Source organism: Arthrobacter sp. (assembly GCF_048266065.1).
Lineage (GTDB): Bacteria > Actinomycetota > Actinomycetes > Actinomycetales > Micrococcaceae > Arthrobacter_H.
The window spans coordinates 1-57014 of sequence record NZ_JBLXAH010000005.1 but is presented as its reverse complement, the minus strand read 5'-3'; the positions used below and the strand labels follow the sequence as shown (position 1 = coordinate 57014).

Here is a 57014-nt window from a genome sequence, read left to right as displayed (position 1 = left end):
CGGCCTGTTCGATCGCGGCGACGGCGGTGTCGAGTTCCTCCGGGGTCGGTGCAGAAATCGAAATGAGGCCGGTGTAGCGGAGGACGCCGTGGCCGGCGGTGAGGTCGGCTTCTTGTTGCAGCACGTCGCCGTATTCGGCGGTTTGTGAGGCGTCTTCGATCTGCCCCATCTTCTGCCGCTGCGCCGCGTCCGAGATCAGCTCGGTCTTCTTCTTCCGAATGTCCCGTGCCGCCTGATCCGACCGGATCGGCGTACACACCAGCGAGAACGCCCGCTGAATCCCGGACGACAGCAATACCGGAGCGAGGAATCCCGGATAGACCTGCGACCTCGGCCACTCACTGACCCACAACACCGCATGATGTGCGGAGTCTGACCAGAGCCGATCCCAGGTCTCCGTGACCGCGACGGGACCGGCGGTGGCGAGGGTGCGGCCGATGTCGGTGTGACGTTCGAGGATCGCGGCGGTCGCGGGGTCGTAGGCGGAACGGAGGATCACCGCGACCTGGGCGGGGGTGAGCCACCCAGTGACCGTGAGCTCCGCCGCCCGTAACGCGGTCACGAGCGTGGTCATCTCCTGCCGCAGTACGGCGGCTGCGCCCTTGATGCCGCCACCGTTGGTGCGAACTTGCTGGGCTGAGGCGCGGAGGTCGAGGGCGAGGCTGATGGTAGTGGCGTGGCGTTCCCCGGCGGGACCGGCACGGTCGATGAGTTCCCGATACACGGTCGACGTCCAGGACCCGTCGTCGTGGCCGTGTCGCTGCCACCACTCCACGAGGCCAGAGCCGCCGTCGGGGAGGGTGCGTTCGCACACTTGGAGGCGCGCGATCCGCCCGGAGCGACAGGTGGTGGCAAGCACCCGCCCCCAGGTCGCGACGCGGCGTTCCTGCTCGCCCGGGTCGAGGAGCACGAACGCGGGGTGGGAGACGCCGACAATCGCGGTGAGGGTCTGCTGGTGTGGGTCGTGGATCATCGCCGCCCCCGTCTCCGGGTCTTCCCACTCCCGCAAAGCCGCCGCATCACCCGGCAACGCCAGCGTCCCGGCGGGACGAGGCTTCACCACCCGACGGCGGAACACCGTCTGCCGCTTCTGGGTGCGGGCGACCCAGCGGAAGGTGACGGGCACCCACTCGATCAGCTTCCGGCCGCCGACCGGGGTCCATGCGAGCGCGGCGCACAGCAACCAGACGGGTGCGGTCCAAGCCAGGAGGATTCCGCCGCCGGCGTAGAGGGCGCCGACGATGGAGAGGACACCGGTTGCGAGGACGATCAATTGCGGCAGGGAAAGCCCGAGGAGGATGCCGCGGCGGGTGAGGCGGGAGAACTGCACCGCCCGCAACCCAAACTCCACACCGCTCGTGGACTGTTGAGACGACATCGACTATCCCTTCCCGACGGACGGCTTCGGAGCCGGCGGAGGAGACGATTGAGCCGGAGGCACGGAAGGCGCCGGCCTCGTAGGTGCAGTCGGTGCCGGGTTTGGTGCGGGTGCGGGCTGCACCGTCCCACCAGCACCCGCAGCGTGACCCTCAGCCGCGCCACCCACGGCGCCGCCGAGTTTCGGTCCCGCGGTCGCGGCGGCCTTCGCCACCTGCGCACCCACCACGACCGCAGCAGCAGGACCCGCCGCCGCGGCCCCCGCACCAGCCCCGGCACCCGCCGCACCGGCTCCACCACCCGCGCCACCGGCAGACGCTCCGGCGCTCCCACTCGACGCTGCGGCCCCGCTACCTACGGCAGGTGCGGCGGTCGATGCGTGCGGTGCGCCGCCTGCCGGCGCTGCGCCTCCGCCCTTGCCGCCTGCGGGGGTGTCGCTGGCTCCGTCGAGCACCTTCTTCGCCCCGTCGCTCTTCGGCGCGGACGGGACAGGGACAGGCCGGTTAAGGGCGGACTTCGCTTCTTGCTCCGCGCTCATCGAGTGGTACATATCGAACCCGATGAACGTCACAAACTTGTACGTCATGTACGGGGCGAACGCGGCGATAAACATCAGCACGACCCCGGCGATGGGGTCACTGATCGACGCAAGATCAAGCTCTATGGGCGCGCTGACTTGGGTGATGGCGACGAGGAAGATCACCACGAGGACGAGTTTGGAGAGGATCAGGGCGATCACGAACGTCGCCCACTTCCCGAACCACCCCTTGGTCGCATCCCACGAAAACCCCGCCAGAGCGATCGGGGCGAACACGATCGCGATCAACAGCAGCGCTTTGCGGATCAGGAGCGAGAACCACACAATCGCCGCAGCCGAGATGGCGAGCCCGGCGAGGAAGATCGTGACGATCGCCCCCACCCCGGGAGCTGCGATATTGATCCCCGCGAACCCTGCGGCGAGGAGGGTGATGCGGTCGCCGATGGATTCCATCGTGTTCCCAGTCGCCTGCACGATCCCGACCGCGAGCTGATCGGTGATCTCCAAGAGGAGGCCGGTGAGGCCGATCGCGACGAACGAGCCGAGGATGCTCTTCGCCGCCCCCAGTGCGGCGCGGGTGAGGGCGGTGGGGTCGCGGTGGATGAGGCCGGTGATCAGTTGCAGGCAGAAGAAGATCAGCACCACGAATACCGCCACCCCGAACAAGATGTTGTACACCCCGACGTAGCCCTCATCGGTGACGTCGACGAGGGTGGTGGTGTCGAACACCGCCCAGACTGCCTCGAACAGCCAGGAAGCTGCGCCGCCCATTGCTTGGGCGAGCCAGTCGAACGGTGCTGCGATCAGAGTCGCAGCTCCTTGTCCGACGGTGTCGCACACGGCCGAGATCATCGGCACATCACACACAGTCATCGCATTCTCCTTCCCTGGCGAACGATGGGGCTAGACGGCTTGGCCGACGCCCCAGAAGAAGTTGATGAGCGTCACCGACGCCCCGCAGATGATCGCCGCCCCGCAGGACACGAGCACCCCGACCTTCCCGCGCGACGCGAGGTGAGGGTTACTGCTGTTCGCGCCGAAGCCCCATACGATCGCCGAGACGATCAGGGCGAGGACGGAGAGGATCAGACCGACGGTCATCACCGCGCCGACGATGATGCGCAACTGCTCGATACCGGGAAGCCCAGTACCGTTCGGATCAATCTCAATCACAGGGGTGCTCCTTCAGCTCACACCGCCACAAGGAGGCGGACTTGCCAGCCAGGTGCACCACGAGGTCCCTCGATAGGCTGGAGTGGTCACAAGCGGATTCGTGTTGCCTACTTGTCGGCGCGCGAAGGAACGGGGCCAGGTGAGTCTTACTGATGCGACTACCGCTACTCGGGTCATGAGGAGAGGCCGGTACTTCATGGCGATATGTGCTGTCGCCACTGGCGTACTGCTAGCGGGATGCACTCAGGTTTCCGACGTGAGGATCGTGGACGGAGACGGCAACCAGTGGTTGGTCGGGGTCGCTGATCCTCGTTTCGCCGGGGACGACCGATGTGACTCGGACCCCATGATTGACAGCGCAGTGATGAGCGCGGACCTGCCACCTTCCGGCCTCGGCATCAATCTCAAGCCCGAAGCGACCGAAGACGATGCGCAACGCGTCGCCGAGTGCCTTCGGAACGCTCTCACCAGTGGCGAGATCACCATCAGTCGACCAACGCGCTAGACGCACAACTAAAGGCGTTCGCCCACGCCGAGGAGGAAGTTCACCCACGCGACCCCGGCGCCGGCAAGAGCGGCGGCCCCGAGAGCAACCCAGACTCCGAGGCGGGCTTTGGTGGCGGTGAGTGGGTTGCCGGTGGAGGAGGCGATGGCCCAGATGATCGCGGAGACGATCAGCATGAGCACCGCGATGACCAGCACGAACATCAACAGGGCACCGATGACGGTGCGGAGGTCGTCTGCGGCTCCGACGCCGCCGAAGTCGGGGAACACGTCCATCAGCGTCCACTTCCGTTCAGGGTGCAGGATGCTCGTGAGGTGTTGCCGCCGGTGATGCCTTCGGCTCCTTGGTCGGTGAGCCATTGGTCGGCGTCGATCGCGGGCTGACCGGTGCCGCCGGGCCGGATTTCGAGGTGCAGGTGGGGGCCAGCGGACTTCCCGGACGACCCGACGTCGCCGATGTGTTGTCCTGCGGTGATGGTCATGCCTTCGGTGACGTGGATGCCGTGCTCCCACATATGCGCGTAATACGAGGCGATACGTTCTCCGCCGACGGTGTGCTCGATGATGATCAGCCCGCCCCAGTTGCCGGTGTAGCCAGCGTGGGTCACGATCCCGTCAGCGACGGCATAGATCGGGGTGCCGTCGGCAGCGCCGAAGTCGCTTCCGGAGTGGAATGCCTGTTCGCCGGTCATGGGGTCGGTGCGCCACCCGAACGGGCTGGTGCGCACCCAGGTGCCTTCTGGCAGAGGGAACAGGACCCGCGTGGTCTCCGGCACCACCACCTCACCACCACCGCCTCCGCTTGACGGTGCGGGTGTGGTGAGGGCGGTGAGGATCGCTTCGGCGACCGGCTGGTAGTTCTGATACCGGTCCGGGTACGCCGACACCTCGACGGCTTGCGCGGCTTCGCCTGGGTCGAGTTGCTGCCATCCGGGGATGTCGAGCAGGCCCCGTGGTGAGGGGTAGTTGGGTCCGGTGGGTCCGCCGTAGAACGCGCGGGCCTGGTAGTTCGGGTCCATGAGCTCCGCGACCGTGCCCCACCCGGCCTGCGGGCGCATCTGGAACAGGCCGAGGGAGTCGTGATCGGAGGCATCCCCGTCGTTGGGGTAGTTCGCGGATTCGGGGTAGGTGCCGGTGTTGGCGAGCATCCGCAGATGCGACTCCGTGAGTGCCGCCATCAACGCGATCACCACCCCGGGCCGTCCGACGCCGTCGGTTTGTCCTCCGACGGTGATGATCGTCGCGGCGTGGGTGAGTTGCTGACGGTTCAGCGTCATTGTCTCCCCGTTCTTGGTGGTCGCGGTCAGCGAGTCTGGAATCGGTCCCACGATCAACGACCCCGGCGAACACGCGGCGACAGCGGGGTTGGCGAGGACAGCGACGGACAGGAGAACGGTCGCGGGGCCGAAGCAGACAGCGGCGATGGCGAGGGCGGCGAGGAGCTTCTTGAGCATGGCTGGTCACCGCAGCGGGTTGTCGAGCTGCGACAGCCGCAACAGCGCACAGTTCTCGATGATCGGATCGGCTGGCGCCGGAGCCGGGTTTCGTTCGGGGGTGCAGGTGAGGAACACCGTGAACGCGACATCATGGGTCGTCGTGACGGGGTCGGTGACCCAGTAGCCGGTGCGGTGACGGGTGCCGGTGATCGTGTACGCGACCGCACCATCCGGAATCTGCCCCGGCGCGGCCTGCTCGACGGCGTCCTCCCACGCATCCGGGATCTCGATCGTGTCGACGGTGAGCCACTGCCTCGTCTGGTGCGTGCGGAGCTGCGCCCATGCCTCCGGTGTCGGCAGATACGTGCGCACGTCGGAGGCTGCCGCGTCGGCCTCGCTGTCGGCGGTGACATCGGCGAGCATCTGCGCGTAATCGGCCGGCCCGTACCCGCTGCTCGTGTCCCAGGTGAACAACGCCTCCGCGACCGCCACCGCGAACTCCTCCGGTCCGCCCAATCCGATCACCGGCTCCGGGCCGGCAGGCTCGGCGACGGGAGAGGTCGCAGTCGGCTGATCCGAAGGCACCGTGTCATCAGACTCGGTGGGCTGCGGCCCGCGGATGAGGCCGTACACGCCCACACCGACGAGAAGGATGAGGATCAGACCGCCGGCGATAGTGGCGATGAGCACGGTACGGCGGCGAGCGGTGGGTTCCATCCTGGTGTCCTTCCGGGCGAATACGGATCACCAGGAAGGTGCACCAAACCGCTCAGCAACGCTGAGCTCACCGGAGGGTTCAGGCGGTGTCTCGACGCGCGTTCCGCGCCACACGTGCGGCATCGAGAAATGTGATCGTGGCGGCGACGGCGTTCTCGAACATCGACCACTGCTCATCCGACAATGCCGGGCCGATCATGTCGGGGTCGTAGCGTTCGGACCAGGTGGAGAGCTCATCCCAGAGGTAGACGAACGACCGCACTGGCAAGAACTCACGCGCGGGTTCCTCCACCGCATGGAGCCGCGCCTTCGCGAGCTGTGCGGGACGCTTCTTAGTCGCGGTCTTCGCGCGCTCGACGGCGAGTTCAGCCAGCCGTTCCAGGTCAGCGGGTCTTGCGGTGTGTTCGAGTTCTCGCAGGCGGGCGGCGCCGGCTGCGGCAGTATCGCGGATACGGGCGGGTTGCGCGGGGTCGCCCGCGAGGGTGTCGAGTTCGGCGAGTGCCTGGGCGGCGCGGATGCGATGCCTCGCGCCGGTGATCGACCCGCCCGCGTCGATCCGGTCGAGCTCTTCCTGTGCTCGCTGGCGCACATCCTCTGTCTCGGCGGGGTCAGCGGTGAGGCGTTGCAGGTCGTTGATGCGTTCCAGCGAGGTGTAGGCGTTGCGGCCAGTGACCATGAGTGCCGCTTGCTGCCGCGTGTCGCCCTTCTGCGGTGCCGCCACGGTGGCGGCACCGTGTGACCTGGGGTTTTCTTGGTTGGAGGTGAACCGTGACGCTTCCTGCCGGCCTGCCGCTTCCTCGACCATGAGTGCTTTCAGCTCGGCGTAGAGGGTGGCTTCTTCGGTGCGGGTGAGGGGCTTGTGGAGCAGGTTGTCGTCTTGCTCTGCGAGGAGCAGGCCCAGGGTGGTGGAGATGCCGGAGCGCACCCACACGTTCACGGTCTTCCACCCGAGCTTGCGGATCGCAGCCAAACGTCGGGCGCCGCAGATCAGCATCCCGTCGGGGGTGATCGTGATCGGCTGCAACAGCCCATCCCGCACGATCGACTCGATCAGGGCGTCGACGTCGCCGTAGTCCTCGCGGTGCCGTCGGCCGGCCCAGATTGAGGCGACCGACCGTTCCAGCTCGATGTGTCCTGGCTCGCTCATGGCCGGCCTCGCATGACGCCAGGGGCGGCAACCTTGATCGCTGCGCCGAGCTCGGCATCGTCCATGAGATGCTGCAACGATTCACCGATCAGTAGCCGCAACAGCACGCCCCGACCCGCACTGGTGCCGGTCAGGTGCCTATCCGGTGCGCCGAGGATGATCCGCAGTAGCCGGTACCAGGAAGGTGCGGGGATGTCGAGCAGCGCACGGGCGTGACGATCCCGCCGCAGCGACTCATACGCGCCCGCCCGCGATACCGACTCGGTGAGGCGCGCACAGACGCACTCGATTGCGGCCCGCGCGATCTCCGGCTCCCACCCGTGCCAACACAGCAACGCGATCGTGTCTTCAAGAGCGGACTCCACACCCGTGCACACCGGCTCCTCAATCGCTTCATCGTCGTCGGTGGCGAACGGGTCAGCGTGGAACGCGGGGTGGTAGTCGGTGAGGGGGTTCTCCCGGTCGGAGAACCGTTCCGCGTCATGGAAACTCGAGTACCGGGGCCGGCGTGCCTGGTGCACGGAGCAGAGCAGCCCGTTGGCGCGGTTCTCGGCGATGCAGGTGATCTGCACGGCCCGGGTGATCACCGCCCACGGGTCATCCGCCCGCCGGACAGCGGCAGTGCGCATCGCCTCGAACGCCGCACCCGCGGCTTCCCACGGGTCGAGCCCGTGTTTGCGGGCGAGGGCGGCGTATTTCTGGGCGGCGTGCTGCATGAGCGCCGCCACCTCCGGATCACTCCGCCAGGCGTCAGGACCTGCGATGTGAAGGCGAGTGAGGAGTTCGCGGAGTCGTTCTGAGTTCTCGAACCCACGACGGTGATCGTTGCGGCGCGGGGTGTGGGGTTGTGGCATGGTGGCACCTCCTGACAGGAAGGTGCGCACCGGCTGCCCGCCAGCGCCGTCCCACAGTTGCCTGTCCACGGCGGCTCACCCTAGTCCGATCCCCGACGGCCGAACCCACGACGACGACCGGGGCCGATCCTGCGGCTCGAACACGTCGAACGACTCGAACACTGACGACTCCGGCGCGACTCGGGCGGTACGTCGATCATGGAGGTCGCGTGCCCGGTTCCGGGTCGCACGGTACGTCTGGCCGGGGACGCGGCGGACCCGATGCGCGAGCTCCGCCTGAAAGTCGATGCCACGGCCCGCGAGCCGTGCGCTGCTTGATGCGATCAGATCAGACGGCCGCACCCACGCGATCCCGCGCCCCACCCGCGAACTGCCATCCCCGGCCGTGGTGGTGAGTGAGGGGTCGCGGTGGACGGCGAACGCTGACCGCTCCGCCTCTGAGCCCGCCGCTTCGTGTCGGGCTTCCGGGGCCTCAGTGCGCTCTACCTCTGCATGCTCGTTCACGGTGCCTTATCCTTCGTCTCGCCGATGGGCGGGGTGAACCAGCGCCCCACGGTTGAGGGATGCACGCCCAGATGCCTGGCAATCTGCTTGTTCGACCACCCCTCCACCTCCCGCAACTGCGTCGCCTCCGCACGCCGTTCGCTGGCAGGAACCACGGAAATATCCACCTCCTGCGCCGCCGGAATATCCGCAGTGGCGGCTTCGTCCGGCATGGCGCTGACGGTCATGTCCTCTCCACGCGCACGAAAGGCGGACTCGGAAACCGGGCGGGTGAGGATGACGGTGAGGTGTGTGATCGACAGCAGCACCAGTGGCGGGATCGCAGCGACAGACGCGGCGAGCACGCTGGGCACGTCGGTGTCGGCGGCGATGATTGCGTGGATCGCGTTCGCCGTCACCGACACCACCGCACCCGTCGCCAGCAGCGTCCACGGATACCAGGTCGGGCGACGCTGACTGGCAAGGGCGACGACGGCGACCGTCGCGACGACAATGATGCCGTCCACAATGAGCGGCCACGCCCATGCCTGTCCTGCATCGATCCCTGACCGGCGTGCGAGATCGGCGAGCGCGGTGAACGACAGCCAGAACGCCCCGGCAGCGATGAACACCGTCCCCGTGATCGCCGTCACCACCGCCAGGCGGCGACTCCGCGGCGAGGCAGTTTCGATAACACTCATGACAGCACCCGCCCCGCTGATCCGCGCACCAGACGACGCTCATTTAGCCCGGAATCTGTGACAGCTCGCGGTGCGGGGTGGGTGGTGCGGTAGGCGGAGCGGATCGTCGCCATGATCTCCCGCGCACCGAGCCCAGCGTGCTCCGCGGCAGGCCCCAACGCGTGGAGGGTTGCGTCGGGCGGGGTGCCGGCTTCGGCGAGGCGGCACGCAGCCCAGAACAGGCCACGGTTCCGCTCGCCCTCACCACGACCCGCCACCCACCCGGCGAGCACCCTCGTGTTTGGCCCCCGCTGGCTGACCCGAGCCGGACGAGCACCATCAATGGGGATCGGGGTGCGGGGGTCCAGGAAATCGCGCAACCGCGCCGCATCCACCGGTGCCGGTGTGTCGCCGGAGGTAACGATCAGTCGATACGGTGCCCGGACCCCTCCGGGGCGCAGCACTTGGGAGGGTGGCGCGATGATGTAGCCGCCGTCGCCACGGAAATCGACATGCGCCCGCGCCGCCTGCCACGACGACTGCACACGCTCAGAGCCCGTCGGATAGTAAACGTGCAGCCCGCCAGACGGGGTGCGCACGAGCGCCGCCCACGCCGCTGCGTATCCTTCACGGTGTGCAGCACGGAAGGCGGGGAATCCGGTGCCGGCCTGGTGCACGTCGACATCGACGACCTCGACCCCGGACGCAGAACCGGTAGGGATGCCGATGTTCGCGGACGGCCACCTCGACCACCACCCCTCAACCTGAAGAAGGTCGGTGCTCGCGTCATGGAACCCTCGGCGCACGAGCGGGCGCTTCTCGCTCGGCACACATGGGAAGACCGGCACCCCGGCAGCCGCGAACCGCGCGGCGGCATCAGCTAGTGGCATCCCGTTCACCTCAGCGAACACGTCGATCGCGCCCATCACAGGCTCCTCACCGAGCTCGCTGCGACACGGCGCGGCTCCTCCGTCAGCGGATCAGCATCGGGTGCCCGCTCAGACGCAGGAGATTTCTGGAACTGCGCATCACGGTTCAGACCGGGAGGGTCGCCATTGGCGATCTGCTCGGTCGGGAGTTGATCGAGGATCGACGCCGCCGTCTTCCGCACCCGTTCGCCGGTGGCTTGGACGACCTCCACCGGGGACTTCTCCGGCACTGTCGCTGCCCACCCCGACACATAGGGGATCGTGTAGTCGGAGGTGTCCATGCCGTGAGCGGCAGCGACCATCAACGCGACGGAGTCCGCCTCCACCTCAGCGATCCCGCGATGCCCCGACGCATCCGGGTTCTCTGGGCCGTGGAGGAGGACGTGTGCGAGTTCGTGCACAAGGGTCTTCACCTGTGCCGCGTCGGGCATGTTCTCTCGCACCGCGACGGTCTTCGCGCCGAAGTCGGTGAGGCCGTTGGCGCCGTGGATCATGCCCTCATGCGGCACCCGCAACACCGTGAACCCCTCCGCCTCCACCAGCTGGGCGATGCCCTCCCAGAGCCCGCCAGGTGCTTCACCTTCCAGGAGCCGCGGCGAGGGCGGCGTGGGGATCGGGTCACCGGCCGTTTGGGAGACATCCCAGACATAGGCGGGGCGAACACCGACCATGCGGGACCGCATCACCTCACCCGGTTTCGGCTTCTCGAACCGGCCGAGCCTGCGCCACGACTCCGCCACCTTCGGCGTGAACGATGCGAACCGGCCCGTGACCGGGGCGAGGATCATGTACCCCGACTGGTCCTTCTCGACCTGTCGGCCGAGCGTCTGCCATTGCTTGAAACCCGCCACATACGTCGGCACCGGCTCGGGCACCCTGCCCGCCTCGAAAGCGCTCTGGTGCTGCACGAAGATCAGCAGCGTGTTGTTGAACGAGCGGGCACGGAACCTGGCCGCGAACTCCAGTGCCTGCTTCCAGTCCTCACCCGACACCAACGACTCCACAGCGCCGGTGAGTCGCTCGTGCAGAGCATTGAGCTTCGCATCCCGCGCCGGTCGCGCCTCTTCGCTGGTTGCCATCGTCGTCCTCCCTCCGCAGGCACCCGTGCACGGCGGGTGACCTCTGCGACCAGAAGGTGCGCGAAGGGTGTCAGGGGACGCGATCGAGACGGACGACGGACAGAAAAGTGAGCGACCGTCAGGTGCAGCTCTGAACCCGACGTGGTCAAACTCGGTCTACATCATCCGCTGGCGCCCTGACGATCTGAGCACCAAAACATGAGCGTTTCGCCTGGGCATACGCGCGTTCAGTCAGGGTTGGAGCGTGCCGGAGCACTACTGGTGATTCTGCGATACTCCGACGGGGACACGCCGATGCTCCTGCGGAACTGACGTGCAGCGAAGTCAGGGTCGTTCCAACCCACCCTGGCGGCGATGTCCGAGATAGGTGCATCCTCGACGCACAGGAGGTGGGCCATTCGTTCAGCACGGAGCATCGTCAGGTACGAGATCGGTGATTTCCCAAATGCATCGACGAACACTCGACGCAGCTGAGACACCGACAAATGCGCTCGCGCCGCGAGCTCGGTCACCGTCCAATGACGATCCAACTCCACACGCAAGGAGTGTGCAATGTCCAACACCTCAGGACGTACAGGGCGGAAGAGGCGATGCCGCGGCACGGTGGGAACCGACGCGTTTCGCCGCGCGACAGCGGTTCCCTCATTGGCGACCACGAGAAACGGAACCAAGACATCGAACACGGCAGAGACTAGCGATTGCGCCCGATAGAAACGTTCAGGAGGCACGCCCTCGACACTCAAGGCAGTCAACTCGTCGAGCCACGGCATCATCAGCCCCGCCCGGTGCTTTCCGATGCGCAGAACCTGGGTGGGTTCCGCATAGTGCGTATCGAGGAACTGGCTCGCGTTGAGTCGCTCCTGGAACCGTGAAGCATACTGCCAAAACACTTGGTCAATGACATAGTCTCGGTCGAGATAGAGCGTCGTGGTCGCTACCCATCCGTCGGGCTCAGCGCCACAGAGAGTGTTTGCCGCCAGAACAACGACATCACCGACGCTGACAAAGTGCGCGCCAAACTCGCTGAAGAGTCGAGCTCGACCCGCCCGTATGACAATGAACTTGACGCAATCGAAAGCGATTGGCTCAACTGGAGCGTGCGCGACTTGCGTTCGGGCGAGCAACGGCGAGAACGCGCCCACCGGCGCCGCCGGCACACCAGCAGGCTTCGTAGGCCCTTCCCACCGAACACCGCCAGTCATAGTTGGCAATTGAAGGGCACTCGCGTCTGAGAATCGAGTACCCCTAACGATACTCATATGACGCTTGCCAGAACCCTAACGGCTACCTCACGTTGAACAGTTTGTGTGCAGCTTGCGCCGAGGTAAGGTCACCAGACCATCGGGAGGAGAGATGCGAGGAATCCTACTGCTGCTGTGCTGAGCATGGTGATTGCGAGGGTGCGGCAGAGACGTTCCGGGTGGGAGCGTTTGTGCAGGTGGAGTCGGTCGGGCCGGCGTTCGGGAACGTATCCGGTGACGGTGGTCGAATCGTGGTTGCGAAGATCATCGCGGGATGTGAGGGGGCGGGTATAGGTGCGTTCCTTCACGCTCCATATCGCGATCCGCTGCTGATCGAGGTCCTCGACGACGGTGACGTTCGTTGGGGTGCGAGGACCATCGATGGCGGTGATGATGAGCGTTGCGACCAGGAAGGGGATGCCGATGATTGCGCCGATCCAGGACAGCATTTCGCCGATGATGTCGAGAATGCTCATCTCTGGGGGTGCTGAGCGTCAGGTGGTCATGCCGTCGAGCCGGTAGCCCATGCCGGGTTCGGTGAGCAGGTGGGCGGGGTTGGCCGGGTCTTCTTCGAGTTTGCGGCGGAGTTGGGAGACGTAGAGGCGAAGGTAGCCGGTGTCTTCGGCGTGCTCGGTGCCCCAGATGGTGGTGAGGATGGTTTGGCGGGTGACGAGTTTCCCGGCGTTGCGGATGAGGATGTCGATGAACTGCCACTCTGTGGGGGTCAGCCGGATTTGACGTTCCCCTTCGGAGGTGTCGCGGGTGACGCTGCGGGCGGCGAGGTCGATGGTGACGCTGCCGAGGTGCACCACGGGCGTGGCGTCTTCTTGGGGAACACGTCGGGTCAGGGCGCGGATGCGAGCGAGGAGTTCTTCGACGGCGAAGGGTTTGGTGATGTAGTCGTCGGCGCCGGCGTCGAGGGCTTCGACCTTGTCGGCGGCGCCGGCGCGGCCGGACACGACGAGGATAGGCGCCTGGGACCAGCCGCGGATGCCGTGGATGACTTCGATACCGTCGAGTTCGGGCATGCCGAGGTCGATGAGGAAGATGTCCGGGTGATGGTCGATGGCCGCTGTGATCGCCTGGGCACCGTCAGCTGCGGTGAAGATCTCATACCCCTTAGCGGTGAGGGTGATGCGCAGGGCGCGAAGGATCTGGGGGTCGTCGTCGGCGATGAGGATTTTCATGACGGCTCCTGGCTCGTGCGGATCGTAGGGAGGGAGATGACCATGGTGAGTCCGCCACCGGGGGTGTCTTCGGGGGTGAGGGTGCCGTGCATGGCTTCGATGAATCCGCGAGATAGGGCGAGGCCGAGTCCCAGGCCGGTGGTGTTGTCAGTGTCGCCGAGGCGTTGGAAGGGCAGGAAGATGTCGTCCAGTTTCTCAGGCGGGATGCCGGGGCCGCGGTCGATGATGCGGATTTCGAGCCGGTCTGCGAACGTGCTGGTGCTGACGTGGATGGGGGTGCCGGCCGGGCTGTAGCGGTGCGCATTGGTGAGGAGGTTGACGAGCACGCGTTGGAGCAGGACAGGGTCGGCGTGCGCGACCGCATCACCGTGATTGAGCGCGAGGGTCACATCGGTGGGGCCGAGGTGGAGTTCGTCGAGGGCGGGCGCGATGGTCTCGGCGGGATCGGTCGGGATCTCCGCGATAGTGAGTACGCCCGCCTGCAGCCTGCTGACGTCGAGGAGGTCAGTGACCAGAGTCGCGAGTGCGCCGAGGCTTTCTTCGGCGGTGTCGAGCAGTTCCCTCTTCTGCGCGGACGCCAAGTCGTGTCCTGCCGCTTTGAGACCCCCGACAGCGGCGGACGCGGCCGCGAGTGGGCGACGCAGATCATGGCTGAGCGCCGAGAGGAGCGCGCCGCGCACCCGATCCGATGCAGCGATCGGCTCGATCTGTCTCGCTGTCTCGGTGAGGTGCTCGTGTTCCAGGGTTGCGGCGAGTTGTGCGGTGACGACGGCAAGGAGGCGCTGCTCGGACGCGGCAAGGTCCGGACCGTGCAGTTCTAAGGTGGTGTCGTCGGTGATCCGTATGCTGGCGTGATGGTTATTCGGGAGCGGTTCCCCGGACCGGGCGAGGACGTCCTCGCCGCGCATCAGCCGGACCCCGGGGAGTTGGAAGGCTTCGCGGATGCGGTCTACGAGTGCTTGGATCGCGTTGTCTCCGCGCAGCACACTGCCAGCGATGGTCTGGATGAGTTCGGATTCGGCGGCGGAACGGCGGGCGGCGCGGGTGTACCGGGCCGCCCGGTCAACGACGAAACTCACCAGGCTCGCGATCAAGACATACAGGATCAAGGACGCGAGATGGTGCGGCTGATAAATGTGAATCGTGAACAGCGGCTCGATAAACAGGAAATCGAGTGTGATCCCCGACAGCACCGCAGCGAACAGGGCCGGCCAAATGCCGCCGACGAGCGCGACGACGACGACGAGGAGCTGGAAACTGAGGACATCCGTGGTGATCGAATCCTCGCTGCGGAACACGCTCAGTAGGGTGGTAAGCGCAGGCCCGCCCAGGAGCGCAGCGACGAAGCCGAGGATGCGGCGTTTGCGGGTGAGCGCCCCGGTCAGCGGGGGCAGGGCGAAACGTCTGCCGGCTGCGGCATGGTTGACCATGTGCACGTCGATGTCGCCGGACTCACGGACGACGGTCGCACCGATCCCGGGTCCGGTGAACGCAGCGGTGACACGTCCACGGCGGCTGGCACCCAAGACGAGCTGGGTGGCGTTGACAGAACGGGCGAACTCCACCAGCGCGGTGGGGATGTCTTCCCCGATGACCTGATGGTAGGTGCCGTTGAGTTTTTCGACGAGCGCACGCTGCTCGGCAAGGGTCGCCGGGTTCCCGGTGCGGAGTCCGTCTTGACTGGTGATGTGCACGGCGATGAGCTCGCCGCCGGCGGAGCGGGCCGCGATCCGCGCGCCGCGGCGCAGCAGCGTCTCGCCTTCGGGGCCGCCGGTGAGGGCGACGACGACGCGTTCGCGGGCTTCCCAGGTGCTGTCGATGCCGTGGTCTTTGCGGTATCCCTTCAGCGCCTGATCGACTTCGTCTGCGAGCCAGATGAGGGCGAGTTCGCGTAGCGCGGTGAGGTTCCCGAGGCGGAAGTAGTTGGACAGGGCTGCGTCGATGCGTTCGGCCGGGTACACGAATCCGCCGCTGAGCCGGTCGCGGAGCGCTTGCGGTGCGAGGTCGACGACCTCGATCTGTTCCGCGCCGCGGAGGAAGCTGTCGGGGACGGTCTCTCGCTGGGGGACGCCGGTGATCTGTTCGACGACGTCGTTGAGGGATTCGATGTGCTGGATGTTGAGGGTGGAGATGACGTCGATGCCTGCGACGAGGAGTTCTTCGACGTCTTGCCAGCGTTTGTCGTTCTTCGAGCCGGGCGCGTTGGTGTGCGCGAGCTCGTCGACGAGCGCGATCTCGGGGCGGCGGTCCAGCACCGCCTGCAGGTCCATCTCCTCGAGCGTGACCCCGCGATGTTCGATGCGTGTGCGCGGGACGGCTGGGATTCCCGCGGTCATCGCCGCCGTCGCGGCGCGGCCGTGGGTTTCCACGATCCCGACGACGACATCTTTCCCGTTCCCGAGGAGGCGTCGCCCTTCTTCCAGCATGGTGAAGGTCTTGCCGACGCCGGGGGCAGCGCCGAGCAACACCCGAAGCTGCCCCCGTTTCGGCATGATCAGTTCTCCAACTCGTCCAGGGCGAGGTTCAGTTCCAGAACGTTCACCCTCGATTCTCCCAAATACCCGGCATCCGGGCCCTGGGTGTGTGCCGCGACGAGTTCCCGTACCTGCTCGGCGGGGATCCCGCGTGCGTCGGCGACCCGGTCAATCTGGATCTGCGCGTAGGCGGGGCTGATGTGCGGGTCCAGTCCCGACGAGGACGCGGTGACCGCATCCACGGGGACTTCGGCCTCGGTGACGCCGTTGAACTCCGCAACCTGGGCTTTGCGTTCGGTGATCGCGGCGATCAGGTCCTCGTTCTCCGGCCCGTAGTTCGACCCGGAGGAGGCGCCGCCGTCGTACCCGTCGCCGGCGGCGGAGGGCCGCGGCTGGAAGTACTCCGGCAGCGGGTTGCCGTCCGCGTCGGTGAAGGACTGGCCGATCAGCGACGACCCGACCGGGTCGCCGTCCTGGTTGGTGATGATCGACCCGTTGGCTTGGGCGGGCAGGGCGACTTGCCCGATGCCGGTGATCAGCAGGGTGTAGCCGACACCGAGGGCGAGGGTCAGGAGCGCCATGGCACGGGTGGCGACCCAGATGGTGCGCCAGATTCCACGAGCTTGTGTGTTCATGATGTTCTCTTCTTTCCGAAGGTGTGTCAGAAGCCGGGGATGAGGCGGACGAGCAGGTCGATCAGCCAGATCCCGACGAACGGGGCGATCACGCCGCCCAGCCCGTAGATGGCGAGGTTGCGGCCGAGGATGCTGGACGCGTTCCCGGGCCGGTACTTCACTCCGCGCAAGGCGAGCGGGATGAGGAACACGATCACGATCGCGTTGAAGATGATCGCCGAAAGCACCGCCGAGGCCGGCGAGTGCAGGCCCATGATGTTCAACGCGGCGAGCTGCGGGAACACGCCCATGAACATGGCGGGGATGATCGCGAAGTACTTCGCGATGTCGTTCGCGATCGAGAACGTCGTCAACGCTCCCCGGGTGATCAGCAGCTGCTTCCCGATCCGCACCACGTCGATGAGCTTGGACGGGTCGGAATCGAGGTCGACCATGTTCCCGGCCTCTTTCGCCGCCGACGTGCCGGAGTTCATCGCGACCCCGACATCGGCCTGCGCGAGCGCGGGCGCGTCGTTGGTGCCGTCACCGGTCATCGCGACCAGATTCCCGCCCTCCTGCTCCTTGCGGATGTAGGCGAGCTTGTCCTCCGGGGTGGCTTCGGCGAGGAAATCGTCCACACCGGCTTCCTTCGCGATGGCGGCCGCGGTGAGCGGGTTGTCGCCGGTGATCATCACCGTGCGGATGCCCATCGCCCGCATCTCGGCGAACTTCGCCGGCAGCCCCTCCTTGACGACGTCCTTGAGGTGCACGACCCCGAGCAGGTGCCCCGCACCGGTCGCGTCCTTGGTGGCGACGACCAGCGGGGTGCCGCCGGACTGGGAGATGTGCTCGACATACTCGTCGAGCTCCGCGACCAGCGACGACGGCAACCGGTTCCCGCCCTCTTCCAGCCACGCCATCACGGCGGAGCCGGCGCCCTTACGGATCTGGGTGCCATCGGGCAGGTCCAGGCCCGACATGCGCGTCTGCGCCGTGAACGGGACGATCTCCCCAGTGGTGTTCCGGTCGAACTCTCCGTGCTCCTGCTCGGCGAGCTCGACGATCGACACGCCCTCCGGGGTCGGGTCGGCCAGCGAGGACAGCGCGGCGGCCCGGACCAGCTCCTGCTCCCGCACCCCGCCGAGGCGGACGAACGCGCTGGCGCGCCGGTTGCCGTAGGTGATGGTGCCGGTCTTGTCCAGCAGCAGCGTGGTCACATCGCCTGCGGCTTCGACCGCGCGCCCGGACATCGCCAGCACATTGCGTTGCACGAGCCGGTCCATCCCTGCGATACCGATCGCGCTGAGTAGCGCCCCGATGGTGGTCGGGATCAGGCACACCAACAGCGCGACCAGGACGGTGACGCTCACGGGGGCGGCCGCGTAGGACGCGATGGGGTTCAGGGTGAGGGCGACGACGACGAAGATGATCGACAGCGACGCGAGCAGGATGTTCAGCGCGATCTCGTTCGGCGTCTTCTGCCGTGCGGCACCTTCGACGAGGGAGATCATCCGGTCCACGAACGTCTCACCCGGCTTGGAGGTGATGCGCACCACGATCCGATCCGACAGCACCCGGGTGCCGCCGGTCACGGCGGAACGGTCACCGCCGGACTCGCGCACCACAGGGGCGGACTCACCCGTGATGGCCGACTCGTCTACCGAGGCGATACCCCACACGATGTCCCCGTCGCCCGGGATCAGCTCGCCAGCGGTCACAACAACCACATCACCGAGCGTGAGATCCGAAGAGGACACCTGCGTGGTCGCGGCCCGCTCTGCAGCGGCATCGGCCTTCGAGTCGTAGCCGCTGACGCGGTTAGCCATGGTGCTGGTGCGGGTCTTGCGCAGGGTCTCCGCCTGCGCTTTGCCGCGGCCTTCGGCGACAGACTCGGCGAGGTTCGCGAACAGCACGGTCAGCCACAGCCACACCGCGATCGCCCAGGTGAACGACCACGGCACGACCGTGCCGCCGGAATCGGCAGGTCCGCCGATGAACGGTTCCGTGACGGCGAGGACCGTGGTGAGCGTGGCACCGACCCAGACAAGGAACATGACGGGGTTGCGCCACTGCTCTTTGGGGTTGAGTTTGCGGAACGCGCCGGGTAGGGCGGCCCGGACCTGTTCCCAGGTGAACCCGCCCTTCCGGGTGGGGGTGCCCGCCGTTTTCGGGCGGGGTTCGGTGATAGTGGACATGGTTTACATCAGCCCTTCCGCTAGCGGACCTAGCGCGAGAACGGGGAAGAAGGTCAGTGCGGTCACCAGGATCGTGACCACGGTCAGCAGCCCAATGAACATCGGACGGTGCGTGGGGAGGGTGCCGGAGGTGGTCGGAACCTTGTCCTGAGCGGCGAGAGAGCCCGCCAGGGCGAGGACGAACACGATCGGCACGAACCGTCCCAGCAAGATCGCGAGCCCCAGTGTGGTGTTCAGCCACGGCGTGTTCGCGGTGAGACCGGCGAACGCGGAACCGTTGTTGTTCGCTGCGGACGTGAACGCGTACAGAACCTCGGACATGCCGTGGATGCCGGGGTTCCAGATCGACGTGTTCTCCACCTCTTCCCGGACACCGGGGATCGCGAAGCTCAGCGCCGTTCCGGCCAGCACCAGGGTGGGCATGACGAGGATGTAGAGCGCGGCGAGCTTGATCTCGCGCGGGCCGATCTTCTTGCCCAGGTACTCCGGCGTGCGTCCGATCAGCAGACCCGAGATGAACACGGCGATGACCGCGAGGATCAGGATCGCGTAGATCCCGGAGCCGACGCCGCCCGGGGTGACTTCACCGAGCATCATGTTCAGCATCGGCATCATCCCGCCCAGGGCGGTGTACGAGTCGTGCATCGAGTTCACCGCGCCGGTGGAGGTGCCGGTGCTGGTGGTGGCGAACAGGGTCGATCCGATGATCCCGAACCGCTGCTCCTTGCCTTCCATCGCGCCGCCGGCAAGGCCGGGGGCGGTGCCCATGCCGGCCGATTCCAGCGCGGTGAGGATGCTGAACGACGCCACGTACAGGATCGCCATCACGGAGACGATCGCGTAACCCTGACGGTTGTCACCCACCATCCGCCCGAAGGTGCGGGGCAGGGAGAATGGGATGGCGAGCATCAGCAGCACCTGGAACACGTTCGTCCACGCGGTGGGGTTCTCGAACGGGTGAGACGAGTTCGCGTTGAAGAACCCGCCGCCGTTGGTGCCGAGCAGCTTGATGACCTCCTGCGACGCCGTCGGCCCGCCGGGGATCGTCTGTGTGGCGCCGGTGATCGTGCTGACGGTGGTGAACCCGTTGAAGTTCTGGATCACTCCGCCGATCATCAGCACGATCGCACCGACCACGGCGATCGGCAGCAGAATGCGCAGCGTGCCGCGGACCAGGTCGACCCAGAAGTTCCCGATCGTGCCTGAGCGCCGGTAGGCGAAACCGCGCACCAGAGCGATCGCGACCGCGATACCGACTGCGGCGGACACGAAGTTCTGCACCGCGAGACCGGCGAACTGGACGGTGTAGCCGACGGTGAGCTCCGGCGAGTACGACTGCCAGTTCGTGTTGCCGACGAACGATGCCGCGGTGTTGAACGACAGATGCTCCGAGGGAGCCGTCAGGCCCAGCGAGTACGGCAGCCACTGTTGGAGGCGTTGCAGGCCGTAGACGATCAGCAGGCCGATCGCGGAGAACGCGAGCACGCTGCGCAGGTAGGCCTGCCAGGTCTGCTCGGTCTTGGAATCGACGCCGATGATCTTGTAGATCCCGCGTTCGACTTTCCAGTCCTTGCGGGACGTGTAGACCCAGGCCATGTAGTCACCGAACGGGCGGTGCAGGATGCCCAGGATGATGGCGACGGTGGCGAGGGCGAGAAGCGCGTACACCCAGGTCATCAGAAGCGCTCCGGTTTCACGAGAGCGAACACGAGATACACGATCGCCGCGACCCCGAGACCGGCGGCGAGAAGTTCAAAGACGATCACAGCTTCTCCACCGCCTTCCCCAGCAGCCCGACGACGACGAACAAGGCGATCACGCCCAGCACGTAGACGATGTCAAGCACAACAAGCTCCATTCGGATAACAAGCGACAGCAGGACCACTAGCCGCGCAACCCGAAACAGCGGGTGCAACTCACGATTAAACACCCGCCCACACCCCCGAAACAGGCGTCCTAACAGAACCCATACGAGGATCGGGCGGACTCTGACGGGCCGCTAACACCACAGGCCCGCAGAGCGCGCCGACGGCACGGACGCGAGTGGCCGCGCCCTCTGCGTGGTGCTGTTAGCGGCAGGCCGAGAAGGCGCATGAGTTCCGTGAGGGGCTGTTCCCTGCCCGGTGGTTGCCGCGTAGAAGTGGAGGCATGACCCTCACCGCCATCCTCCCCTCCCTCAGACGCAGCATCCCCGACCCTCTCCAACCCCGACGTTGGCCCGAGCACACCGTCCCCACGGTCTCGGATGTCGTGATCGGCGGAGTGTCCCTGAGGCGACTGGTGGACATCACCGGCACCCCGGCGCTACTCACCGGGGACCTGCCGCACCCGAAACCGGCCCAGGCGCACGCCCAGGGGATCGGCAACGACGTCACCGTCCTGGTCTTCCAGGTCACCCTCGGCGTCGACACCGACACCGATAAACGCGTCGCCCTCACCGACTGCGGATTCGACCGGGTGGCCTCCTACTGGGACGAGTGCCGGCTCATCGGCCGCACGTCGACGGCGAAGAACACCACCATCGAACTCATCCCCGGCGAAACCGGGTCTGCGCCGTGGCCGTACCCGATCGTCACCCTTCCCGCAGACATCCACCAAGGCGACCTTCTCGCCGTCCCCTGCGCCGGCGCGGTCACGCTCAGCGACGTGCGCCCACGCCCACAGGAAGCCTTCGTACGCGCAGAACAGGTCCGGGAACTCGCGGTGACCCGATGAGCATCATGCACACCCTGATCTCGTCCCGGGCGATGGCTCTTGCCGCCCTGTACGAGGACTGCCCACCCTGGCCCGCAGACACCGCCTTCGCCGACCGCGACATCAGCATCGGCGCGCAATCACTCACCGCCCTCGCAGCACAGCGCGGCACCCCCTGTGTCCTGATCGCGCCCAGCAGCGCGTCGGCGCGAGGAGAGGAGTACCGCACCGTCATCGTCACCACCATCCTCGCCCGCACATCGCGCCGCGGGCTGCGGCACCCCTTGGAACTGACGGTCGACTGCGACCTGGCCGCCCTCGACTCCCGCGTCCTCGACGTCCTGCCCCTGCTGTGCCCGAACGCGCGGCACCGCAAGACGACCCTGCTGCGCTCCCCGCACACGCAGACCGCCATCAGGGTGCTGCTTCCGCAGACCTGCGCCCCCGGTGACCTCCTCGCCCTCACCTGCGAAGGCACGATCGCACTCGGGCAGATCACCAGCCACCCCACCCGCATCCACCCGGGCAGTGACGACGAGGAGTGGCAAGGCAGGTGCCTCAAATAATGGACACCATCCGACACACCACCCGCTCGTCCCCGGCAGGCCCGCAGTCTGGGAAGGCTCGTTTGCTCCTCTACGGCGACTCGCTCGACAGCCTCGCCTATCTTGCCATGCCCGTTCCTTACGATCACGACGCACTCGACAACCGGAGGGCGCGAACCATGATCGTGGGAATCCGCGTGCCCGACACGAACCACCCTCGGCAAGCGCTCCGGAGTCAGCTCCGGGCAGCGCATGACATCCTCACGAAGCCGCTGCGCACGCACCCCCTGGTGCGGCACATCTTCTACATCGTCGAAGTCCCGTCTGACTCACCGACCCCTGACCGCGCCGTCAACGCATTGTCCGCAGCGATCTGCGCACACCACGCTGAGATCGAAATGCGCCACGGCCGCGACATCTGCATCACCGGAATCATCACCACCCCCCACACCGACCCCGTGACACTCACCGAACGCGTACACCAAAGGATCACCACCACACCCTTCGAGAGCTACTACGCGACCTCCTGGGACCAAATCGCACACAGATCCATTGCCGCCGCCGCCGCAGAAGCACTTCTCTAGCGTCGCCGAATGCCTACCCGTGGACCCATCGATGGTCACGGGCGCCAGCTCCCAGCGCGAATCCGCGTGCTTACTTATCTCGCGCGGGAGACAGTGCATGCGTCTCCTCGTAGACGGCCATCCACACGCGGTCGTACACGCTTCGCGTGATCCTCCCGTGACGAAGATCCTCTGTGGCGCGCTCCATCAGCAACGACAGCGTCGTGATCATCTCTTCACGATCCTCATCATCACGACGAGGCCAGAACACGAATCGGCTTGACCACGCCATTGCCACCCGTCCACGAAGCGGACGTGCCTTCCACCAAAGGAACACTCCGGCCGACACCCCCACCAGCACGATCCCGACCGCCGACGCCTCAGGAGACGCGCCAACTGCGATAAGCACAAGCCACAGCAGCAGACCCATCCTCAGGGCCGCCGGCACGAAAGCACTCGCCAACCGTGCCCAGAACCGTTCACGCTCCGACGACACCGGCGAATACACGACCAGGCGGGACGTCCCCACACCGTGACGCGCGACAGTGTGACAAACGGATCCCCAGCGCACGGGTCGCGGCAACCGGGAACCGCTGGGCTGTCGCGACCGGCCAGCTGTGGGACTTACACGAGACATGCACTGATGCTCACCCGCTCACGGGACCGCCGCGAGAGCGCCATACGGAGCCCATGCAGCAAACCGGCAGATCACCGCGGTTCGCTAACGCATTCCCAACACTAACGCCCCCGTTTACCGGGCACATCCGACGCCCGAGCACCGCGCCGCAGGGGGCAGCCGGAGCCGCTGATCGTTCCCAATCCCTTGGCTCTCGCGTACGGATCGAGCGCGATATCGGCAGCAGCTTCGCCATGCTCCGCGTCGGTGAGCATGCTGGCAACAAGCAGGTCCTCACAGTGCTGGTGTATCTCAGAAGTTGAGCATCTTCCGGGCCGTTCCCAAAGCCGCGACAGCTTGCCTCGGGAGAACACCGTTCCCGAGCGACGCAAGTTGTTGGTTGGCGGTCAGCCCATGACACGCATCGGTCACCCATCCGGCCGGTAGCCCCATTCGACGAACGGGGGCGCCGGACGCGGACCGGTCTTGTCGCTCAGAAGCGCCGGTGACGGAGCGGAGCGGCCAGTGATTCGCTCCCATCTGGTCACGGCTTCGGCGTATCGTCCCCAGCGTCGAAGAGCTGCCCGATCAACGACCACAGGCTCTCGGGCTCCTGGGTGCGCGGGTATCCGTGTGGTCCGTGGAGGGCGAGGTCGATAATCTGATGGCTCAGAGCGATCGTGCCCCGCCGTGCTTTCACCTGTTGCAGGGTCTCCCCGCCCCGAGACGCGTCCGACGCGAGTGGGGTCCGGAACAGCGCGGTGGGCGAGGATGAAGACCCGGTATCGGGGATGAGGTGCGCCGATAGCGGAAGCGGGTAAACCGATCCATTGCGCGTCATACCGGAGGTCGGCCAGGTCTCCCAAAACTGCTCCCGCTGCCCGAAGAGGTCGAGTTGCGGTTTCTCCCAAATGCCACGAATCGGATTCCACACTGCGAGAGGCTGCGTCGCTGGGGGTTGCGTCTTTGGGGTTGCGCTGCTCATCGTTGTCTCCTTCGGGAATCGCGCGGATCGCGGGTGCAGATAGCAGCCCGCGCACGTTCTCGATCACCACCCGTTCCGGTTGCAGAACGTCGATCGCTGCTGCCATGTGCGCCCAGAGTCCGGATCGAGTGCCGAGTTTCAGGCCGGCCATCTTCCCGACCGTGGATACGTCTTGGCAGGGGAACCCGCCGCAGAGGATGTCCACCGGCGGGACAGTGTTCCAGTTGATGGTGGTGATGTCGCCGAGGTTGGGGGCGTCGGGCCAGTGGTGGAAGAAGACGCGGGCAATGGGTTCGTTTATCTCAGAGAACCAGATCGTTTTCGCCCCGAACACTTCCTCGACGGCGAGATCGAGTCCGCCGTAGCCAGAGAACAGCGACCCGACGCGTAGCGGCGCGGCCGGGTCGCTTGGAACCATATTTGCCATCGGCGAGCCTCCTGGGTCGGTGATCCTCGGAGCCGTGATGCTGCTCCGAGCTGGTCACAAACGAGGTGCACGGTCGGCCCCACCGGCCTACGCCCAGGCCGCTCGCCACGCCCCCGCGTGCCGCGCCCAAAAGTTCGCTCGTCTGACCCCTTCGCGGTTCGCTCAAACGGGTTGTCACGCGTCTTGCAAGCGAGGTTGACCGGTCGCGAAGGGCGACCTGCGAACGGAGATAAAGTGCGGCTATGACGAAGCGGCGCCCCAGACAGCAGCCTCAACCGACCGAAGGCAACGAATGGCTCAGGCGTCTGGACCGCATCTCGGAAGTGGTCGATGCTTGGCGTAGGCGTGCGGAGAACCCAATGTCCTCTGAGACGGGAAGCTCGCTCGGAGCCGATTCAGTCGAGGGATTAAGCGTTGAGAACCCCGTGTGGTATTCGATGTGCATCTCCTCCGAGCACCTGGATTTCGCGATCAACGCCATGCGAGCAACAAGCACGATGTACCCGAGTGCCTACATGACCGTTGCGCGGACCGCTTTCGTCGCGGCCGTGAACGCTGTGTGGGTCCTCGCGCCGCCAACACGGCAAGAACGTCGCGGGAGGGCGCTGAGGCTTCGTGCCGACGACCTCCGTGTTCAGCTCACATCGTTCCGCGACATGCAGATCCCAGAGGGCAAACCCGAGGAGGCTCGCACCGGGCTTCTGGAGCAGCTACGCGAGCGGCAAGCCAACCTACAGAAGGTCGCTACTGCGCTCGGAGTGCAAGAGGACGTCACGAAAATGCGATTCCATCAGACTGGAGCGATCGATTGGGTGGCGCATCACATGCACGGCGTAGATGACGACCTCCTAGTCGGTGCAACGCAGGCGATCTGGCGATCAGGCAGTGCGGCTGCCCACGCGCAGTACCACTTCGGCATCATGCGGCTTGACCGAAACGAGCTCGTACGCGAGGAATCGGGCGGTTCGATCGTGCGCCTCCGCGGTGACCTCGACAACGATGTCGGCCCCGCCATTGCAGCGGCAACCATGACTTTGAGCGAAGCATTCCGGCTATACGATCTCCGGCGCGTAGTACACGCTCGTAGCTGAGCCCGGGAGTGATCGTGTCGACCTGCGAATTGCAGCGGCAACCGGGATCTATGTCGATACAGACAAAGAGCGTGTCTGCAGCCTGAGCAGATCGCTGAGGGGTTGCGCTCGCCGCTCTACTGAGGTGTTAACGACGTCTTCGCAGCCAAGGAGGCGCTCGCCGAGCGCGGATAGCCGAGGATCGTATCCCGTGGTTGCGACTAAGGGCCTTGACGGATTCATCGCTCAGTGTGAGTTCTCTTGGTACAACGCCCTTGATCGCTTTGAGGTGGCTTCCGACGACCTCGATGTCTTTGCCGATTCGCACGAGTGGGTCGACGGGCAACTCGATGCGCTTCTCGACATCGAGGTCAAGAACGAACGTCTCACGGAATGGTTCTGGAGATGCAGTTCCCGTGTACTCGGTTTCGACCTCCCAGCGACGCGGGATCCCAGAACCGTCTTGGAACAGCTCCGGCACGCGTCCGAGGAACCATATGTAGGAGTTGCCCGGGTTGAGCGTCGGGAAGTGCACCTCACCGTTGAAGGTCTCGTTTACCTCGGCGAAGTGCTCGCCCATCATTCCGGGCTTGAAGAACTTCTCTAGCGACGTGAATGGCGGACTCACGTTTAGCCGAACATCGCTTGCAGGACTCACTCCGATATTTCGCACGGCGATGTAGAGCGTGCCCGTCGCCGCTGCACCACGGTCCTTCTGAACGAAGCGACTAGCTTCCAGGGCAACCTGCACCCTGGGCCTGACGGCCTCAATGTTGACTTGGCGGGCCAACTCGTTCGAGGCGATCAATGCCTTGTTCGACTGATCGACTTGTCGAATCTGGTACCACGCGAATCCCAGTGCAACGAGAGCCGATGCCCCAAAAACGGCCTGCCATTCTTCGGCGGTCGGCATATCGGAGAACCGCCACCACGATCCCCAGATGGCGACACTTGCAGAGAACAGCCCGAACGCCGCGACCACGACAGCAGCAACTGTCAGGACGATGCGTGCGGACGGGGTCTTCATAGTCCGACTTTATCGGCGACGTGATGCGGGCCTTGCGATATCTTCGCGGGGTATGCCTCGAACACCTACGAGCATGACGGTTTCGATGCGCGTGATGAGCGCGGGGGACGGTTACAAGTACCTGCTGCGCACCGTCGCCTCCGGCGACGGGGATCGGGCCCTTTCAACACCTCTGACTCGCTACTACGCGGAGAAAGGCAGCCCGCCCGGCCGTTGGCTCGGCTCCGCCGTGCCCGCTCTCGGCGGTGGTGCGATCACGGTGGGTGATCAAGTCACCGAGACTCAACTCCAGCTCCTGGTCGGCATGGGCCGTGATCCTGTGACTGGCGATCCGCTCGGGTCCGCGTATCGGAACTATCCGACAGCTAGCGAGCGCATCCAGCAGCGCGTCGCCAACCTCGACGGAGACCTCGGCGTGACCGAACGAGCAGAAGCGGTCGCTGCAATCGAGACGGAAGAGTTGGCGAAGGGGTCGCGGAAGGCGGTTGCAGGGTTCGACTTCACGTTCTCGATTCCGAAGTCCGCGTCAGTACTGTGGGCGGTGTCGGACGCGGGCACGCAATCCCTGATTGCTGACGCCCATCACGCGGCGGTTGCGGAGATGGTTGCGTTCATGGAACGCGAGGTTGCCGCAACCCGGGTCGGCGCCGTCGGACGCAACGGGGCGGTTGCGCAGGTAGACGTGACCGGGCTGATCGCAACCGCGTTCGACCACTACGACAGCAGAGCCGGTGACCCCCACCTGCATACCCATGTCGTGATCTCGAACAAGGTGCAGACCGCTCACGACGGAAAGTGGCGGTCCCTCGACGGCCGTCCTCTGCACGCGGCAACGGTCGCACTGTCGGAACTGCACGAAGCCGTGTTCGCCGACCACCTCGCCCGCACCTTCGGCGTCGGATGGGAGGCTCGCGAGATGGGGCGTGACCGAAACCCTGCGTGGGCGATCTCGGCGGTGCCAGAGAAACTGGTGGCCGATTTCTCGTCGCGCTCGCGACAGATCGAGCAAGACAAGAACAGACTGATCGCCGAGTACGTCGAACGTCACGGACGGCAGCCGTCGCCGACCACAGTCATCAAGCTACGTGCACAGGCAACGCTCGCAACTCGTCCCGAGAAGCAAGTCCGCTCGCTGGCCGACCTCACCACTGAGTGGCGCGCACGAGCGACCCACCTACTCGGTGAAGACGCGACCACCTGGGCTCGCACCGTCACTGTGAACGGCGCCCCGCTATTGCTGCGTGCTGACGATGTGCCACTGGACGTGATCGCGGAACTCGGGCGAAGCGTCGTTGAGACGGTGGGGGAGAAGCGGTCGACCTGGCGGCGGTGGAACCTCAGCGCCGAAGCCGCCCGCCAGACCATGCCCTACCGTTTCACCACCACGAGGGATCGTGAAGCCATCGTCGGGATGGTCGTGGATGCCGCCGAAGCCGCCTCACTGCGACTGACCCCGCCCGAACTCACGACCAGTCCCGCCGTGTTCCGCCGACCTGATGGCACGAGCGCATTCCGCCCGAAAGCCTCGACGGTCTACACATCAGAAGAACTCCTCGCCGCCGAAGACCGGCTCCTCGAGCGCGCCCGCACTTTCACCGCGCCAACCGTGCCCATCGACGTCATCGGGAAGGTGACCACCCGCCCCGACCATGAAGAACGAATGCTCGGCGAAGACCAGGCCTCAGCACTCGCGGCGGTGGCCGTGTCAGGGCGAGTAGTCGATGTGCTCGTTGGTCCGGCCGGGGCCGGGAAGACGACAGCGATGCGTGCCCTGCGCACGGCGTGGGAGAGGGAGCATGGGCGCGGCAGCGTCGTCGGGCTGGCACCGTCGGCGGTTGCCGCGCAGGTCCTCGCCGATGATCTCGGTATCCGGACGGAGAACACCGCGAAATGGTGGCAAGACCACCACAACACCGGCGCGTCGTTCCGCAGAGGGCAGCTTGTGATCGTGGACGAAGCCTCCCTCGCCGGCACCCTCTCGCTCGATCGACTCACTGCGCACACGGTGGAGGTGGGAGCGAAGGTGCTGTTGGTGGGTGACTGGGCGCAACTGCAATCAGTCACCGCCGGCGGCGCGTTCTCCTTCCTCGTCCATGACCGCAACGACGCCCCTGAACTGCTCGACGTTCACCGCTTCGTCAACGACTGGGAAAAGACCACCTCCCTCGACCTCCGCCACGGCCGCCCAGAAGCCATCGACACCTACACCGCCCACGACCGCATCAACGGCGGGAACACCGAGGCAATGATCGACGCCGCCTACACCGCCTGGCGCGCCGACGCCCTCGCCGGGGCCTCAACCGTATTGATCGCGGACTCGAACGAATCCGTCCACGCCCTGAACCAGCGCGCCCGCGCCGACCTCATCCTCGACGGGACCGTGAACGCCCGCCGCGAAGTCCAACTCCAAGGAGATGCTCGCGCCGGGGTCGGGGACACGATCATCACAAGGAAAAACGACCGACGGCTCCGCACCCCGCGAGGTTGGGTGCGCAACGGGGACCGCTGGACCGTCACTGACATTCGCGACGACGGATCACTCACCGCCCGACGCGCGAACAGCCGCGGCACCGTGATCCTCCCCGCCGACTACATCTCCGACCACGTCGATCTGGGATACGCAGTGACCGCGCATAGGGCGCAAGGCATCACCACCGACACCTCTCATGTGCTCGTTGACCCGTCTACGACGCGGGAGAACCTATATGTCGCGATGACCCGCGGAAGGCACGCGAACCTCGTCTACGTCGCCACCGACCGGCCCGACGACAACCACACCACCCCGCACCCCGCGGATGATCCTGATGCGACCGCGCGGAGCATCCTCTACGGGGTCCTGCAGCACACCGGCGCGGAACTCTCCGCACACGAGACGATCACCGCCGAACAAGAAGCGTGGGGGTCAGTGGGACAGCTCGCGGCCGAGTACGAGACGATCGCGCAAGCCGCCCAACACGACCGCTTCGCCACCCTCATCCGCGAATCCGGCCTCACCCTAGAGGAAGCTGAAGACACGATCCACTCCGATATATTCGGCGCACTCACCGCCGAACTGCGGCGGGCGGAAGCGAACCACCACGACATCGACGCGATCATGCCGCGGCTGGTCGCAGCCCGCGGCTTCGGTGACGCCGACGACATCGCCTCCGTCCTTCACCACCGCCTCGCCCGAGCCACCGAGAGGCCTGCCGGTTCCGGTCGCACCCGCAAGGCACCCCGTCTGATCGCCGGCCTCATCCCCGAAGCAACCGGACCCATGCGCTCCGAGATGCGGAAGGCCCTCACTGAGCGGGGCGAGCTGATCCAGCAACGTGTCGAAGCCGTCCTCGACCAGGCCATCGCCGAACGGCAGGAATGGGCGCTCGCGCTCGGAGACTCACCGGCAGAGACGAGAGCCGCGGCAGCGTGGAAACGGCAGGCACGGACCGTCGCCGCGTATCGCGACCGCTACGGCATCACCACACGCACTCCGCTCGGCCCCGCCCCCGATAGCGATGCGCAGAAGATCGACGCGGCACGGGCGAAAGCAGCACTTGCGAGGCTCCGCGACCTGGCTAGCAGTGACGGTCAGGATGCTCCGTCGCGGGTGATGCGGCGCGAGGGTGCGAGCCGGGGCCGGTGATCGGTTGCCCTTCCGATTGTCGCTGGTGCGTCATATCCTGGTGGTGAGGTGGATTTCTCCTTGATATGACGCTCCTCGGGGCAGGCCGCTAGGCCACTCACACACGCACCGCCTCCGACGATCCGTCGTGCATGTGAGAGGTAACCCCCGTTATGATCCGCCAGCTTTGGACCCTCAGCGTCCACACCCGCGCATTCCTGCGCCGCTACATGCCCACCAACATCCTCCTCGACGCCATCCGCACCCGTCGAGGACTCAAATGGGGAGTCCCCGCGATGCTCCTCGCCGTGCCCTACCTCCTAGCCGCGAGCACCTTCACCACCCTCATCGCAGACGGCGGACCCGGATGGCTCAACCTCCTCGTCCTCCTCTGCCTGTGGAACACGATGAAGCTCGTCATCATGGGACCCATCAGCCTGATCCTGCTCGCCCGTACTCGTGTGCGGGAGGCCGTGGCCGTTCGCGCCGAACGACGAGCATGAACCGAACTGGTCAAGCAAGCGGTCTGACAGACCACTGCGGCACCGCTACGCCGCGTCGTCCGAACCGGCGCCACACACGAACTGCCGGTAAGCCTCTGGCGTTGCCCCTAGGCTCCGTCGGAACTGGCGGGCCGCGAAGTCGGCATCTGGCCATCCCACATCTGCGGCGATCTGATTGATCGGAAGCACGGTCGAGCGCAGTAGCTGTCCCATCGTACGAGGCGTCGGAGAAGGACCGTCGGTGTCAGGCAGATGACTCGCGGGCGCGGGCTCTGGGGCGGAACGCATTGGCCTGTCATCCTTGAGGGAGACCGTTGAGCGGAGGGATGAAACATGACGCAAGCCGAGTTGGCGGCTGAGGTGGCGCGACGCCTCGGAGTCGTCGCGCACCCCGCCGTCGCTCAGATCGCCGAGGCGGTCGCGCTGTTTGCCCCGCTGGGGTGGGCGATGTGCGATCGCTGGCATCAGGCCGGTACAGTCGGGGTCCTACACCTCGCCGCGAAGGGTGCTGGGCCTACGGCCATTGATGAGGCGATCACCGAGGTCTGGAACTCCGACAATCAGGTTCTTCTGCGGCATGCAGCGGCACCGATACGCCGGTGGTCAAACTCTCACTACCCGTTCAAGCAGGTCATCTGGGATCGTGTCGCGCTCATCGAGAAGGCGATTCAGCATCATCTCGCGGGAGCCTACGAGGCGTCGATCCCAATCATCCTCGCGCAGATCGATGGGATGAGCCGCGATCTTACCGGGCAGTCCTTCTTCTCCAAGGCCAACGCGGACCCCTATCTTGATGACGCGACGCTGGCGGGGATTGAAGCGAACCTGCCGGTCGTCCGTCGTGTCTTTTCCGAGAACGTCGATGAGTCCGGCAGCTTCGGCCTCGTCTCGCGCCACGGCGTCCTACACGGCCGAGACCTTGGCTACGCGACACGGGTGAACTCGACCAAGACGATCGTGCTCGTCGCCGCGCTGGCCGAGTATTTCCCGCGTATTGCTGACGACGCCGGCGCTCGACTGCGCAGGCTTCATGAAGAGTCCGTCGCGGGCTCGCGAGAACTTGATGAGTCTGGTCGGCTGGTCGATGATCGACACATCCCTGAGTTGCTCAACTTTGCCTACGACTTCGACACCGAGTACCTCAACGCTGTGTTGCTTCGCCCCGGCCCGTTCGACGTGCATACGACGCTCATAGAGGTTGCCAGAAAACACAACCTCGATCCCGACTCATTCGCCGTAGGCCAAGATCAGGTTGGCTGCTGGTGGCACTACACCGTCCCCGCGGGACAGACACTCGGTTACGCGGCTCGTCCGACAACGAGCACCGAACGACGTCATCCTGACGTATGGCGATGGGACGCGTTCGATGTGCCCCGCGCATCACCGTGGGCGAACGCAGCGGGGTGGCGCTCAGACGATGACTTCCCGCGATCGCCAAACTGGGAACGCGACCCCGTCATCTGACGAGGCGAGGAACAGCAGTGCAGGCACATATCGACAGCGACATTGGCGCGGGGAGCGAGAACGAGAATGAGTGCGAGTTCGGGTGGCAGTGCCGCGGACATTATCGCGGGGTTCGACGCAATACTGCCTGAGCAGGAGCGCGTGCTGGAACAGGCTGCTCAGAACGTCAAGCTTGGCCTCGAACGAGACTCCGAGATTTATCGCGGCTTCACGCAGCTCCAGTTCTTCATCCTCACCGTCGACTTCGACATGCGGGTCATGCTCCGTGCGTTACTCGCGGACCCGCAGAACCGGCTCACCGCCGAGAAGTTCCTTGCCCTGACACTCGAAGAGGCGGAAGAGTCAGCCGGGCGAATGGTCAATGCCGTATCCAAGGCCATGCGGAGTCTCCCCAATGACACCGGCGCCCATCTGTTCGATATTGCGAAGTTCGATGAAGCAGTCGGCGCGTTCAAGCAGGCGATGTCCGAGATGAGGGATGACAAAGAGTTCAACAAGACTCTGCGTCTCATACGGAACACCGTCTCCGGCCACATCGTCGGGGACGACGTTGGCGTTCAGAACAGCGCGATCTGGGTACTTACACGCCAAGGCGTGCCCCGCGACATCGACGGTGTCCTGCGGAGCCAGATCGTCTCCTACGCCATCGCGACTCTGAAAGCGCTCACCGAATTCGCACGCGGACTGCAAGGTACCCTGCGAACTTGACGACGGGCCCATTCGATTACAGGAAAGAGAAGATCAGCACAGCGAAGGAAAGAGTGAGCATGCCCAGGCAGTTCACCCAGAAAGATTGACCGGTGAACCGCGCTCGGATGTGTGCGGCGGCCGCCGCGATGAAGTAGACCACGATCCCGACGTTGGCCGCGAAGGCAATCCCCGGCTCCCAGATGCCGACGGTCAGGCCGACGGTTGCAAGATTCTTGATCACGATCAGTGCCCACCACCAGTCTCGGGGCAAGCCGACCCCGTCGAGACAGTCTTGAATGAACTTCGGTGGCTGAATCGAGGCGACAACGTCGAAGAGGAGCGCGGCGGCGAGAATCGCCGGGAGTCACCAGGGATCGGGGATCAAGATCATGACGGGAGCTCCTCGTCGGTGCTGACTATGGCGATGATTCGGCGAAGTTGACGCATCACTTTCGTGTCGACTCGGCGTGGTAGGTCACCCAGGCGGTTCGGGTGGCGAGGGTGTTGTAGAGGGCCTGGGCCTGGTGGTTGTCCTCCGCTGTCATCCACTGCACCCCGGCGTGCCCCTCTGCGGCGGCCATGTCGGTGAGGCGTCCGATGAGTGCCCGCCCGACGCCGAGGCCGCGAGCGGCGGGAACGGTGAAGAGGTCGTCGAGGAAAATGTGACTCGTGCCGGTGTAGGGCGACGAGAACCGGCGGTGATGTGCGAAGCCGAGGATCTCGCCGTCGGCTTCGGCGACGAGTGCTTTGCATTCGTGGGTCGGATCCATGAGCCAGCCCCACGCGCGGGAGACGACTTCTTCGGATTCTTCGAGCTTGTAGAACTCGCGGTAGGCGCGGAAGAGGACGCGCCACTGATCCTCATCGGCGGGTGTGAGGAAACGAACGGTAGGTGCGATCTTGGTAGTCATTGGGGTGTCCTTCAGTTTTGAGATTTGGAGAGCCGGTGCTTCTGCGTCCTGCGGAAAGGTCCTGTGGTGCGCGCCGACTCTTCGAAGTGGGATGGTGGAGGCTCGCCTATGAGGTCGTGACGGCCTCCTTTCCCGGCGCGTATTCCCGGCGCGGGGCGAGCGCGAGGTAGACGGCGCTGCCCGCGAGCAGACCCCAGAACGCTGCGCCCACGCTGAAGATGACGACCCCCGACATGGTGACCGCGAGTGTCGTGATCGCGGCCATGCCCGTGCGGGTGTCGCCGCTCATCGCACCCGTGAGCGCGGTGAGCGCGGAACCCAGCAGCGCGACGGCGGCAACGACAGCGACGGTTTCGCTGGGGATCGCCTGGAACCCGGCGACCAGCACGCCGCCGAAAGAGCCGACCAGCAGATAGGTGAGGCCACCCGAGAGGCCAGCGATGTAGCGTTTGGTGCGGTCGGGGTGGGATTCGGGGCCGAGCGCGATTGCGGCGGTGATCGCGCCGAGGTTGATGCCGTGGGCGCCAAACGGTGCCAAGGCTGCCGACACTGCGGAGATCGTGCCCACGAGCAGACGGTCATTCGGCTTGTAGCCCTGCGAGTGCAGCAGTGCGAGGCCGGGCGCGTTCTGCGACGCCATCGTGACGATGAACAGCGGCAGTGCGACACTCACCAGCGCGGCGGGCGTGAAGACGGGCATTGTGAAAACCGGGCCACCCAGGGTGAGCGAGGGCGTGACTTCGTGGAACGACCCGGTGGCCCAGGTGGTAACGAGGCCCGCGACGAGCGCCGCCAGTACCGCGAAGCGGTCGAAGAAACGCTTGCCGAGAAAGAACGTGACTACGATGCTGCCCGCGATCAGCGGAGCGCTCGCGAACGCTCCCGCTGCGGTCACGACAAAGGGAAGCAGAATGCCAGCGAGCAACGCCTGCAACACGGGGCCGGGCACCTTGGAGAGCAACCACCCGAACCAGCCTGTGAACCCCACGACCGCCGCAGCAACCGACGCCACGAGGAATGCGCCGACGGCCTCGGCGAACGAGAAGCCGCCGAGGGAGGCGATGAGGAGCGCGGCTCCCGGCGTCGACCAGGCCACGATGACCGGGATGCGGGTGAAGAGGCTGAGCACGATGCTGCATACGCCGTTGCCGATCGACAGCGCCCACACCCAGGAAGCTGTTTGCGCTTCGTCAAGGCCCGCCGCTCGGGTTGCTTCGAGCACGATCAAGAACGGGCCGGCAAAGTTGATGAGCGCCGAGAGGAACCCGGCGACCACGGCGGAGATGGACACATCCCGCAGGACAGCAGCTACCCGGCTCATACCCGTGCAGTCCCCGTGACGACAACCGAGCAAGGCCGTAACGGACTTGTCAATAAGTGAGTAACGTTATCTACTAGCTTCATGTCCAATGATAACAGAGCGTCGGAGATTGCGGCTCGGCTGCATCAGCGGGTGGCAGCGGCGCCCACCGGAGAGAAGCTGCCCGGGGTGCGAGAACTGTCCAAGGAGTTCCAGGCGAGCGCCGCCACAGTCTCCGCTGCCCTCTCCGAGCTCAGCGCCATGGGGCTGGTGCGCGCCGAGCCCGGCAGGGGCACCTTCGTGGCCGAGCGCGGTCGGCTCGCCGAGGCCGACTTCGCGTGGCAGTCTCAGGCGCTCGGCCCCGCCCGAGTTGACGCGGACCGCGCGTCACGACTCGGCGGTTACGGCACGCCCGAGCACATCCCGCTCTCCTGGGGGTACCTCGCCCCCGAACTCCTCCCACACGACGACCTGCACAGGATCGGCTCGCGCGCCGCCAAAAGCAACAGGGCATGGATGATGACCTCGCCCGCAGGATCGCCCGAGCTTCGCCGCGTACTCGCCGCCGAGTATCGAGCTGATCCTGGCGACGTGCTCATCGTCGCTGGCGGTCAGCAGGGTCTCGTGTTCACGATGCGCACCCTCGCCGAGCCGGGCTCTACCGTGATCATGGAGAGTCCGAGCTACCCCGGTGCGATCCTCGCTGCACAAAGCGCTGGGCTCACCATCGCGTCCGTACCTGCCGACAAAGACGGAATCATCGTCGAGCGTCTCGCTGACGAACTCGAACGCACCCGCGCCCGCGTTATCTATCTGCAACCCAGTTACGCGAACCCGACCGGTGCGGTGCTCAGCCTGGAACGCCGCACTCAGGTACTCGAACTCGCAGCCCGACATGGGGCATTCATCATCGAAGACGACTGGGCCAGGAACCTCGGCATCGACGGGCGCACACCGCCAGCGCTCATCACTGAAGACGCCGACGGTCACGTAGTTACCGTCACCACGCTCTCGAAACCTGCCTCTCCAGGACTCAGGCTCGGTGCGGTGATCGCACGCGGCCCCGCCGGTGACCGACTCCAGGCCTCCCGTACCGCCGATGACCTCTGCGTTGCTCCCATGGTTCAAGAGATCGCCCTGAGCCTACTGACCTCGAACATCTGGCCACGACACCTCAAGCGCCTGCGCACCGAACTCGCAGGACGCCGCGACGCCCTGGCTGCTACGCTCCGTCAGGTCCTGCCGAGCGTTCGAATCCAGAGCGTACCAAGCGGAGGTATCCACCTGTGGGTGCGACTACCTCACGGGGCCGATACCAGGCAGATTAGCGCCGACGCCTACGCCGCCGGGGTAATCGTCGGAGACGGGCGACACTTCTTCGTCGACGAGCCCCCAGCCCCGTTCCTCCGTTTCTCCTACGGTGCAGCCACCCCCGCCCAGATCACTGAAGGCATCGCACGACTCGCTCGCATCATCGCCTAACGCGCCGCCGAATCGACACGGCTCAACGGCTCGATTCACCCCCTGTTCTTTTGAACGAACGCAAGCTACGCAGTCGTAGATCCAAGGGTGGTCGTTCGCGTAAACTGGTAGCACACATCGGGGTGTACTTTCGATTCCTTGCTGATAGGAACCGAAGCGCTACAACGGCGCTGCAATGACTCGGGCGGCTGTGGCACGAGTTGAGACGCGCAATGCGCTCGTAAACTGAGAGCGCAGGCCAAGCGCGGGGTGTGACTGGTCTTGATTCTCGTCCAGCCGGTTCGATGTCGATTACGGGCGATCCTGCACACCTGAGAGCGCCTACGCCATCCAAGCGGTAGGCCAGCCTGCGGACGGGAGGAGGCCGCGGTGGCACGAGACATCGGTCCGCAAATGATGTTGGCTGAATGGCTGTTTGTGGAAACAGTTGCTGATCTGCGCGACCGCAGTGATGCCCCAGCTTCTCGGAGCCGGTACGAGCTGCTCGGCATTGCGCCGTTGCTTCGGAAACTCCTTACTGATCGCGGCGAGCCGTTACTTGCCACGGTCAAGTGGGCTCGACAGGAAGTCAAGACCGAGTTCCGAATCAGACCGTGGCAGGCTCCTGTCGGCGCCGACGATTCGCTTGAGTATCTGGTTCGACTGAGCGGGCGCGAGCTCGTCGGCGACGCTGAGACTGAGGCGCTGACGGCGGACCAGTTCCTTGCGGCGAGAGTCGGTCTGCTTGAGGGTCGTGACCTCTCGGCCAAGCAGGTCATCCGCTACTACGCCCACGTTGAAGGCGGAGTCCACTTTGGTGACCCGAAGGAAGACGGCCAAGAAGCGATGAGCAAGATGAGTCCCGTGCTGCTGGGCAACACCACTGGGCAGATCGAGATCCTTGGATATCTTGGCCAGATCGTTGTAGATGCCCTGACGCCACTGTGCGATTCCATTCTCACCTCGCCCACGATCGTTCCCGCGATGCACAGCCTCAACAGTTCCGGGTTCCACGACCATCATTGGACCACTGAGTACTTCGCCAGCCTCCGAGGTAAGGCGCGTGCGTGACGGGGCTTGCTGACAGGGCCGAGCAAATCGCGGCCTACTTGGTCGGCTACGAAACCGGCGCCGTGGTACACCTTCACGACACGGACGGCCGCCAGGCGGCAGTGGACTTCCTCCTTGAATGGCCCGACGGACGGCGGGGTGCTCTTGAGGTCACGCTCGTCACTGAAAAGGCATCTATCGCCTGGCAAGGGATGGCGATGAAAGAGGGCTGGCGTTGGCCGGCGACCAGCTCGTGGGAGTTCCGCGCTGCTGCGACGAGCTTCCCGTACAGGTTCGTACGGCAGGCCGTCCTGCGGGCTGTTGAGCTATGCGATACCTACGGGGTAGACAAACCTTCCGACTTGCCCTCGGTGGTGCTTGATGCAGAAGTTGACTTGGCGCGGTTCCTTGCCGACGATCTCGGTGCGCTTCGACGTACTCGTCTTGATCCGGGTGTGGTCATCTACCAGTCCGTACGCGCAGAGTTCGTCGATAACGCCCCCTCCGACTTCGCTCGGGTCGTCGAGACCTGGCATGGCGAACCGCACATGGCGTCGCATCTCAACAAACTAGGGCGCACAGCAGACGTCTCGGAACGTCACCTGTTCTTGGTCCCCACGGACGACGCGCTGCCCGCCCGGTTCTTCGCCGACGACTTCCAACTGCCGACCTCGACGCCGGCCGGCTTCGAGTCCGTCGATGCGCTCTGGATCTGGTCCAACTATTGGCACCGCTACCTCTCGTTCCGCAACGGCCTGTGGGCATGGATCGACTTCCCACCACGAAATCAGTCAACAGAGGACGCTAGTCGAACCGCGTGATGGAGCGAACTGCTCATGCGAAGCACCTCCTGGACGAACAGCGACGGGACGTCTGCAGCTAATCCTGGTGCGAGGAGCGGCGAACGACAGCCAAGATGATCCCGTCCTCACTCCTCGACGTTCGTCTGTTGCGATCGCGGGTGCGGCGTGGCCGTGAGGTGGTTGACGAGCTCATCGAGACTTGCGGTGACGACATGGCCGAATCGTGCAGGAACCTTCGCATCTGTGAGCATCGCAGCCCATGACTTTTCCGTGACGACTATGTCGCAGTAGGGCACGGCGATCGCGAGGGCGGTGACGTCGTTGAGATCGTTCCCGCTCCACTCCTTCTGCGGGTTCGCCTGCCGTGCTTGTCTGAGGCTCATCTCGACCCAGCGAGATGGCATGGCTTCGACAAGATGCGCCAGTCGATCAACGATCTCGTCGAAATCTACGCCGAGTTGTCCGCTAATCCGCAGCAGGGGGTCGATGATGTCGGCGATCGCTGTTGCCACCATGACATCGTTGAGACGGCCTCTCCCGAGGCTCTTGAGTACATCCGCGACGTTGCGTTGGCCGTCTACGAAGCGGTCGTCGGTGAGGTGCTTCATGTCGTTCAGCACGATGCGTCGGTCATCAGGCATCCCGTCCGGTGTCGCGCCGGCCAGGATCACGCGCTCGTACTCTGGCTCAGCTCGGCGCTGAATCTCCTGCCGCACATCTGCGGGGAGAGGTACCCCGCGATACTCGGTGGGTGCCACGTACCGCAGGCTTGGTGATGCTGCCGCGTGAGCGACCCCAAGACCGAACAGGTCGAGCTCCTCAACAGGGACATCCAGGCCGAAAGAGTCAATCAGCGCCCGCTTGATCTCCCACGGCACGATCACATGAGGTGGAGCGATCCTCAGCATTCCTGCGAGCCGCGTCATCGTGGTTGCCAGGTCCTCGCGTTTCCTACGGTCGCGCTGCTTCCCCGTCTCGTAGTAGTGAGCCATGCTGAGCGGGAAGCGTGCGCGTCCGTCGTCCGCGGCTGCCTTCAGGACGGCCAATGTCTCGACGAAGCGCGCACCTTGCGGATGGCCTGACTCGGCGCGAGCAAGATCGATCCACTTGTTCTGATCCAGGTAGACGGTGAGCATATTTACCAGTTTGCGTGGTCGCTACCCTTGAAGAATGACTAGCGCGTTCTCATGGGTGGACCTTGCAGCGCTTGTCGTGGCCGTGGCCGCGCTCGCGGTGACTGTCGGAATCTATCTACTCGGGCGGCGTCTTTCCTTCCGACAGCAGCGTGAACGCGTCCGTGAGCTTGAGGCTAAAGCTTGGGAGGTCCTTGGGCCGATTCGCACCAAGGGGTTAAACAGCAGGATCATCGTGATGAACGTGGACCGCTACAAGCGCGGTTACGACGGTAGCAACGACATGACTTGGCGAGGTTACGCCTTCACCGGCCCAGAGATCATCGAGATTGGCCACGGCGATGTCGAGGTCATTACCAGGGGAGTGGAGAGTTACCTCGATGAGGATGGCCGTCGAACTCTCGCGCAAACGTCCATGCCGGCGTCGACCGTCATTGAGTGCGGTCACATCCCCTGGACATGGATCGAGGACATCGCTCCGGAGGGTGACGAGTTCGATGGCTCAGCCATCTTCTTCGTCCGCCACCGCGCTCCCGGGCGGCAACCGTACGACTACATCACGTATCGCGAAGGAAAGCCGGTACCGTTCGGGCCGAACAACCGCGACTACTACCGGCCAATTCCTGAGCTCGGTATACGCCGGCCGGAGTTCTTCCGCGACTGGTGGCGCTTCATGAAGTCCCTGCGTCTGGAGAAGAAGCTGAATGCAGAACTAAGGCAGCGCAATGCCAGCTGATGCCCAGCACTCTCCATCGACCTTGCCAGTACTAGATATCCCCTTCGCCTTTTCTCAAGTTCCGCTGTTATCGTCTGGGCAGTTTCGAGATGAGGCTAGAAGCAAGTGGGATCAGCGCATCTCTCTCGATGACCTGGAGCAGCTTCACCGCCTCGGGCTACTGGTCCCGCTCTATCGAGCAGACGATGACCGGGAGGCTGAGCCTCTTCCGGCCCCCCACGAAGGCGACTCCAGCAAGATCGCACGATACGCACGCGAGGGCATGATTCGCGATCCGCAGGGTGAGGACGCAGCGCTCTGGCCGCACTATCGCCCGGATGGCGCGGGCGATAGCTGGTGGGACGGATTCTTCTACAGTCGGTGGCAGCTCCTGGGACTCCGCGATGCTCTCCGAGAGCGCGAGAACCTACGCGTTATCGCCGATGATCCACGCCTTGTTGCCGAGGAGGATGAGCGCTACCGAACGTTTGCCGCTCGACAGCGGCACGAGCACCTGGCCTTGGCTGCGCTGTCAGCGCGGTTCTTCCCCTCCATTGTCGGCCGGGTCACCTACCGAGATGGTGCTGAACGAGAGACGTTGCTCGCGGCCCGCTACGACGTAGACGCCACGACGCGACTCGTTGCGGCCGGTTTTCCTGTGGCGCGTCTTCGCTCCGCAGCGGAGTTCCTGCTCTCCCGCGCCCACACATACGACCCGATGCGCGAGCGGTGGGATCTGGCCAGGCATTCCGATGCGAGCGGGTGGTTCCGGCTCCGCGGCGGCGCGCTCGAAGCGGTCTGGCAACGAATCGCGGCAGAAGTGCTTCTGCGCGCACACGAAGAACTCGCGTCGCTGGGCACCCTTGAGTCACTCCCTGAGACGAACGACCCGCATATGTGGCATCCCCTGCAGGAACGAATCGGATTGCAACCAGATAGCGACGGCATTCACCGAAGCCTCGCGCGGGTGGGCCTGTCACCCGAACCATCCGTCGTGCTCGTGCTCGAAGGACAGACCGAGATGGTTCACCTACCTGCGCTGCTGGATGCTCTGGGGATCAGCAAGCCGCAGCAAGTGCGTGTCATCAACCAACAAACATCGAGCGATAGGCCCCGCCAACTGGCTCGATATGTCGCGCCCCGGTTGGGACGCGTACGTGGTGATCGTCAACTGATTGAAACTGGCCCCACGGCGCTCGTAATCGCAATGGACGCCGAGGGAAAGTACTGGGGTACCCCGGAAGCGCAAGACCGACACCTCGGCGAACTACGTGGGATCGTGCGTCAAGAAGTTGCCGCGCAAGGCGGCACTCTCACCGACGATGAACTTGAGATCCTCGTTCAGCTGCGTACCTGGGGTGATCAGAAGTACGAGCTCGCGAACTTCACCGATGACGAACTCGAGGCAGCGATCGCTCAGGTGCTTCTAGCGAGTCCCGAAGCGACAGGTTGCGAGGCAGACTGGGCACCTCGGCTACGCGCAGACATCGAGTACGCCCGTGAACGCGCACTCGATATCGGAGTGGTCTTCCAACGTATCCAGCAGCAGGTCAGCAAAGTCGAACTCGCTGAGGCGCTCATGCCCGTTCTGCTCGCGAAGCTCGAACACGAGAGCACTCCGGGTCATGTCCATCCGCCGATTCTCGACCTCGCTTATGATCTAGTCGCTCTCGTGAGCCAACTGTCAGGTGGTGGGTACAGCCTTGAAACGCCTGTAACGCGGCCCAGCTAACGATTGATGAGAGACAAGAGCCTCGGCCGGACCTTTGCGGATGTCACGTGCGCGGAGGAAGGGATTCCCAAGCGAACTGCGTGAGAGTTCAGTCTGACGGCGGTTGCTTCATCATCAGAGTGACTGGCGATTGCACGCGACGACGTCAGGGGCGCCCGATACCGTTGAGGCATGAGCCCTACGAAAGACAACCAGGTCAAAGAGGTCGTGATCGGCATGGCCCTGGGTGTGCTCGCGCAGGGAGTCGAGGCTGTCACGAGCAACAAGATGGCCTTCGAGTTCGGTTTCAACCATGCCTGGCGTCAATGGGGCAAAGCGAATCACTTCCCGAGCATCAAAGGTCACGACCCTGGCAACCTCTTTTGGATCGGCGTCGGGAAGTCCGAGCGACGCAAAGGTGCGTGTGCTGCGTGGGATTCTGGGCGCTGGAATGAGCCATACGTCACCTACGAAGGCTGGACGGTCGAGGAGGCTCTTGATCTGCACGCCGATGACAGTGTGACAGCAGGAGACTGGATCGAACTGGGACGCCTCTTCGTGGAGTACTTCAAGCCGGAGGAAGTACTGCGAACAAGTTGAACGCTCAGGTAGTTGCCGAGTGCGAGTGGCTCTACCTGAAGTCAAGCCGCGCGAATCGTTCCGGGTGCGACCGTGGTGATCAATTGTGTGACCTGTTGGCAAGAGAGGGTGAGTACGCGTGGAGCCGGTGGTCTTTACTCAGATTGTCATTGCCGCTGCGACGCTGCTTGCTTCGTTGGGCGGCTACTTGCTTGCGGGGCTGAATGAGCGTCGGCGCGATGCTCGGACGCTGGCGCGCGAGTTGCAGCTTCGCGGTACCGAGCGAGAGTCACGACGCGACGATGAGGCGCATACCTTCCAGCGCGAGATTCTGCTGGCGCTTCAGGATGCAGTGCAGCTCATGGCGCGGCTTACCTACAAGGCGATGCACTTTGATCACATGCAGGCGCGTGAAGGCAAATACACCCACCTTCCCGACACACTCAGCGACGATATGCACTCCAACGGTGTCGATGTGCGCCGTCTGGCAAGCCGTGTGCTCGATGCCGGAGTCCGCGCCGCTGTTGATGCCTTCAAGGACACATCTGCTCGTCTATCCATCTCGCCGCGACACCTCCAAGGACTCGTCGGTGACGACCTTGAGAACCGTGCAACGTCGGACATCATGGAACTCCACGAGGGGTTCGAGACCCTCACGGCTGTCCTGGGGGAAGCTGTGCGACGCGAGATCGCGTGGCGTCCCCCTGTCGAGTGATGACCTTCTGGGCGCTCTGGGTGTTTCGACAGCGGACGGGTCTCTTGGTTTTCACCGACACATCGCCCACCGGTGTTGGCTTCCAATGAAGGCCGCCACCACGTATCCCTTTTGTCACATAGACCCAGGGGCAGGTGTATGCCTGAAGCGCGAAGTCTAGAGTCGAGTGATGAAGGGCGGGGAAGACGATCTCGCGTACCGCACGTGCTCAGAGTGCGGAAGCGATCTTCCACCTGAGCCGTTCGAGGCTGACGGGCATCTCCGAATCGGTTTCGTGTGTGCCGAGCATGGTGTGCATTCGGTTGTGAACCCGTTCGAGGACTGAACGCACCGCATAAATGTCGGTGGCCGTATCGACACTCGTTCCTATGGCGACCCGTGGCTCTTCCAGGATCAGGCAGCCATGACGACCGTCCTTCTCCCGTCAGTGAAAGTGAAACCGTTACCGTTTCGGTGGACAGGCCCCGAAGCGCCACTGCCGGGAACACTGCCGGTGTACCTCTATCTGCGGCTTTCGCGTGCCCACGGCGACGGGCGGGATGCGATCGAGAGGCAACGTCTCGATCTGACACGGAAGCTTGCGGCAGAGGGCGGGTGGACGGTGATGGGCGAGTACGTCGACCGCGACTCCGCCAGTGCCTATGCCCGGACGGAGCGGCCTGGGTGGCGTGCGTTGAATGCGGGGATCGCGTCGGGGCGGGTTCGGGCGGTGGCGTTCTGGAAACTCGACCGCACCCTGCGGGTCGCGTCACGCTGCCTGGAATGGGTGACCTCATGCCAACAGCAGGGTGTGACGTTGTTGTCGCACCAGGACTCTACGGAGGAGCTGAACAGTGTCACCGCTGCCGCGAAGCTTTCGACGGGTGTGAAGGCGTTGTTGGCGGAGGCTGAGACGGACACGATGAGTGAGCGTCAGCGTGCCGCGAAACGTCACGCTGCGCAGGCCGGATTCATCAACGGCGGACGCCGCCCATTCGGCTGGCAACCTGGACCCCGCGTCACCGATCGTGCAGGACGAACGGGGCGACGTCTGGAGCCCCACCCGGTCGAGCATCAGGCGTTGAAGGACGCTGTCGCCCTCGTGCTCGCCGGCGCCGGCCTCCGCGAAGTCGCTGTGCACTGGCAAGCACGCTACGGGATCACCGGCCCCGAAGGCGGGCTCGTGAGCGAGCAGAAGGTTCGCGCCGCGTTGTTCTCTCCCCGGATGGTCGGCTACCGGCAACACCAGCTGCCGCCGCACCGTCGGGGCGTCAGCATCGATCCGCTCGACCACATCGCCCGAACCCCGGACGGGGAACCGGTGATCAGCCAGGAACCAGTCTGCGACCTGGCCACGTGGCATCGCATCCAAGCGGCTCTCCGGTCACGCACTACCGGCGCACGGAATGGGTGGGGGAGACGCGCATGGCTGCTCACCGGGCTGCTGAGATGCCCCTGCGGGGCGCCGCTGGCCGGTGTTGTGCAGCCGCAGAAACCCGACGCGGACGGTCGCCGGGCGGTGCGGTACGTGTATCGGTGCAAAGCGAACCGCCGCCACGGGGCCGGTACCTGCAGGGGTGGTGCGTCGATCACCGCGCCGATCGCCGAGCAGCACGTCATCGACTGGTTGTTCGAGTTCTACTCCAGCGACCGCCTCGACGCCCACAACAGAAAAACGGAGACCTCGAACGTCGCGACCGTTGTTCGCATCGATGCAGACCTGGCCGTTGCCGGTGAGGAGCTCGACGCCCTTCGTAGCAAGGCGTCTTCACTGACGGTCGGTAGCGAGTTCCACCAGATCGTTACCGGCATGATCGCCCACGTTCAGGAGCGCATCGCGAACCTAAATGATGAACGTGTCGCATTGACCATCGAGCACCCGGCACCGCTCACTCACGAGCAACTCGTCACGGTCTGGCCGACGCTAAACAACGAGTCACGCCGGACGGTACTCCGCCAGCTCATCCATCACATCGATCTCGCCCCGGGCCGCGGATACCCCTCCGAACGCCTCAACATCGTCCTGCGCTCTGAGGAGTGATGCTCTCGCGGCGGAGACGCGCCGCTCCGCCCGCACGAGCTGCCGCTTCAACCTCGCCACCTCATCCAGCGCACGCCGATACTCAACCTCCGCGTCACGGAGCTGCCAGGCCCGCTCCCGAGCGTCGTTTGCAGGAGTCGAACCGGTCAGCCGGCGGCGGTGCCCACAATCGGCGCACGACCAGGTCGGAGCATCCGGGGCATGGAGGCTCGCGTGTTGCCGATACCGAATCGTGTGGCCGCAGGCGAGAAATAGTCCCCACCCCCGCATCGGTGACTCGATGGTCGCGGCGGACTCGATCAGGGTCCGTAACTGCTCGACAGCGGATGGCGTCAACGGCGGGATCGTGTTTGTGGTCATGCGTCAATCTGACCGTGGCGGACTGGGATTCTGCCTCTGATCAGCCCCGTTCGGAGCGCGCTGGCGGCTAGAATGGAAGCTCCCAATCGAGGTGTACTTTCCATTCCTTGCTGAGGCCCCCGAGTTCAACACCCAAGCCCTCGATGGGTTGCGTCAGCCCCTGGAGTCGGGGGAGATCACCCTGCACCGTTCCGCGGGAGCGGCGACCTATCCGGCGCGCTTCCAACTCGTGCTCGCGGCGAACCCCTGTCCGTGCGGGCTCTCGAGTGGCAAGGCCATCGACTGCCGCTGCACCGCAATGCAACGTCGTCGGTATTTCGACCGGCTCTCCGGGCCGTTCCTGGACCGGATCGACCTGCAAATCGAGGTACCCCGCGTCAACGCCACGCATCTGGGCTCCGGGCGGGGCGAAGAGACGACGGCGACCGTCGCACGTCGGGTAGCCGAGGCCCGCCGAGCCCAAAGGGCACGGCTGCAACCCCTGGGCATCACGCGCAACGCCGATCTGCCGGGAACGATCCTACGGGGCGTCCTGGCGCTGCCGACCCGGACCACTGCCACGGCGGACCGCCAGCTCGAAAGGGGTCTGCTTTCGGTGAGAGGACTTCACCGGGTTCTGAAGTTGGCGTGGACGATCAGCGACCTGGCCGGTCAGGAGCGCCCGCAGCCTGCGGACATCGACGTCGCGCTGCAACTGCGCCACCACGCCCAAGGAGCGATCACATGAGCCCCGATGCCGAACTCCGATGGGCACGAGCCGGTCTGGCCCGCCTGATGGAACCCAACGACCTGACCGGAACCGCATTGGTGACGGTGGCCGGGCCCGTGGAGGCCTATCGGATCATTTGCCACTCCTCCGGCAAGGCGCCGGTCATCGAGCAGCAGGCCGTGGCCGAATTGCTCGGGGGAGAAGCCGCACTGCGTGGCGCGCACCGCCTGGATGCCGGGCTCGAGCGGTGGCGGCCCCGCGTTGATATCGACGGCCCGACCCGCGATCTGGCGACCATCCGTCGATTCGGTGGGGACCTGTTGATTCCCGAGGATCCCGGATGGCCGTCACAGCTTGATGATCTGGGGCTCGGGGCGCCGCTGTGCCTCTGGTGGCGCGGTGCCAGCGGGATCGCCCAGCTTCCGGCGGCCGGGTCGTCGATGTCGGTGGTCGGAAGCCGCGATGCCACCGATTATGGCCGGCATGTGACGTATGAAATGGTGGCCGAGCTGTGCCAGCGGGGGATCACCATCGTCTCCGGAGGTGCCTATGGGATCGACGCCCGTGCCCACGAAGCGGCGCTCAACGCTGACCAGGGATCGGAGCGCCCGAGCACCGTCGCCATCATGGCCGGAGGACTGGACCGGTTTTATCCTGCGGGAAACGACGAACTGCTGCGCCGGGTGGAGTCCACCGGGCTCCTGGTGGCAGAAGTGCCACCCGGCACCGCGCCCACTCGCTGGAGATTTCTCCAGCGGAACAGGATCCTGGCCGCGCTGTGCGGTGCCACCCTCGTAGTGGAGGCGAGGTGGCGCTCCGGGGCCCTGACCACGGCACTTCGTGCCAGTGAGATCGGCCGGGAAGTCGGAGCGGTCCCGGGATCGGTGTTCTCCTCCAATTCCGCTGGCTGCCACCGTCTTTTGCGAGAGGGATCGGCAATTCCGGTCACGGACGCCGCCGAGGCGCTGGAACTCCTGGGACCCGGGGCCTCGACCCCGACCGGGGAGCCACCCACCCGGCAAGCAAGCCCAGCGCGGGACCACGATGGGTTGGATATCCAGGACCTCCTGCTCATGGATGCCCTCCCCCTTCGTCAAGGCGCTGCTCCGGACAAGTTGGCAACGGTGTCCGGACTGGGCATCGGCGCGGTCCTGGGAGGGCTCAGCCGATTGCAGGCCCGCGGGCTGGCGGAACAGGGACCCGGCGGATGGCGGCGAAAGCGATCTGGCTGAGCTGCCGACACCCGGTGCGGCGTGGCAGTTTCACTGCAACGCTCCCAGGGGCGAAGCTGGTGGCATGACGACCACTCGACCTCCGGTAGACGTGCACCGGGAGCCAGGGGAATCAGCGGGGTGGCCGCGGCAGTTCACCATGGCACTGGATGGCTTCGAACGCTACCTGTCGCTGGAACGTTCCCGCAGCGAGCACACCCTCAGGGCCTACCTCGCCGATGTCTCCTCCCTCCTCGGGTACGCCTCCACGGAGCATCAACTCGACCAGTTGTCGGCCATCGACTTGTCGATTCTCCGGCTCTGGCTGGGCGAACAGCAACATCGCGGGCGCGCGTCATCCACCCTGGCGCGTCATGCCGCCGCAGTGCGGACCTTCATGGGCTGGGCCCTGCGCGAAGAACTCATCACCACCGACCCGTCATTGCGCCTGCGCTCACCCAAGAACGCCAAACGTCTTCCACACGTGCTCCAGGCCTCGCAAATGGAACGGCTCCTCGTTGCGGACGAGGACAGTGGTACTTCCTCCTCCGAGCTCCAGACGCCTGGCCCATACCAGAGCCATCATGTGGAAAGCCCGGGGGAACCGCTAACCGCATCAACAGATGCCGGCTCCGGGGAGGTGTCGTTGACGCCGCGCCAACAGGGCGTGGCGGACCGTAATCGGGCCATCCTTGAAATGCTCTATGCCACTGGAATCCGCGTCGGGGAACTGGTCGGCTTGGACATCGATGATGTAGACCACGACCGGCGTACCTTGCGGGTGCTGGGCAAGGGCGACAAGGAGCGGACCGTTCCGTTTGGGCAACCTGCGCACCGCTCACTGAGTGATTGGCTGCGCCGGGGCCGCACCCAGCTAGCCAACGAACACTCGGGCCCCGCATTGTTCCTGGGGGAGCGCGGCGCGAGAATGGGGCAGCGGCAAGTGCGGACCATGGTCCAAAGGGCCCTGGAAGGGCTCGGGGACACCGCGGCACGGGGCCCCCACGCCCTGCGGCATACTGCGGCAACCCACCTGCTCGATGGCGGCGCGGACCTGCGCACCGTGCAGGAACTGCTGGGGCACAGCTCGTTGGCGACCACCCAGCTCTATACGCATGTTTCGGTTGACCGGCTGCGCAGCAGCTACCAGCAGGCACATCCTCGGGCCTGAAATCTCCGGACAAACCGCAACACGTGGCAGGACACCGCAGGTCAAGGTGGCGATTCGACGCAGAATCATGCAGAATGAACTCAGGTAGCATGTGAACGCCTCTGTTAGTGCCTGTTGTCGTTGGGGAAGACGTACCAACAGGAACTGGAGGATGGCATGTCTGTACCCATGACCCGGGGCGTACTCTTCGTACACTCAGCCCCGACGGCGTTGTGCCCGCACATCGAGTGGGCCATTGGATCCGTGGTCGAAGACCGCACGGATCTGACCTGGGCGCCGCAATCGGCCGCGCCCGGAATGTACCGTGCCGAAGTCCACTGGTCGGCCCCACAGGGCACCGGAGCACAACTGGCGTCAGCCCTGCGCGGATGGGCCCACTTGCGCTACGAAGTCACCGAGGAACCGAGCCAAGGCGTCGATGGAAGCCGCTGGTCGCACACCCCCGAGCTCGGGATCTTCCACGCCACCACCGACTCCGCCGGAAACATCATGGTCGGCGAAGACCGGATCCGTTTCGCCTACGAGCAGGGTACCGGCGACCCGGCAGCCGTCTACCACGAGCTTTCGCTGGCACTGGGCGAAGCCTGGGATGAAGAGCTTGAACCCTTCCGCCACGCCACCGAGGGCGCCCCCGTGCGCTGGCTCCACCAGGTCGGCTAGATCGCCGTTTCTTCCACTCGATCGGGTCCATTGGGATCGACTTTACGCCCAGGGGAAGTGTCCTCCAGCCCACTTCCGCTCCATGCATAGTCGATTCGTCGACTGTCGTCGGTTCGCCCCAAGCATCGGCAGATTTGGTGGATCAACCTGTGACGGACGCTTGAGGTTTGCCAGGGACGCTTTGATGGCTTTCAAGTACCTTTCCTGTGCAATGGTTGATAATTTGGGTTCTAAATGTGCCAGTGAGTGGTGGTGCAACACATCTAGCCGTAGGAGATGCATTCTTGGCGCGTTTACTGTTACGGGCAGCGAAGTCACCGTGGGTACCGGTACCGGCCGAATCTGTCCTCGCACAGAACGTCATCGCCACCAACATCGGCAACTTGCTGTTCGGCCAATCAATGTTCCGGGCTCTGAGTGTGGAGGGCACCGAAGTTGTTCCGAATAGCTACAACAGCGGGCGCCGGGGTATTGACGATAGGTATATCCAGAAGATCAACGATGAGTTCGACGCGTTCGTCGTACCGTTGGCCAACGCCTTTCGGCCGAGCTTCCGACAAAACCTGCAACGGCTGACCCGTGTCATAGGTCAGCTGGACATGCCAGTGACGGTCGTCGGCGTCGGGAGCCAGCATTCTCTGGATGGAGACGACGCAGCGGATAGCGAACTTGATCACGACGTACAGGCTTTTATGAAGGTTGTTCTCGACAGGTCGGCAAGCGTCGGGGTTCGCGGGGAAGAAACCTCGGCATATCTGAAGCGACTCGGATTCGGCGAGGAGCACGTTGACGTCATCGGATGCCCGTCAGTCTTCATGAACGGTCCAAGTCCCACAGTCCGTGCGCTCGATACGACACTGACCGAAGGATCTTCCCTGGCCATGTCGGCATCACCAGAGACAGACGTCATGGTGCCCATTATCCAATCGCATGCACAGCGGTTCAAACGGTTCAGGTACATTCCACAGAACTCGAAGGATCTCAATTCCATGGTCTGGGGCGGGCCAGCCAGTCCTGATACCTCGATTTCCGTGTTGTCGAATCCGGATAGTTCGCTGCATTTGGATGACCAAATTCGTTTTCCGCTTGATCCGAACACCTGGGTCAACTACCTTAGCGATTTCGATTTTGTTGTGGGGACGCGCATTCATGGCACTGTGGCTGGAATACTTTCTGGAACTCCGACCTTGCTGGTGGCCCATGATTCGCGCACCCGGGAGTTGGCCGATTACCACGAGATCCCTTATCTTCCACTGGGCCAGCTGACCAGTAAAACGCGGGCAGAAGACGTCTACCAATATGCTGACTACCGAAAGTTCCATGACCGCCAGGCTGAAACATTCGAGCAGTTCACGGGTTTTCTGGAGAAGAACAACCTTCCCCACATTTATGCGCCAGGGCAGCGGGCCAACGATTTTGATGAAAAACTTGGTGCGGCTGACCTTCCGCCGATGGTGCATCCTGTCCTGGCTGCCGGGGAAGGTGGCCGTCGTGAAGTGATTTCACGGCTCTGGTGGCTTCGGCAGGGCAAAATAGTCGATGGCGAACGGTTGGCGTATGCTTTTCGGCCCGAAGTTCCGCACTCAAAAAAGCCGGAAGTCACTGTGCGCCAGGTGGATGCCCGCTTGACTAAGGAAGTGAAGCTTCTCAAGGTCGAGCTGGCGAAGTCGCATGAGGTGGCGACCGAGACGCGAAAACAACTGGCGAAGACCCAGAAAACCGTGGCGACGCAAGCCAAGGCCATTAGGCGCCTCGATGTTCCCATCCCCACGCGGGCTAAGAGGTATGCAAAGCGATTCCTGAAGAGACTGGGACGCGGCTAGGGCAGAGTCACACGGACCCCGGTCCGAAATGGGTCATTGGGGCAAATGCGGCTCGAATTTCCGGACCTTGTTTGTCGGCCAAGAGACGTGGCCAATTGGCCGGGGCTTCGACGCTATGCAGAGTTTGACCTGAGGAACAGTACGCCCGACGTCGGGCGACGCCGGAGTACTGGATCCCAGCCACTTTCCTGCCGGCGATGGGGCAACACCGAAAGTCCCGCACCGAGGTGCGGGGCTTTCGTGCAGGTGGGGCGGATCAGACGCTGCGGATGGCAACCACTGCGTTGTGTCCACCGAAACCAAACGAGTTGTTCAGTGCCACGATCTGGCCCGATGGCAATTCGCGGGGTGTCCCGGTCACGACATCCAAGGGGATCTCCGGATCCTGGTTTTCCAGGTTGATGGTCACCGGGGCCTTGCGTTCCTGGACGGCAAGAACGGTGAGCACTGATTCCACGGCTCCGGAAGCCCCCAGCAGGTGCCCCATCTGGGACTTCGTCGCGGAGACCGAGACGCTGTCCAGATGGTTGCCGAGCGCGGCACGCAGGGCGGTGTACTCGGGCTTGTCTCCGACCGGGGTCGAGGTGGCGTGTGCATTGACGTGGACGACGTCCTCGGGCTGGATGAGGCCGTCGAACATGGCGGCCTTCAACGCCCGGGTTGCGCCCAGGCCCTCGGGGTCCGGGGCGGTGATGTGGTAGGCATCGGCCGTGACCGAGGTACCTGCCAGCTCCGCGTAGATGTGGGCACCGCGCGCCAGGGCGTGCTCTTCGGCCTCCAGCACGAGTGCACCGGCACCCTCGCCCATGACGAAGCCGTCGCGGTCGGCGTCGTAGGGTCGTGAGGCGTGTTCCGGATCGTCATTGCGCTTGGACAACGCCTGCATGGCGGCAAAGGAGGCCATGGGCATGGGGTGGATGGCTGCCTCGGCCCCGCCGCACATGACCACGTCGGCCTTGCCGGCGCGGATCAGCTCCAGACCCAGATGCATGGCCTCGGTTCCGGAGGCACAGGCGGACACGGGGGTATGGGCTCCCGCACGTGCTCCCAGATCCAGGCTGACGGCGGCGGCGGGTCCATTGGGCATGAGCATGGGGACGGTCATCGGCAAGACGCGACGCGGCCCCTTCTCCTTCAGCGTGTCCCAGGCATCGAGCAGCGTCCACACGCCGCCGATCCCGGTGGCAAAGGCCACTGCGAGGCGGTCGTGGTCGATCTCCTCGATGCCGGAGTCCTTCCAGGCCTCGCGCGATGCGACCACGGCGAACTGGGTGGAAGGATCCATGCGCTTGAGTTCCACACGCGAGAGCACCTCGGCGGCCGGCGTGGAGGCCTTGGCGGCAAAGTGCACGGGCAGGGAATACTTCTCGACCCAGTCATCGGTCAGGGTGTGGGCGCCGGAGACACCCTTCAGGGCGTTGGCCCAGAGGGTGGGGACGTCCCCACCGATCGGCGTGGTTGCGCCGAGGCCGGTGATTACTACTTTGCGAGCCATCTACATACTCTCTGTGTGGTGTTGCAGATGGCGGACAGCGGGCTGCTGTCCGCCGGAGGTGGTGAAAGGGTGGCCCGCCGACCTCGGCGGGCCACCCTGAAGACCGTGGCTTCCCGGTCGACCGCCCTCAGGCGACGTACGGGGAAGGGACCGGGTGGATCAGGCCTGGGCGTTGGCGATGAAGTTCACGGCGTCGCCGACGGTCTTGAGGTTCTTGACTTCCTCGTCGGGGATCTTCACGTCGAACTTCTCCTCGGCGTTGACGACGATCGTCATCATGGAGATGGAGTCGATGTCGAGGTCGTCCGTGAAGGACTTGTCCAGCTGAACCGCTTCGGTGGCCAGGCCGGTCTCTTCGTTGACGATCTCGGCAAGGCCGGCCAGGATTTCTTCGTTGCTAGCCATGAGGCTCCCTTTCTCTTGTGCCGGGAATCTCCCGACGCTTATTTCCCGTCCCGAGGACGGTGAACTCTAGTGTTGTCCGGTCAATAGCCTAGGGCAGGACGATGACCTGCGCGCCGAAGACGAGGCCCGCGCCGAAACCGATTTGGAGGGCAAGCGTTCCGGAGAGCTCGGGGCGCTCCTGCAGCATGCGGTGCATGGCCAGGGGAATCGAGGCAGCCGAGGTGTTCCCGGTGTCGGCGATGTCGCGGGCGATGGCCACCGATTCGGGCAGCTTGAGCTGCTTGGCCATTTCGTCGATGATGCGCATGTTCGCCTGGTGGGGCAGGAACACCGAGAGGTCATCCGCCGTGATGCCCGCGGCGTCCATGGCGCGCTGGGCTTCCTTGGCCATGCCCCAGACGGCCCAGCGGAAGACGGTCTGGCCATCCTGGCGCAGCGTGGGCCAGAGCTTGGCTTCGGTCCCGGCGACCAGGGCATCGCCCTGCGGATCCTCTTCGGCCTGCACCGCGACGTCGCGCAGGTCCAGCATCGAGTGGGTCATGCCGATGGCGTCCCACTTGCTGCCATCGGAGCCCCACACCGAAGGGCCGATGCCCGCGGTGTCGGACGGTCCGATGACGACGGCGCCGGCACCATCGCCGAGGAGGAACGAAATGGTCCGTTCGTGGTTGTCGATGATGTCAGAGAGCTTCTCGGCGCCGACGACGATCACGTACTCGGCCGCACCGGACTTCACCAGCGCGTCCGCCTGGGCGACGCCATAGCAGTAGCCGGCGCAGGCCGCAGAGATGTCGAAGGCCGGCGCCGGGGTCGCGCCGAGGCGGTCGGCCAGGGCGGCGGCGGCGGAGGGGGTCGCATACGGAGAGGTCACCGTGGAGACGATCACGGCACCCAACTGGGAGCCCTCGATCCCGGCGCTTTCCAGGGCACCCCGCGCAGCGGTCTCCGCGAGGTCCAGCAGCGAGGTCTCGGCGTCGGCACGACGGCGGGTCACGATGCCCGTACGCTTCTGGATCCACTCATCGGAGGAATCGATCCACTGGCAGACGTCTTCGTTCGTGACGACGACGTCGCCGCGTGCCGCGCCAACGCCCATGATCCGGGTGAATTCCCGGGCGGTGTTCTGGGTCAGTGCTGCGCTCACGTTAGTTCCTGTCCTCTCCGGTGGCCGACTGGCCGTGTTCCTTGATGAATTCCCGGGCCGCGTCGAGGTCCTCGGGGGACTTCAGCGCCAGGGTGGGGACGCCCTTCAGGCCACGGCGCGCCAGACCGACCAGCGTGCCTGCCGGCGGGAGTTCAAGAATCCCGGTGACGCCCAGGGAAGCCATCGTCTCCATGCACAGGTCCCAACGGACCGGGCGGGAGACCTGGGCGACCAGGCTCGCGAGGTTTGCCTCGCCGCTGACCACGGCCGCGCCGTCGTAATTGCTCAGCAGGGGAGCGGTGGGTGCTGCAGGGTGCAGGGAGGGCACCAGGGCCTCGAGCGCACCGACTGCCGGTTCCATGTGCCCGGTGTGGAAGGCTCCGGCGACCTTCAGCGGAATGACCCGCGCCTTGGCCGGCGGTGCGGCGAGCAGGGTCTCGATCTGCTCGAGGGTGCCGGCGGCGACGGTCTGGCCTCCGCCGTTGGCATTGGCGGCGGTGAGGCCGGCCGCGGACAGCGCGGCGGCGACCATCTCGGGATCGCCTCCGAGGACGGCGGCCATGCCGGTCGGGGTGGCCGCAGCGGCCTGGGCCATGGCGTTGGCGCGTTCGCGCACGAAGGCCATGGCATCGCCTTCCGGCAGCGCGCCGGCCAGGGCGGTGGCCGTGATCTCCCCGACGGAGTGTCCGGCCAGCACGGTGGAGGCGGGTAGTTGGAAGGCCGCACCTGATCCGCCGAACAGCGCGCGTGCCGCGATCAATCCGGCGGCGACGATGAGCGGCTGGGCCACCGCGGTGTCCTTGATGGTCTCCTCATCGGAGACGGTGCCGTGAGCAACGAGGTCGCGGCCGGTGAGGTCGGAGAGCTGTTGCAGATGGTCGGCGACTCCGGGCACCTCCAACCAGGGCGAGAGGAATCCGGGGGTCTGGGAGCCCTGTCCGGGGCACACGATAGCTAGCACGATTCCAGCTTTCCAAAGATCGGCGAAATGACGGGTGTCTTGCGGCACGAAGCTGCGCGAGAGGCTTTAGAGGAATCCTACAACGACTCGCCCGCGTCCAGGCGTCCGACGACGAGTGCCGTCTGCAGCACGAACGCCTCGCGGGGCACCAACGGATCCCATCCGGTGACATCGCAGACCCGCTTGAGCCGGTACCTGACGGTGTTGGCGTGCACGAACAATTCGCGGGCCGTCCCCTCCAGCGAGTGCCCCAGGGCGAGGTAGCTGGAGAGCGTCTCGATCAAGCCGTTTCCGGCCCGTTCGAGTGGTTTGTGGATGCTGTCCACCAGCGCGGTGCGTGCCGCGGCGTCCCCGTTCATGACGCGTTCGGGCCACAGGTCGTCGGCGGCCACGGGGCGGGGGACCAGCGGCCAGGCCCGGGCCGCGGCAATTCCCTCGAACGCCGCGTGGGCACTGGCTGCGGCGTCGCGCAGGCTGGGTGCCTCCGGACCGTAGACGATGGGCCCGGGTCCGAAGTATTCGGCGAGGCGGGCAAAGGTGGCCTCCCGTTCGCGGACGCCACCAAGCATCAGGATCAGCCGGTCGCCTTGGATGCCGACCAGGCAGTCCTTGGCAACGCGCTGGCCCACGCGCCTCAGGTCGCCGACGAAGGTGGCCCCGGCATCTTCCGGGGCGCTGCCGACGATGACATGGATTCCGGATTGCGACGTCCATCCGACGGCCGCGATGCGCGACCTCAGGGCGTCGGGGCTTTCCCCGCGCAGGACGGCGTCGACCACCAATGCCTCGAGGCGGCTGTCCCAGGCGCCCCGGGACTCGGCGGCCCGGGCATACACATCGGCCGCGGCGAAGGCGACCTCGCGCGAGTAGCGCAAAACCGCCTCGCGCAGCTGCATCTGTTCGGCGTCGGGAGCCAGTTCGGGAACCTGGTTCTCCACCACCTCGACGATGGTGCGGATCAGCTGCAGGGCCTTTTGCAGGGAAATCGAACGCGTCAGCTCGGTGGGGGCCGTGCCGAAGACGTCGGTCAGAACCCATTGCGGGGAGGAGGGGCGCTCATACCAGGACACGAAGGAGGCGATGCCCTTCTGTGCCACCAGGCCCAGGGCCGCGCGTTCCTGGGGGCGCAGGCCTCGGTACCAGGGCAGCGACTGGTCCAGGTGCTTCAGTGCAACCGTGGAGAGCACTCCGAGATGGGATTTGAGCCGTTTCAGCGTTTCGGGACTGGCCTTGGGCTGGCGGACCGGGCGGATGCGGGGTGATCCGGTACCCGGACGCTCATCTGTCATGGGTCCAGACTACGCACTGGCCGGCTGCGGCTCCATTTTGGAGGATCACTACAAAAACGGGCGCCCCCGGGCACCTGCGTGTGCAGATGGCCGGGGGCACCCGTCGGGGTGGCCTGATGTGGCCTAGGAATCGCCGCCGGCGTTGCCGGACGTACCGGCGTTGACGTCGTCGATCCGGTACTTCTCGAAGGCCTTGGCCGCTGCCGAGCTATCGACCTCGCCGCGGCGTCCGAGCATCTCCAGGGCCTGCACGACGACGCAGTGCGCGTCGATCTTGAAGAACCGGCGGGCCGCGGCACGGGTGTCGGAGAAGCCGAAGCCGTCTGCGCCGAGGGTGGCGAAGTCGTTCGGGACGAACTGCCGGATCTGGTCCGGGACGGCCTTCATGAAGTCCGTGACCGCCACGACCGGGCCGGTGGCTCCGGCCAGCTTCTGGGTCACGTACGGCACCCGTGGCTCGTCACCGGGGTGCATGAACGCCTCTTCCTCGGCGGCCAGGCCGTCTCGGCGTAGTTCGGTCCAGCTGGTGACGGACCAGACGTCGGCGGAGACCCCCCACTCGTCGGCGAGGATCT

Annotated in this window: 54 protein-coding genes (1 of these 54 running past the window's edge); 22 read left to right on the top strand and 32 right to left on the bottom strand. The window is 65.1% G+C overall.

Translation table 11 applies throughout. The annotated features are described in order from the left end of the window. The 3 genes in view from ACN0TP_RS09520 to ACN0TP_RS09510 are tightly spaced (at most 30 nt apart) and all read right to left on the bottom strand, a layout consistent with a single transcriptional unit that may run on beyond the window. Positions 1–1378: the 5' portion of an SCO6880 family protein gene (locus ACN0TP_RS09520; RefSeq protein ID WP_417218612.1), read on the bottom strand. It extends 92 nt beyond the left edge of the window; only the first 1378 of its 1470 coding nucleotides appear in the window; it begins with the start codon at positions 1376–1378; its stop codon lies beyond the left edge, outside the window. A gap of 3 nt (positions 1379–1381) precedes the next feature. Continuing rightward, complete coding sequence (locus ACN0TP_RS09515; RefSeq protein WP_417218611.1) at positions 1382–2788, bottom strand: conjugal transfer protein TrbL; 1407 nt, start codon at positions 2786–2788, stop codon at positions 1382–1384. Between the two features lie 30 nt (positions 2789–2818). Next, complete coding sequence (locus tag ACN0TP_RS09510) at positions 2819–3088, bottom strand: DUF6112 family protein (RefSeq protein ID WP_417218610.1); 270 nt, start codon at positions 3086–3088, stop codon at positions 2819–2821. Positions 3089–3434: 346 nt separating this feature from the next. Here ACN0TP_RS09510 and ACN0TP_RS09505 point away from each other — a divergent pair, with 346 nt between their 5' ends. Next, positions 3435–3593, top strand: a complete 159-nt coding sequence (locus ACN0TP_RS09505) for a hypothetical protein (RefSeq protein WP_417218609.1) — start codon at positions 3435–3437, stop codon at positions 3591–3593. 8 nt (positions 3594–3601) lie between these two features. Here the strand turns inward: ACN0TP_RS09505 and ACN0TP_RS09500 are convergent, their stop codons facing one another. The 16 genes from ACN0TP_RS09500 to ACN0TP_RS09425 form a co-directional block, all read right to left on the bottom strand. Then, entirely contained in the window at positions 3602–3868 is a 267-nt protein-coding gene (locus ACN0TP_RS09500; RefSeq protein WP_417218608.1) for a DUF6112 family protein, read from the bottom strand. Further along, positions 3868–5046, bottom strand: a complete 1179-nt coding sequence (locus ACN0TP_RS09495) for a M23 family metallopeptidase (protein WP_417218607.1) — start codon at positions 5044–5046, stop codon at positions 3868–3870. Before ACN0TP_RS09495 ends, ACN0TP_RS09500 begins: the two co-directional genes overlap by 1 nt. A 6-nt stretch (positions 5047–5052) precedes the next feature. Next, positions 5053–5745 carry a hypothetical protein gene (locus ACN0TP_RS09490; protein WP_417218606.1) on the bottom strand — a complete coding sequence of 231 codons (693 nt, stop codon included), beginning with the start codon at positions 5743–5745 and terminating at the stop codon, positions 5053–5055. Between the two features lie 79 nt (positions 5746–5824). After that, on the bottom strand, positions 5825–6892 hold the full coding sequence (locus ACN0TP_RS09485; protein WP_417218605.1) for a ParB N-terminal domain-containing protein: 1068 nt from the start codon (positions 6890–6892) through the stop codon (positions 5825–5827). Further along, positions 6889–7746, bottom strand: coding sequence for a hypothetical protein (locus ACN0TP_RS09480; RefSeq protein ID WP_417218847.1), 858 nt, complete (start codon positions 7744–7746; stop codon positions 6889–6891). The genes ACN0TP_RS09485 and ACN0TP_RS09480 overlap by 4 nt, the downstream gene beginning before the upstream one ends. Before the next feature lie 500 nt (positions 7747–8246). After that, complete coding sequence (locus tag ACN0TP_RS09475; RefSeq protein ID WP_417218604.1) at positions 8247–8930, bottom strand: DUF2637 domain-containing protein; 684 nt, start codon at positions 8928–8930, stop codon at positions 8247–8249. Further along, complete coding sequence (locus tag ACN0TP_RS09470; protein ID WP_417218603.1) at positions 8927–9835, bottom strand: bifunctional DNA primase/polymerase; 909 nt, start codon at positions 9833–9835, stop codon at positions 8927–8929. The genes ACN0TP_RS09475 and ACN0TP_RS09470 overlap by 4 nt, the downstream gene beginning before the upstream one ends. Next, positions 9835–10917: an ArdC-like ssDNA-binding domain-containing protein gene (locus tag ACN0TP_RS09465; RefSeq protein ID WP_417218602.1), complete on the bottom strand. Its 1083-nt coding sequence runs from the start codon at positions 10915–10917 to the stop codon at positions 9835–9837. Before ACN0TP_RS09465 ends, ACN0TP_RS09470 begins: the two co-directional genes overlap by 1 nt. A 227-nt stretch (positions 10918–11144) precedes the next feature. Next, positions 11145–12074: a helix-turn-helix transcriptional regulator gene (locus tag ACN0TP_RS09460; protein ID WP_417218601.1), complete on the bottom strand. Its 930-nt coding sequence runs from the start codon at positions 12072–12074 to the stop codon at positions 11145–11147. A 173-nt stretch (positions 12075–12247) separates the two neighbouring features. Further along, on the bottom strand, positions 12248–12634 hold the full coding sequence (locus tag ACN0TP_RS09455) for a hypothetical protein (protein ID WP_417218600.1): 387 nt from the start codon (positions 12632–12634) through the stop codon (positions 12248–12250). 18 nt (positions 12635–12652) lie between these two features. Continuing rightward, complete coding sequence (locus tag ACN0TP_RS09450; RefSeq protein WP_191902617.1) at positions 12653–13345, bottom strand: response regulator; 693 nt, start codon at positions 13343–13345, stop codon at positions 12653–12655. Next, positions 13342–15837, bottom strand: coding sequence for an ATP-binding protein (locus ACN0TP_RS09445; protein ID WP_417218599.1), 2496 nt, complete (start codon positions 15835–15837; stop codon positions 13342–13344). The genes ACN0TP_RS09450 and ACN0TP_RS09445 overlap by 4 nt, the downstream gene beginning before the upstream one ends. 2 nt (positions 15838–15839) lie before the next feature. Then, positions 15840–16454, bottom strand: coding sequence for a potassium-transporting ATPase subunit KdpC (gene kdpC, locus ACN0TP_RS09440; protein ID WP_417218598.1), 615 nt, complete (start codon positions 16452–16454; stop codon positions 15840–15842). Between the two features lie 26 nt (positions 16455–16480). Beyond that, a complete protein-coding gene (gene kdpB, locus ACN0TP_RS09435; RefSeq protein WP_191902620.1) occupies positions 16481–18628 on the bottom strand; it encodes a potassium-transporting ATPase subunit KdpB in 2148 nt (715 codons plus the stop codon). Between the two features lie 3 nt (positions 18629–18631). Then, positions 18632–20305 (bottom strand): potassium-transporting ATPase subunit KdpA, encoded by a 1674-nt coding sequence (kdpA, locus tag ACN0TP_RS09430; protein WP_100814273.1) that lies wholly within the window; start codon positions 20303–20305, stop codon positions 18632–18634. Further along, positions 20305–20394, bottom strand: coding sequence for a potassium-transporting ATPase subunit F (locus ACN0TP_RS09425; protein WP_035731468.1), 90 nt, complete (start codon positions 20392–20394; stop codon positions 20305–20307). The genes kdpA and ACN0TP_RS09425 overlap by 1 nt, the downstream gene beginning before the upstream one ends. Before the next feature lie 382 nt (positions 20395–20776). On the opposite strand from ACN0TP_RS09425, the gene ACN0TP_RS09420 reads away from it, so the two are divergent. The 3 genes from ACN0TP_RS09420 to ACN0TP_RS09410 are packed head-to-tail and all read left to right on the top strand — an operon-like array spanning position 20777 to position 22451. Next, complete coding sequence (locus tag ACN0TP_RS09420; RefSeq protein ID WP_417218597.1) at positions 20777–21343, top strand: hypothetical protein; 567 nt, start codon at positions 20777–20779, stop codon at positions 21341–21343. Next, positions 21340–21888 (top strand): hypothetical protein, encoded by a 549-nt coding sequence (locus tag ACN0TP_RS09415; protein WP_417218596.1) that lies wholly within the window; start codon positions 21340–21342, stop codon positions 21886–21888. The genes ACN0TP_RS09420 and ACN0TP_RS09415 overlap by 4 nt, the downstream gene beginning before the upstream one ends. Next, the gene (locus tag ACN0TP_RS09410; RefSeq protein ID WP_417218595.1) at positions 21888–22451 is read left to right on the top strand and encodes a hypothetical protein; all 564 of its coding nucleotides are present in this window, start codon (positions 21888–21890) and stop codon (positions 22449–22451) included. The genes ACN0TP_RS09415 and ACN0TP_RS09410 overlap by 1 nt, the downstream gene beginning before the upstream one ends. Before the next feature lie 70 nt (positions 22452–22521). On the opposite strand, the gene ACN0TP_RS09405 is transcribed toward ACN0TP_RS09410, so the two are convergent. Both ACN0TP_RS09405 and ACN0TP_RS09400 read right to left on the bottom strand, forming a co-directional pair. Beyond that, positions 22522–23067: a DUF6611 family protein gene (locus ACN0TP_RS09405; protein ID WP_417218594.1), complete on the bottom strand. Its 546-nt coding sequence runs from the start codon at positions 23065–23067 to the stop codon at positions 22522–22524. A gap of 407 nt (positions 23068–23474) precedes the next feature. Next, positions 23475–24458: a DNA cytosine methyltransferase gene (locus ACN0TP_RS09400; RefSeq protein ID WP_417218593.1), complete on the bottom strand. Its 984-nt coding sequence runs from the start codon at positions 24456–24458 to the stop codon at positions 23475–23477. A gap of 242 nt (positions 24459–24700) precedes the next feature. On the opposite strand from ACN0TP_RS09400, the gene ACN0TP_RS09395 reads away from it, so the two are divergent. Continuing rightward, on the top strand, positions 24701–25549 hold the full coding sequence (locus ACN0TP_RS09395) for a hypothetical protein (protein ID WP_417218592.1): 849 nt from the start codon (positions 24701–24703) through the stop codon (positions 25547–25549). A 127-nt stretch (positions 25550–25676) separates the two neighbouring features. Here the strand turns inward: ACN0TP_RS09395 and ACN0TP_RS09390 are convergent, their stop codons facing one another. Further along, on the bottom strand, positions 25677–26555 hold the full coding sequence (locus ACN0TP_RS09390) for a hypothetical protein (RefSeq protein WP_417218591.1): 879 nt from the start codon (positions 26553–26555) through the stop codon (positions 25677–25679). A 73-nt stretch (positions 26556–26628) separates the two neighbouring features. On the opposite strand from ACN0TP_RS09390, the gene mobF reads away from it, so the two are divergent. From mobF to ACN0TP_RS09370, 4 genes are all read left to right on the top strand, one after another. Then, positions 26629–30177 carry a MobF family relaxase gene (gene mobF / locus ACN0TP_RS09385; RefSeq protein WP_417218590.1) on the top strand — a complete coding sequence of 1183 codons (3549 nt, stop codon included), beginning with the start codon at positions 26629–26631 and terminating at the stop codon, positions 30175–30177. 152 nt (positions 30178–30329) lie between these two features. Beyond that, positions 30330–30659 (top strand): hypothetical protein, encoded by a 330-nt coding sequence (locus ACN0TP_RS09380; RefSeq protein ID WP_417218589.1) that lies wholly within the window; start codon positions 30330–30332, stop codon positions 30657–30659. Between the two features lie 333 nt (positions 30660–30992). Continuing rightward, positions 30993–32123 (top strand): hypothetical protein, encoded by a 1131-nt coding sequence (locus tag ACN0TP_RS09375; RefSeq protein WP_417218588.1) that lies wholly within the window; start codon positions 30993–30995, stop codon positions 32121–32123. Between the two features lie 66 nt (positions 32124–32189). Continuing rightward, the gene (locus ACN0TP_RS09370; protein WP_417218587.1) at positions 32190–32831 is read left to right on the top strand and encodes a hypothetical protein; all 642 of its coding nucleotides are present in this window, start codon (positions 32190–32192) and stop codon (positions 32829–32831) included. 16 nt (positions 32832–32847) lie between these two features. Here the strand turns inward: ACN0TP_RS09370 and ACN0TP_RS09365 are convergent, their stop codons facing one another. The 3 genes from ACN0TP_RS09365 to ACN0TP_RS09355 all read right to left on the bottom strand — a co-directional run bounded on the left by ACN0TP_RS09365 (position 32848) and on the right by ACN0TP_RS09355 (position 35015). Beyond that, complete coding sequence (locus ACN0TP_RS09365; RefSeq protein WP_417218846.1) at positions 32848–33168, bottom strand: DoxX family protein; 321 nt, start codon at positions 33166–33168, stop codon at positions 32848–32850. 91 nt (positions 33169–33259) lie between these two features. Next, positions 33260–33724, bottom strand: a complete 465-nt coding sequence (locus ACN0TP_RS09360) for a GNAT family N-acetyltransferase (protein WP_417218586.1) — start codon at positions 33722–33724, stop codon at positions 33260–33262. A gap of 106 nt (positions 33725–33830) precedes the next feature. Further along, complete coding sequence (locus tag ACN0TP_RS09355; RefSeq protein WP_417218585.1) at positions 33831–35015, bottom strand: benzoate/H(+) symporter BenE family transporter; 1185 nt, start codon at positions 35013–35015, stop codon at positions 33831–33833. Positions 35016–35126: 111 nt separating this feature from the next. Here ACN0TP_RS09355 and ACN0TP_RS09350 point away from each other — a divergent pair, with 111 nt between their 5' ends. The 3 genes from ACN0TP_RS09350 to ACN0TP_RS09340 all read left to right on the top strand — a co-directional run bounded on the left by ACN0TP_RS09350 (position 35127) and on the right by ACN0TP_RS09340 (position 38356). Beyond that, entirely contained in the window at positions 35127–36506 is a 1380-nt protein-coding gene (locus tag ACN0TP_RS09350) for a PLP-dependent aminotransferase family protein (RefSeq protein WP_417218584.1), read from the top strand. A gap of 369 nt (positions 36507–36875) precedes the next feature. Then, positions 36876–37556 (top strand): hypothetical protein, encoded by a 681-nt coding sequence (locus ACN0TP_RS09345; protein ID WP_417218583.1) that lies wholly within the window; start codon positions 36876–36878, stop codon positions 37554–37556. Then, positions 37553–38356, top strand: coding sequence for a hypothetical protein (locus ACN0TP_RS09340; RefSeq protein ID WP_417218582.1), 804 nt, complete (start codon positions 37553–37555; stop codon positions 38354–38356). Before ACN0TP_RS09345 ends, ACN0TP_RS09340 begins: the two co-directional genes overlap by 4 nt. A gap of 107 nt (positions 38357–38463) precedes the next feature. Here the strand turns inward: ACN0TP_RS09340 and ACN0TP_RS09335 are convergent, their stop codons facing one another. Then, complete coding sequence (locus tag ACN0TP_RS09335; RefSeq protein ID WP_417218581.1) at positions 38464–39474, bottom strand: hypothetical protein; 1011 nt, start codon at positions 39472–39474, stop codon at positions 38464–38466. A gap of 34 nt (positions 39475–39508) precedes the next feature. Between ACN0TP_RS09335 and ACN0TP_RS09330 the strand changes: the two genes are divergently transcribed. From ACN0TP_RS09330 to ACN0TP_RS09285, 10 genes are all read left to right on the top strand, one after another. Further along, positions 39509–40207, top strand: coding sequence for a hypothetical protein (locus tag ACN0TP_RS09330; RefSeq protein WP_417218580.1), 699 nt, complete (start codon positions 39509–39511; stop codon positions 40205–40207). Further along, entirely contained in the window at positions 40197–41918 is a 1722-nt protein-coding gene (locus ACN0TP_RS09325; RefSeq protein WP_417218579.1) for a hypothetical protein, read from the top strand. The genes ACN0TP_RS09330 and ACN0TP_RS09325 overlap by 11 nt, the downstream gene beginning before the upstream one ends. Positions 41919–42089: 171 nt before the next feature. Next, positions 42090–42497 carry a hypothetical protein gene (locus ACN0TP_RS09320; protein WP_417218578.1) on the top strand — a complete coding sequence of 136 codons (408 nt, stop codon included), beginning with the start codon at positions 42090–42092 and terminating at the stop codon, positions 42495–42497. Positions 42498–42615: 118 nt separating this feature from the next. Next, a complete protein-coding gene (locus ACN0TP_RS09315) occupies positions 42616–43191 on the top strand; it encodes a hypothetical protein (protein WP_417218577.1) in 576 nt (191 codons plus the stop codon). Positions 43192–43594: 403 nt separating this feature from the next. Next, complete coding sequence (locus tag ACN0TP_RS09310; RefSeq protein WP_417218576.1) at positions 43595–45211, top strand: recombinase family protein; 1617 nt, start codon at positions 43595–43597, stop codon at positions 45209–45211. A 451-nt stretch (positions 45212–45662) separates the two neighbouring features. Then, complete coding sequence (locus ACN0TP_RS09305) at positions 45663–46298, top strand: ATP-binding protein (RefSeq protein WP_417218575.1); 636 nt, start codon at positions 45663–45665, stop codon at positions 46296–46298. After that, positions 46295–47512 (top strand): DNA-processing protein DprA, encoded by a 1218-nt coding sequence (gene dprA / locus ACN0TP_RS09300; protein ID WP_417218574.1) that lies wholly within the window; start codon positions 46295–46297, stop codon positions 47510–47512. Before ACN0TP_RS09305 ends, dprA begins: the two co-directional genes overlap by 4 nt. Before the next feature lie 139 nt (positions 47513–47651). Next, entirely contained in the window at positions 47652–48662 is a 1011-nt protein-coding gene (locus ACN0TP_RS09295; protein WP_417218845.1) for a tyrosine recombinase XerC, read from the top strand. A gap of 156 nt (positions 48663–48818) precedes the next feature. Continuing rightward, on the top strand, positions 48819–49322 hold the full coding sequence (locus ACN0TP_RS09290; protein WP_417218573.1) for a DUF3145 domain-containing protein: 504 nt from the start codon (positions 48819–48821) through the stop codon (positions 49320–49322). Between the two features lie 284 nt (positions 49323–49606). After that, positions 49607–51145, top strand: coding sequence for a polysaccharide pyruvyl transferase family protein (locus tag ACN0TP_RS09285; protein ID WP_417218572.1), 1539 nt, complete (start codon positions 49607–49609; stop codon positions 51143–51145). A 256-nt stretch (positions 51146–51401) separates the two neighbouring features. Here the strand turns inward: ACN0TP_RS09285 and fabF are convergent, their stop codons facing one another. The 6 genes from fabF to ACN0TP_RS09255 all read right to left on the bottom strand — a co-directional run. Continuing rightward, positions 51402–52640: a beta-ketoacyl-ACP synthase II gene (fabF, locus tag ACN0TP_RS09280; protein ID WP_417218571.1), complete on the bottom strand. Its 1239-nt coding sequence runs from the start codon at positions 52638–52640 to the stop codon at positions 51402–51404. A gap of 159 nt (positions 52641–52799) precedes the next feature. Further along, positions 52800–53045, bottom strand: a complete 246-nt coding sequence (locus ACN0TP_RS09275) for an acyl carrier protein (RefSeq protein WP_343900660.1) — start codon at positions 53043–53045, stop codon at positions 52800–52802. Between the two features lie 88 nt (positions 53046–53133). Beyond that, the gene (locus tag ACN0TP_RS09270; protein WP_417218844.1) at positions 53134–54141 is read right to left on the bottom strand and encodes a beta-ketoacyl-ACP synthase III; all 1008 of its coding nucleotides are present in this window, start codon (positions 54139–54141) and stop codon (positions 53134–53136) included. 49 nt (positions 54142–54190) lie between these two features. Continuing rightward, a complete protein-coding gene (locus ACN0TP_RS09265) occupies positions 54191–55150 on the bottom strand; it encodes an ACP S-malonyltransferase (RefSeq protein WP_417218570.1) in 960 nt (319 codons plus the stop codon). Positions 55151–55227: 77 nt separating this feature from the next. After that, the gene (locus ACN0TP_RS09260) at positions 55228–56439 is read right to left on the bottom strand and encodes a PucR family transcriptional regulator (protein ID WP_417218569.1); all 1212 of its coding nucleotides are present in this window, start codon (positions 56437–56439) and stop codon (positions 55228–55230) included. Between the two features lie 123 nt (positions 56440–56562). Then, positions 56563–57014, bottom strand: a 452-nt coding sequence (locus tag ACN0TP_RS09255) for a transketolase-like TK C-terminal-containing protein (RefSeq protein ID WP_417218568.1), incomplete at its 5' end; no start/stop codon positions are given.

Bases quoted from the DNA above. Each gene is read 5' to 3' on its own strand.
- ACN0TP_RS09445 (WP_417218599.1), bottom strand. From the start codon at position 15,837: ATGCCGAAACGGGGGCAGCTTCGGGTGTTGCTCGGCGCTGCCCCCGGC.
- ACN0TP_RS09390 (WP_417218591.1), bottom strand. From the start codon at position 26,555: ATGAAGACCCCGTCCGCACGCATCGTCCTGACAGTTGCTGCTGTCGTG.
- ACN0TP_RS09455 (WP_417218600.1), bottom strand. From the start codon at position 12,634: ATGAGCATTCTCGACATCATCGGCGAAATGCTGTCCTGGATCGGCGCA.
- ACN0TP_RS09400 (WP_417218593.1), bottom strand. From the start codon at position 24,458: ATGGCAAATATGGTTCCAAGCGACCCGGCCGCGCCGCTACGCGTCGGG.
- mobF (WP_417218590.1), top strand. From the start codon at position 26,629: ATGACGGTTTCGATGCGCGTGATGAGCGCGGGGGACGGTTACAAGTAC.
- ACN0TP_RS09395 (WP_417218592.1), top strand. From the start codon at position 24,701: ATGACGAAGCGGCGCCCCAGACAGCAGCCTCAACCGACCGAAGGCAAC.
- ACN0TP_RS09270 (WP_417218844.1), bottom strand. From the start codon at position 54,141: ATGGGCGTTGGCGCGGCACGCGGCGACGTCGTCGTCACGAACGAAGAC.
- dprA (WP_417218574.1), top strand. From the start codon at position 46,295: ATGAGCCCCGATGCCGAACTCCGATGGGCACGAGCCGGTCTGGCCCGC.
- ACN0TP_RS09350 (WP_417218584.1), top strand. From the start codon at position 35,127: ATGTCCAATGATAACAGAGCGTCGGAGATTGCGGCTCGGCTGCATCAG.
- ACN0TP_RS09370 (WP_417218587.1), top strand. From the start codon at position 32,190: ATGAGTGCGAGTTCGGGTGGCAGTGCCGCGGACATTATCGCGGGGTTC.
- ACN0TP_RS09375 (WP_417218588.1), top strand. From the start codon at position 30,993: ATGACGCAAGCCGAGTTGGCGGCTGAGGTGGCGCGACGCCTCGGAGTC.
- ACN0TP_RS09495 (WP_417218607.1), bottom strand. From the start codon at position 5,046: ATGCTCAAGAAGCTCCTCGCCGCCCTCGCCATCGCCGCTGTCTGCTTC.
- ACN0TP_RS09470 (WP_417218603.1), bottom strand. From the start codon at position 9,835: ATGGGCGCGATCGACGTGTTCGCTGAGGTGAACGGGATGCCACTAGCT.
- ACN0TP_RS09295 (WP_417218845.1), top strand. From the start codon at position 47,652: ATGGCACTGGATGGCTTCGAACGCTACCTGTCGCTGGAACGTTCCCGC.
- ACN0TP_RS09310 (WP_417218576.1), top strand. From the start codon at position 43,595: ATGACGACCGTCCTTCTCCCGTCAGTGAAAGTGAAACCGTTACCGTTT.
- ACN0TP_RS09480 (WP_417218847.1), bottom strand. From the start codon at position 7,746: ATGCCACAACCCCACACCCCGCGCCGCAACGATCACCGTCGTGGGTTC.
- ACN0TP_RS09335 (WP_417218581.1), bottom strand. From the start codon at position 39,474: ATGCTCACCGTCTACCTGGATCAGAACAAGTGGATCGATCTTGCTCGC.
- ACN0TP_RS09290 (WP_417218573.1), top strand. From the start codon at position 48,819: ATGTCTGTACCCATGACCCGGGGCGTACTCTTCGTACACTCAGCCCCG.
- ACN0TP_RS09475 (WP_417218604.1), bottom strand. From the start codon at position 8,930: ATGAGTGTTATCGAAACTGCCTCGCCGCGGAGTCGCCGCCTGGCGGTG.
- kdpB (WP_191902620.1), bottom strand. From the start codon at position 18,628: ATGTCCACTATCACCGAACCCCGCCCGAAAACGGCGGGCACCCCCACC.
- ACN0TP_RS09260 (WP_417218569.1), bottom strand. From the start codon at position 56,439: ATGACAGATGAGCGTCCGGGTACCGGATCACCCCGCATCCGCCCGGTC.
- ACN0TP_RS09275 (WP_343900660.1), bottom strand. From the start codon at position 53,045: ATGGCTAGCAACGAAGAAATCCTGGCCGGCCTTGCCGAGATCGTCAAC.
- ACN0TP_RS09325 (WP_417218579.1), top strand. From the start codon at position 40,197: ATGCCAGCTGATGCCCAGCACTCTCCATCGACCTTGCCAGTACTAGAT.
- ACN0TP_RS09380 (WP_417218589.1), top strand. From the start codon at position 30,330: ATGATCCGCCAGCTTTGGACCCTCAGCGTCCACACCCGCGCATTCCTG.
- ACN0TP_RS09450 (WP_191902617.1), bottom strand. From the start codon at position 13,345: ATGAAAATCCTCATCGCCGACGACGACCCCCAGATCCTTCGCGCCCTG.
- ACN0TP_RS09490 (WP_417218606.1), bottom strand. From the start codon at position 5,745: ATGGAACCCACCGCTCGCCGCCGTACCGTGCTCATCGCCACTATCGCC.
- ACN0TP_RS09505 (WP_417218609.1), top strand. From the start codon at position 3,435: ATGATTGACAGCGCAGTGATGAGCGCGGACCTGCCACCTTCCGGCCTC.
- ACN0TP_RS09360 (WP_417218586.1), bottom strand. From the start codon at position 33,724: ATGACTACCAAGATCGCACCTACCGTTCGTTTCCTCACACCCGCCGAT.
- kdpA (WP_100814273.1), bottom strand. From the start codon at position 20,305: ATGACCTGGGTGTACGCGCTTCTCGCCCTCGCCACCGTCGCCATCATC.
- fabF (WP_417218571.1), bottom strand. From the start codon at position 52,640: ATGGCTCGCAAAGTAGTAATCACCGGCCTCGGCGCAACCACGCCGATC.
- ACN0TP_RS09330 (WP_417218580.1), top strand. From the start codon at position 39,509: ATGACTAGCGCGTTCTCATGGGTGGACCTTGCAGCGCTTGTCGTGGCC.
- ACN0TP_RS09405 (WP_417218594.1), bottom strand. From the start codon at position 23,067: ATGTCTCGTGTAAGTCCCACAGCTGGCCGGTCGCGACAGCCCAGCGGT.
- ACN0TP_RS09410 (WP_417218595.1), top strand. From the start codon at position 21,888: ATGGACACCATCCGACACACCACCCGCTCGTCCCCGGCAGGCCCGCAG.
- ACN0TP_RS09420 (WP_417218597.1), top strand. From the start codon at position 20,777: ATGACCCTCACCGCCATCCTCCCCTCCCTCAGACGCAGCATCCCCGAC.
- ACN0TP_RS09415 (WP_417218596.1), top strand. From the start codon at position 21,340: ATGAGCATCATGCACACCCTGATCTCGTCCCGGGCGATGGCTCTTGCC.
- kdpC (WP_417218598.1), bottom strand. From the start codon at position 16,454: ATGAACACACAAGCTCGTGGAATCTGGCGCACCATCTGGGTCGCCACC.
- ACN0TP_RS09465 (WP_417218602.1), bottom strand. From the start codon at position 10,917: ATGGCAACCAGCGAAGAGGCGCGACCGGCGCGGGATGCGAAGCTCAAT.
- ACN0TP_RS09515 (WP_417218611.1), bottom strand. From the start codon at position 2,788: ATGACTGTGTGTGATGTGCCGATGATCTCGGCCGTGTGCGACACCGTC.
- ACN0TP_RS09485 (WP_417218605.1), bottom strand. From the start codon at position 6,892: ATGAGCGAGCCAGGACACATCGAGCTGGAACGGTCGGTCGCCTCAATC.
- ACN0TP_RS09320 (WP_417218578.1), top strand. From the start codon at position 42,090: ATGAGCCCTACGAAAGACAACCAGGTCAAAGAGGTCGTGATCGGCATG.
- ACN0TP_RS09500 (WP_417218608.1), bottom strand. From the start codon at position 3,868: ATGGACGTGTTCCCCGACTTCGGCGGCGTCGGAGCCGCAGACGACCTC.